Source organism: Pseudomonas peli (assembly GCF_050563605.1).
Lineage (GTDB): Bacteria > Pseudomonadota > Gammaproteobacteria > Pseudomonadales > Pseudomonadaceae > Aquipseudomonas > Aquipseudomonas peli_A.
Genome location: NZ_JBNXUH010000005.1, coordinates 56279 through 112019, shown reverse-complemented (window position 1 = coordinate 112019; position 55741 = coordinate 56279). Strand labels below are relative to the sequence as shown.

The window sequence follows — 55741 nt, the reverse complement described above, 5'->3', positions numbered from 1 at the left end:
CGGGTGGTTGCGCCATCGGCTCGCGTCCGGTTGACCTGCACATTCGTGGCCTCGAAGCCATGGGCGCGATCATCGATGTCGAAGCCGGTTACATCAAGGCCAAGGCGCCGGAAGGCGGTCTGCGTGGCGCGCACTTCTTCTTCGATACCGTCAGCGTGACCGGTACTGAAAACATCATGATGGCCGCGACTCTGGCCAAAGGCCGTAGCGTGCTGGAAAACGCCGCGCGCGAGCCGGAAGTGGTCGACCTGGCCAACTGCCTGATCGCCATGGGCGCGAAAATCAGCGGTGCCGGCACAGACACCATCACCATTGATGGTGTTGAGCGCCTGCACGGCGCGCGCTTCAGCGTGATGCCTGACCGTATCGAAACCGGCACCTACCTGGTGGCTGCAGCTGTTACGGGCGGCCGGGTCAAGGTTAAGGACACCGATCCGACCACCCTGGAAGCGGTTCTGTCCAAGCTGCAGGAAGCCGGTGCGGAAATCACCTGTGGCAACGACTGGATCGAGCTGAACATGCACGGCAAGCGGCCGAAAGCCGTCAACCTGCGCACCGCGCCGTACCCTGCGTTCCCCACCGATATGCAGGCGCAGTTTATTGCCCTCAATGCGATTGCCGAGGGCACCGGCACGGTGATCGAAACCGTGTTCGAAAACCGCTTTATGCATGTGCATGAAATGATCCGCATGGGCGCGCAGATCCAGGTCGAAGGCAACACCGCCATCGTCACTGGCGTTGAAACGCTCAAGGGCGCGCCAGTCATGGCCACCGATCTGCGTGCGTCTGCCAGCCTGGTGATTTCGGCGCTGGTTGCCGATGGCGACACCCTGATCGATCGCATTTACCACATCGACCGTGGTTACGAGTGCATCGAAGAAAAACTGCAGATGCTGGGTGCCAAAATCCGCCGTATTCCGGGTTGATGCCATGCTGACTATTGCCCTTTCCAAAGGCCGGATTCTCGATGACACCCTGCCGCTGCTGGCAGCGGCGGGCATCGAGCCGACCGAGAACCCGGACAAAAGCCGCAAGCTGATCATCCCCACCACGCTGGACGATGTGCGCCTGCTGATCGTGCGTGCCACCGACGTGCCGACTTATGTTGAACACGGCGCGGCCGATCTCGGCGTGGCTGGCAAGGACGTGCTGATGGAGTACGGCGGCCAGGGCTTGTACGAGCCGCTGGACCTGCGTATTGCCCAGTGCAAGCTGATGACTGCCGGTGCCGTCGGCGCGCCCGAGCCCAAGGGGCGGCTGCGTGTGGCCACCAAGTTCGTCAACGTGGCCAAGCGGTATTACGCCGAGCAGGGCCGTCAGGTCGACATCATCAAGCTGTACGGCTCGATGGAGCTGGCACCGCTGGTGGGACTTGCTGACAAGATCATCGACGTGGTCGACACCGGCAACACCCTGCGCGCCAACGGTCTGGAAGCCCAGGAGCTGATCGCCATGATCAGCTCGCGGCTGATCGTCAACAAGGCGTCGATGAAGATGCAGCACGCGCGCATTCAGGCGTTGATCGACACCCTGCGCGATGCGGTCGAAGCGCGACATCCACGCTGAGTCTGATGGCCGCCCAGTGCGGCCTAGCCTATCCGCGTTATAGCCAAAATTCTCAGGTGCCCGCGCGGAGTGGTTGTTACTCTACGGGCGCTTGAGCATTTGCCAATCTAAGAGGCCCGCTATGACCGCTCCTATCGCTATCCGCCGACTCAATGCCGCTGACCAGGACTTTGCCCAGCATCTGGATCATCTGCTGAGCTGGGAAAGTGTCTCGGATGATGCGGTCAACCATCGCGTGCTGGACATCATCAAGGCGGTGCGTGAGCGTGGCGATGCGGCATTGGTCGAGTTCACCAAGCAGTTCGACGGCCTGGATGTCGCCTCCATGGCGGACCTGATCCTGCCGCGCGAGCGTCTGGAACTGGCCCTGACCCGCATCACCCCGGAGCAACGCAGCGCCTTGGAAAAAGCCGCCGAGCGTGTGCGCAGCTACCACGAGCGGCAGAAGCAGGACTCCTGGACCTACACCGAAGCCGACGGCACGGTGCTGGGGCAGAAGGTCACCCCACTGGATCGCGCTGGCTTGTATGTGCCGGGCGGCAAGGCCTCGTACCCATCCTCGGTGCTGATGAACGCCATCCCGGCCAAGGTCGCTGGCGTGCCGGAAGTGGTGATGGTGGTGCCAACCCCGCGTGGCGAAATCAATGAGCTGGTGCTGGCTGCCGCCTGTATTGCTGGGGTTGACCGGGTATTCACCATTGGCGGCGCCCAGGCCGTGGCCGCGTTGGCCTATGGCACCGAGAGCGTGCCGCCGGTGGATAAGATCGTCGGCCCCGGCAATATCTATGTCGCCACCGCCAAGCGCCATGTATTCGGCAAAGTTGGTATCGACATGATCGCCGGTCCTTCGGAAATTCTGGTGGTGTGTGACGGCCAGACCGATCCGGACTGGATCGCCATGGACCTGTTCTCCCAGGCCGAACACGACGAAGACGCCCAGTCGATCCTGGTCAGCCCGGATGCGGCCTTCCTTGATCGCGTCGCCGAGAGCATCGCCAAGCTGCTGCCTACCCTGGAGCGCGAGACGATTGCTCGCACCTCGCTTGAGGGGCGCGGTGCGCTGATTCTGGTGGCCGATATGGCCCAGGCCATTGAAGTGGCTAACCGCATTGCCCCGGAGCACCTGGAATTGTCGGTGGAAAACCCCGAGGAATACCTGCCGCTGATCCGCCATGCCGGCGCGATCTTTATGGGCCGCTACACCGCCGAGGCACTGGGCGATTACTGCGCAGGCCCCAACCACGTGCTGCCGACCTCCGGCACCGCGCGCTATTCCTCGCCGCTGGGGGTGTATGACTTCCAGAAGCGCTCGTCGATCATCCATTGTTCGGCCGAGGGTGCGTCGGAGCTGGGCAAGGTTGCCAGCGTGCTGGCTCGTGGCGAGTCGCTGACCGCCCACGCCCGTAGCGCCGAATACCGCATCAAGAACTGAATTTTTAGGGCGCGCCCCGCGCGCCTCACCCAAGATCAAATTCGAGGAGAGAAGGGCAGATGAGCAAATTCTGGAGCCCCTTCGTCAAAGACCTGGTGCCTTATGTACCGGGTGAGCAGCCGAAACTGGCCAAGCTGGTCAAGCTCAACACCAACGAAAACCCCTATGGCCCGTCGCCCAAGGCGATCGCCGCCATGCAGGCTGAGCTTAACGACAACCTGCGGCTGTACCCGGACCCCAATAGCGACCGTCTGAAGCAGGCGGTGGCTGACTATTACGGCGTGCAGACCGTCCAGGTGTTTGTCGGCAACGGTTCCGACGAGGTGCTGGCGCACGCCTTCCACGGCCTGTTCCAGCACGATCAACCGCTGCTGTTTCCGGATATCAGCTACAGCTTCTATCCGGTGTATTGCGGTCTGTATGGCATCGACTTCGTGCAGGTGCCGTTGGATGAGCAGTTCCAGATTCGCGTGGAAGATTACGCGCGGCCCAACGGCGGCATTATTTTCCCCAACCCGAACGCACCGACTGGCTGCCCTCTGGCGCTGGATGCCATCGAGCGCATGCTCAAGGACAACCCGAACACCGTGGTGCTGGTCGATGAGGCCTATATCGATTTCGGCGGCGAGACGGCGATCAGCCTGGTGGATAAATACCCCAACCTGCTGGTCAGCCAGACTTTATCCAAGTCGCGCTCGCTGGCCGGGCTGCGGGTCGGTATCGCGGTCGGCCATCCTGACCTGATCGAAGCGCTGGAGCGGATCAAGAACAGCTTCAACTCCTATCCGTTGGACCGCATGGCGATTGCCGGCGCGGCGGCGGCGTTCGAGGACAAGGTCTACTTCGAGCAGACGTGCCGGCAGGTGATTGCCAGTCGCGAGGCGGTGGTCGCCGGGCTGGAAAAGCTGGGTTTTGAGGTGTTGCCATCGGCGGCGAACTTCGTTTTCGCTCGCCACCCAGGCAAGGATGCCGCGACCCTGGCCGCTGGTCTGCGTGAGCAGGGCGTGATTGTGCGTCACTTCAAGCAGCAGCGCATTGCCCAGTTCCTGCGTATCACCATCGGCACGCCGGAGCAGAACCAGGCGCTGCTGGATGCATTGCAAGGACTGTAATTCGCAGCCGTAAAAAAGCCGGAGCACTGCTCCGGCTTTTTGTTATCTGCGAAGCCTTACTCGTGGTGCGCTTCGCCGAGGAAGGTCAGCGAGGTGAATAGGCCGCGCGTCTCGATATCCTTGTCGCCTTTGACCGGCAGGCTGATGGCGGCGCTGATGATATTCAGCCCTTCGTTGCGTACCAGCACCTGGGCACGGCCTTCGGCGTCGGTGGTTGCGCTGACCTGGTGCGGCGCGCCCCGATAATCGCCGACCAATTCAACCCCTGCAGCCGGCTGGCCATCCACCAGCACACGCACCGCTAGTGGCTTGCCGGGTCCGACCTTGAGTGGGTCGACTTCCGGCAGGATGACCATCTTCAGCTGATCCAGCTTGGGCAACTTGGCGCCTTCCTGATAGATCGCCAGGCTGTATTTAAAGGTGTGCAGCGACTCGGTTGAGTTCGGCACTTTACTGCGGCCCTGATTGATCCACTGCTTGTCCGGGGTTAGCGACCAAGCGCCGTTATCCAGGGCTACGCCGAGCACCGCCGGGGTTTTCAGCGGTTGCAGGCGGGCGTGATCCTCCAGGCGCTGGACGGTGACCGGGATCATCTTGCCGGCGCGGTCATAGGCCCAGGCGCCGCTGATCTTCTCGGCCTTAAAGGCGTTGTCTTCCGCACCGTGACCGTAGATGGTTTCGATATGGCCGCGGCGTTGTTCGGTCCACAGACCGTGGGCCTGGACCTGCCCTGCGAGCAGGGCGGCGAATAGCGCGGTGAGCATGGCGGGTTTGGCAGTACGCATACTGGGGTTCCTTGAGTGGTGGGTCAGAGATTGAGGGTCAGGCTGAGGCTGAGGTTGCGTGGGTCGCCGGGCATGACCCAGACGCTGTTGAAGGCGCGCTCGTAGTACTCGCGGTCGAACAGGTTGTTGAGGTTCAGGCCGATGCTCAGGTCATCGCTGGCCTGGTAGCGCGCCAGCAGGTCGACGGTGCTGTAGGCCGGCAATTCGAAGTCGCTACCGGCCTGCCCCGAGCGATCCCCCACATAGTTGAATGCGGCGCCGATATCCGAGCCGCGCAGGTGGCCATCCTGAAACTGGTAGACCGTCAGCAGGCTGCCGCTGTGGCGGGCGACGCCGAGCAGTTTGCTGCCTACCGGCAGGCTGTTGTCTTCGGTCACTTCGGCATCGATATAGGCGTAGGCGCCGATGATGCGCACGGCATCGTTGAGCTGGCCGCTGAACTGCATATCCAGGCCCTGACTGCGCGCCTTGCCGGCAGCGATGCTGTCGCCAGGGTTGGCCGGGTCGGCGGTGAGCACGTTTTCCTTGTCGATATGAAACAGCGCGATGGTCGCTCCTAGGCGGCTGTCGAGCAGGTCGAGCTTGAGCCCGGTCTCATAGCCAAGACCCTTCTCCGGTTTGAACACCGTGCCCTGGCTGCTGATGCTGTTGGGCTTGAACGAGGTGGACGCGTTGGCGAATACCCCGACCTGCGGCGTCAGCTGATAGAGCAGGCCCGTGCGGGCGGTAGCGACATCCTTGTTCTGCTCGTTGCTGACCCGTGTGTTGCGGTTCAGTGCGGTTTGCTCGAAGCGTTCGAAGCGTGCGCCGATCAGGCCGCTCAGGCGTTCGCTGAAGCTGATCTGATCCTGCAGATTGAGGGCATAGCTCTCGGTGTGCTCAAAGAAATCGTTGGGATTGACGATGGCCGGCTTGGATTGGCCGTACTGCGGTTGGTAGATGTTCTGGCCGTAGCCCAAGGTGGTCGCGCTTTGCGGGTACTTCTGGCTGTTGCGGTAGTTCTCGTACTCCAGCCCGGCGAGGGTCTGGTGCTGCCAGCTGCCGAGGTTGAAGCTGCCGTGCAGCTCGGCCTGGGTGATGCTGTCGTTCCATTCAAAGCTGCGCTGGCGATAGAAGCGCGTCAGGGTGTCGCCGACCAGGCGCGACGGCTCGGAGCTGTTGCCCTGCAGGCGGCCCTGGGCGTAGTGGTTGGCCAGGCGCAGTTTCCAGCTGTCATTTAGGTAATGCTCAAGGCTGACCTGCAGCATTTGGTTGTCGTTGCGAATGGTGCCGTCGTTCGGTTCGCCCATAAAACTGGAGTCTTTCACCGCGCCCATGCGGTTGTTTACCGCCGGGATGCCACGGTCGAACACCGACTCGGTGCGGGTGAGTTCACTTTCGATCAGCAGCAGGGTGTCGGGGTTCAGCTGCCAGCTCAGCGAAGGGCTGACGATCTGCCGTTCGCTGCCGACGTGGTCGCGAAAACTCTGGTTGTCCTCGACAGCCAGGTTGATCCGTGACAGCAGGGTGGCGTCGTCATTCAGCGGGGTGTTGACGTCCAGGCTGCTGCGGTAGCGATCCCAGCTGCCGGCGCTGGCCTTGAGCTGGCTGAAGGCTTCGGCCTGGGGCTTCTTGCTGACGATATTGACCATGCCGCCTGGGTCACCACGGCCATACAGGCTGGCGGCCGGGCCTTTGAGCACCTCGATGCGCTCGATGCTGGAAGCGTCCGGCGAGCTGTAGCTGCCACGGTTGATGGCGAAGCCGTTCTTGTACAGCTCGCCGGTGGTGAAACCGCGCACGCTGTAGTTGAGGAAGGTCAGGCCGCCGAAGTTGTTCTGCCTGGACACGCCGCCAGCAAAATCCAGGGCGCGGTCGATGCGTGTGGTGCCCAGGTCATCGAGCACCTGTGCAGGCACCACGCTGATGCTTTGGGCGATCTGCTCAATCGGCGTATCGGTACGGGTGGCGCTGGCCGAGCGAGTGGTGCGATAGCCTTGCACGGGGCCGTCCGCCTGTTCCTGGCGCGCGGTGACGGTGGTGGCGGACAGCTCGACGGGGTTTTCTGCCGCGCTGGTAAAGGCGCTGGGAAGCAATAGGCTGGCGAGTAGGGCGTGGGCGGCGCGCAAGGGATAGCATCCTTCAACTGAATTTAATGTAATAACATAACATTAAAGTTGAGAAGAGCTATCGCTTGCGTTGCTGAAATTGAAAAAGGGAGGGAGTTAGCTGCCGTTGACCGGTGGCCTTACGCCGATTTCCGCAGTCAGTTCCAGCGGTTTACCGTTACGCAGGATATCGATGCGGATCTTCTCGCCTGGCTTGGCGCGTGCCACCTGGTTCATCGAGCGGCGGCCATCGCCGGCGGCTTCACCGTCGATGCTGAGGATCAGGTCGCCCGGTTGCAGGCCGGCCTTCTGCGCCGGGCCGTCGCGGTAGATGCCCGCAACGACGATGCCGGGACGCCCGTCCATGCCGAAGGATTCCGCCAGTTCTGGGGTCAGCGGTTGTACTTCGATACCCAGCCAGCCGCGAATCACCTGGCCATGCTCGATAATCGCCTGCATCACATCCATCGCCAGCTTTACCGGGATGGCAAAGCCGATGCCTTGCGAGCCGCCGGATTTGGAGAAGATCGCGGTGTTGATGCCGACCAGGTTGCCGTAGGCATCCACCAGCGCGCCGCCGGAGTTGCCGGGGTTGATCGCCGCGTCGGTCTGGATAAAGTCTTCGTAGGTGTTGAGACCCAACTGGTTGCGGCCGGTGGCGCTGATAATGCCCATGGTGACGGTCTGGCCGACGCCGAAGGGGTTGCCGATAGCCAGGCTGACGTCGCCAATGCGGATATTGTCGGAGCGGCCGAGGATGATAAAGGGCAGGTCCTGCAGGTCGATCTTCAGCACCGCCAGGTCGGTTTCCGGGTCGCTGCCGATCAGCCGCGCCAGGGTTTCACGGCCGTCTTTCAGGGCTACGACGATCTGGTCGGCGCCGGCCACCACGTGGTTATTGGTCAGCAGGTAGCCTTCCGGGCTCATGATCACCGCCGAACCGAGGCTGGACTCCATGCGCCGCTGCTTGGGCAGGTTGTCGCCGAAAAACTTGCGAAACTGCGGGTCCTCGAACAGCGGAGGCGCGGTTTTGTTGACGAACTTGGTGGAGTACAGGTTGGCCACGGCCGGGGAGGCGGTGTTTACCGCATCGGCATAGGACACCGGACCTTCCTGAATGCGGCTATAGATCGGTGCCTGGCGCACGTGCACGTCCTGTCCCGGCAGGCCGACCCATTGCGGGAAATACTGCATGATCAGCAGTGCTGACAGCACGCCGACCAGCAGAGGCCAGCCGAGGAAACGCAGGGACTTGAACATCGATCCAATCCTGAGGGTTGCCGGGGGCAGGTGCGCCCCTTAAGGTGCGCCATTATAGAGAAGCCGCTGAGAATAAAGCAGCGCCTCGCAACTGTTGATAAGGAAACTCTATGGCCATTGCCCTGGCGACCCTGGTAGAAGAAGCCGACCGCTACCTGAATGCCGCGCGCATCAGCGATTACTGCCCCAATGGCCTGCAGGTCGAGGGCCGGCCGCAGGTGCGGCGCATCGTTAGCGGGGTGACTGCCAGCCAGGCGCTGGTCGATGCGGCCGTCGAGGCCGAAGCCGATGTGCTGCTGGTGCACCACGGCTACTTCTGGAAGGGCGAAAACCCCTGCATCACCGGGATGAAACGCCGTCGCCTGCAGACCCTGCTGGCCAACGACATCAGCCTGCTGGCCTATCACTTGCCGCTGGATGTGCATGTCGAGGTCGGTAATAACGTGCAACTGGCCGCGCAGCTGGGTATTACGGTGGAAGGCCCGCTGGAGCCGGAAAATCCGCGTACCGTCGGCCTGATCGGCTCGCTGGCGGAGGCCATGAGCCCGCGCGATTTCGCCCGCCATGTACATCAGGTGCTGGGTCGTGAGCCGTTGCTGGTTGAAGGCGAAGAGATGATTCGCCGAGTCGGTTGGTGCACAGGCGGCGGTCAGGGTTATATCGATCAGGCGATTGCCGCCGGGGTTGATCTGTACCTGACCGGGGAAGCCTCCGAGCAGACCTTTCACAGCGCCCGGGAAAACGGCATCAGCTTTATCGCCGCCGGCCACCACGCCACCGAGCGTTATGGCGTGCAGGCTTTAGGCGATTATCTGGCGCGACGTTTTGCCATTGAGCATTTGTTTATTGATTGCCCAAACCCAATCTAAGAACCTGCACACGATCTGCTGCGCGTCGGCGCAGACTGCGTTAAAAATGGCTTCGGAATGCTCATTTACAGCCAGTAAACTCCGCTTCCTCGGCCATTTTTGCCTTGTCTGGCTCTAGCTCGCTATCTCGTGAGCAGGTTCTGAATCGTCTTTCCTGCAGGTATAAAGCTAGATCGTTTCGATCTAACCGGGCTCCTGAATAGAAGAGGGTGCTGTGCTAGAGTGCGCCCTCGTCCACGGCCCGCCGGCCCAAACACATCGCATTTCGTGAGTAGCCATGCTCGATAAACTGACCCACCTGAAACAGCTGGAGGCGGAAAGTATCCACATCATTCGTGAAGTGGCCGCCGAATTCGACAACCCGGTAATGCTTTATTCCATCGGTAAAGACTCCGCCGTGATGCTGCATCTGGCACGCAAGGCGTTCTTTCCGGGCAAGCTGCCGTTCCCGGTGATGCACGTCGATACGCGCTGGAAGTTTCAGGAGATGTACAGCTTCCGCGAGAAGATGGTCAAAGAGTACGGCCTGGACCTGATCACCCACATCAACCCGGATGGCGTGGCGCAGGACATGAACCCCTTCACCTACGGCAGTGCCAAGCACACCGACGTGATGAAGACCGAGGGCCTCAAGCAGGCGCTGGACAAGTACGGCTTTGACGCCGCCTTCGGTGGCGCGCGCCGCGACGAAGAGAAGTCCCGCGCCAAGGAGCGTGTGTACTCCTTCCGCGACAGCAAGCACCGCTGGGACCCGAAGAACCAGCGTCCCGAGCTGTGGAATGTGTACAACGGCAACGTCAAGAAGGGCGAGTCGATCCGTGTGTTCCCACTGTCCAACTGGACCGAGCTGGACATCTGGCAGTACATCTACCTAGAGCAGATTCCGATCGTGCCGCTGTACTTCGCTGCCGAGCGTGAAGTGATCGAGAAGAATGGCACGCTGATCATGATCGACGACGATCGTATCCTCGAGCACCTGTCCGACGAAGAGAAAGCCCGTATCACCAAGAAGATGGTGCGCTTCCGTACCCTCGGCTGCTACCCGCTGACCGGCGCGGTGGAGTCCACGGCCACCAGCCTGACTGACATCATTCAGGAAATGCTCCTGACCCGTACTTCCGAGCGCCAGGGCCGCGTCATCGACCACGATGCTGCCGGTTCCATGGAAGAGAAAAAACGTCAGGGCTATTTCTAAGCAGGGGTTAACATGTCGCACCAATCCGATCTGATCAGCGAAGACATCCTCGCTTACCTGGCCCAGCACGAGCGTAAAGAACTGCTGCGCTTCCTCACCTGCGGCAACGTCGACGACGGCAAGAGCACCCTGATTGGCCGCCTGCTGCATGACTCGAAGATGATCTACGAAGACCATCTGGAAGCCATCACCCGTGACTCGAAGAAAGTCGGCACCACCGGTGAAGACATTGACCTGGCACTGCTGGTCGATGGCCTGCAGGCCGAGCGTGAGCAAGGCATCACCATCGATGTGGCGTACCGCTATTTCAGTACCGCCAAACGCAAATTCATCATCGCCGACACCCCCGGCCATGAGCAGTACACCCGCAACATGGCCACCGGCGCCTCCACCTGCGACCTGGCGATCATCCTGATCGACGCGCGCTACGGTGTGCAGACCCAGACCAAGCGCCACAGCTTTATCGCCAGCCTGCTGGGCATCAAACATATCGTGGTGGCCATCAACAAGATGGACCTCAAGGGCTTCGATCAAGGCGTATTCGAGCAGATCAAGGCCGATTACCTGAAATTCGCCGAAGGTATCGCGCTCAAGCCGAGCTCGCTGCACTTCGTGCCGATGTCGGCGCTGAAGGGCGACAACGTGGTGAACAAGAGCGAGCAATCGCCTTGGTACACCGGCCAGTCGCTGATGGAAATCCTCGAAACCGTGGAAGTCGCCGGTGATCGCAACTTCACCGACCTGCGTTTCCCGGTGCAGTACGTCAACCGACCGAACCTGAACTTCCGTGGTTTCGCCGGCACCCTGGCCAGCGGCATCGTGCGCAAGGGCGATGAAGTCATTGCCCTGCCATCGGGCAAGGGCAGCAAGGTCAAATCCATCGTCACCTTCGAAGGTGAGCTGGAGCAGGCCGGTCCAGGTCAGGCGATTACCATCACCCTGGAAGACGAGATCGACGTCTCCCGTGGCGACATGCTGGTGCACGCCGACAACCGCCCGCAGGTGGTCGACAGCTTCGATGCCATGCTGGTGTGGATGGCTGAAGAGCCGATGCTGCCGGGCAAGAAATACGACATCAAACGCGCCACCAGCTATGTGCCGGGCTCAATTGCCAGCATCACTCACCGGATTGATGTGAATACTCTGGAAGAGGGCGCGGCTAGCAGCCTGCAGCTCAACGAAATCGGCCAGGTGCGCATCGCCCTGGATGCACCGATTGCGCTGGACGGCTATGCGCACAACCGCACCACCGGCTCGTTTATCGTCATCGACCGCCTGACCAATGGCACCGTCGGCGCCGGCATGATCATCGCCGAACCGCTGGGTGCCCAGGGTTCGGGCGGCCATCACGGCAAGCTGGCTCATGTATCCACTGAAGAGCGTGCTGCACGCTTTGGCCAGCAGCCGGCGACCGTGCTGTTCAGCGGCTTGTCCGGCGCTGGCAAGAGCACTCTGGCTTATGCCGTGGAGCGCAAGCTGTTTGACTCCGGCCGTGCGGTCTACGTGCTGGATGGCCAGAACCTGCGTCATGACCTGAACAAGGGCCTGCCACAGGACCGTGCTGGGCGTACCGAAAACTGGCGCCGTGCGGCTCACGTCGCGCGTCAGTTCAACGAAGCCGGTTTGCTGACCCTGGCTGCCTTCGTTGCTCCGGATGCCGAAGGCCGCGAACAGGCCAAGGCGCTGATCGGTGCCGAACGCCTGATCACCGTGTACGTGCAGGCTTCACCGCAAGTCTGCGCCGAGCGTGATCCGCAAGGTCTCTACGCGGCCGGTGGCGACAATATCCCGGGTGAGTCCTTCCCTTACGACATCCCGCTGAATGCCGATCTGGTGATCGATACGCAGTCGGTGTCGGTAGACGAGGGCGTCAAGCAGGTGTTGGCTCTGCTGCGCGAACGCGGCGCGATCTAAAGCCACCGCCCAATAAAAAGCCCCGCCTAGTGCGGGGCTTTTTATTGGCTGCTTGGTCGCTAAAGCGACCGAACCAGCGGCTATTACTTGTTCTTCAAACCGTAGCTTTCATCGAGCATGCCCGGCACATCGGCGCTTTTCGGCGCGTAGTCCTTGGGCATTTCGTTGTTTCTCGGCGGCGTCAGGCGTTCGCGTTTTTCGCTGGCATCGTCGGCGTGCAGGGTGGCCAGCAGGCGTTGCCGGGTCAGCTCGTCGAGGGCCAGGCGGTTGGCGCCGTCGGACAGGTGTTCCTGTACGTCCTGATAGCTCTGGGTAAGCTTTTTCACCATGCTGGCGGTGGTGTTGAAGTGGCTGACCACCTCACTCTGATAAGCGTCAAAGCGCTCCTGCATTTCATCCAGCTGGCGCTGGGTGCGGCTAGGGGCGGCATTGGGTGCCAGGCGGGCAATCAGGAAGCCAATGGCAATGCCGGCAACCAGGGTAATGGCCGGTAGTAACCAGGCGGTGAGCGTCTGTTCCACGAGTCCTTCCTCTCTAAACGGCTTTGCTTTACGTTAACGGCTCGAACCTGCGCTGTATACCGCAATGCAATGCCGAAACGTTTGCGGTGATGTGTGCGGCGCAGGCTGTCAGCTAGACGAGTCGACCCACTGCGAGGTCACGGAGTTCCCTGTTGCTCACCCGCGAAACCCCTCTGATGATTGCCGGCCCCAGCGGCCAACTTGAAGCCCTGTGGCTGGATACCCCCGACGCCCGTGGCGTGGCACTGATCTGCCACCCCAATCCGGTGCAGGGTGGCACCATGCTCAACAAGGTGGTCTCCACCCTGCAACGCACTGCCCGCGACAGTGGCCTGGCCACGTTGCGCTTTAATTACCGCGGTGTCGGCGCCAGTGCCGGCAGCCACGATATGGCCAGTGGTGAGGTGGACGATGCCGAGGCTGTGGCCAACTGGTTGCGTGCGCAGCACCCCGAATTACCGCTGACCTTGCTGGGTTTTTCCTTTGGTGGTTTTGTCGCCGCAGCGCTCGGCGCCCGCCTGGAAGCCCAGGGCGTGGCGCTCGACAAGCTGTTTATGGTGGCCCCGGCGGTGCAGCGCCTGAGCGAAGAAACGCCCCCAGCCAGCAACTGTCCGTTGATCTTGATCCAGCCCGAAGATGACGAGGTGATCGACCCGCAGGTGGTCTACCGGTGGTCGGCGGCACTCGGGCGTGCCCATGAGCTGCTGAAAGTGGCAGAATGCGGCCACTTTTTTCACGGCAAGCTGACTGACCTCAAAGATCTGTTACTGCCGCGTCTTTGAACTAATTGCAGCCCTAATAAGCGAACGCCATGACCACTCGTATCCTTACCGGCATCACCACCACTGGCACGCCGCACCTGGGCAACTACGCGGGCGCGATTCGCCCGGCCATCGTTGCCAGCCGCGCGGCCGATGCGGATTCGTTCTACTTCCTCGCCGACTACCACGCGCTGATCAAGTGCGACGAGCCGGCGCGCATTCAGCGTTCGCGCCTGGAGATCGCCGCCACCTGGCTGGCTTGCGGCCTGGATGTGGACAAGGCGACCTTCTACCGTCAGTCGGATATCCCCGAGATTCCCGAGCTGTGCTGGCTGCTCACTTGCGTCGCTGGCAAGGGCCTGCTTAACCGCGCCCACGCCTACAAGGCTTCGGTGGACAAGAACGTCGAGCAGGGTGAAGACCCGGATGCCGGGATCACCATGGGCTTGTTCAGCTACCCGGTGCTGATGGCCGCGGACATCCTGATGTTCAACGCGCACAAGGTGCCGGTCGGTCGCGATCAGATTCAGCACGTGGAAATGGCCCGCGACATCGCTCAGCGTTTTAACCACCTGTTCGGCAACGGCCGCGAGCTGTTCACCCTGCCCGAAGCGGTGATCGAAGAAGACGTGGCGACCTTGCCAGGCCTCGATGGCCGCAAGATGAGCAAGAGCTACGACAACACCATCCCGTTGTTCGGCAGCGCCAAGCAGCTCAAGGACGCCGTTGCGCGGATCGTTACCGACTCCAAACTGCCGGGCGAGCCGAAAGACCCGGACAGCTCGCACCTGTTTACCCTTTATCAAGCCTTTGCCGCGCCGACTCAGCAGGCGGACTTCCGATCTGCCCTGGAAGGCGGTATGGCCTGGGGCGAAGCCAAGCAGGCGCTGTACAACCTGCTGGAGGCCGAACTGGGCGAGGCGCGCGAGCGTTATCACGCGCTGATCGAAAAGCCCGCCGACCTGGAAGATATCCTGCTGGCCGGCGCCGCCAAGGCACGCAAGACTGCCACGCCGTTTCTCGGTGAGTTGCGTGAGGCCGTGGGCCTGCGCTCCTTCCGTAGCCAGGCCGTCAATACGGCAGGCGAGAAGAAGAAAGTCGGCAAGAGCGCACGCTTTGTCAGCTTCCGTGACGACGACGGCAGCTTCCGCTTCCGCCTGCTGGATGCCGCCGGCGAGCAATTGCTGCTGTCCAAGTCGTTTGCCGATGGCAAGGCCGCAGGCATGGTTAACAAACGCCTGCAATCCGGCGAAGCGCTGGATATCCGCGAGCAGGACGGTGGTTTTAGCGTCTGGTTGGACGATGAATGCGTGGCGCAAAGCCCGGCATTCGCCGACAGCAGTGCCTGTCAGGCGGCGATCCAGCGCCTGCGTGAGGCCTTAGCACCTGCGGAATAAAGGCTGGGGCGGCGCATTAATCGGATTTCCGCCCGCCAGCCGTGCTGGCCGATTGCCAATCAACGGGGGCGTCGCTAAAGTGACGCCCCCGTTTTACTTGCCCGGCTAACGAATTTATGACGCCCCTAGAACGCTACCAGGCTGACCTTAAACGCCCCGAATTCTTCCATGATGCCGCCCAGGAAACTGCGGTGCGTCATCTGCAGCGGCTGTATGACGATCTGGTCGCTGCCGACAAGGGCAGTTCCGGCATGTTCGGCAAGCTGTTCGGCAAAAAGCCGCAGGGTCCGGTCAAGGGCCTGTACTTCTGGGGCGGCGTCGGGCGCGGCAAGACTTACCTGGTCGACACCTTCTTCGATTCGCTGCCGTTCGAGCGCAAGGTACGCACACACTTCCACCGCTTTATGAAGCGTGTGCACGAAGAAATGCGCACTCTCAAAGGCGAGAAGAACCCGCTGACCATTATCGGCAAGCGTTTCGCCGATGAGGCGCGAGTGATCTGCTTCGACGAATTCTTCGTCAGCGATATTACTGACGCGATGATCCTCGCCACCCTGCTGGAAGAGCTGTTCAAGAACGGCGTCAGCCTGGTCGCCACCTCCAATATCGTGCCCGACGGCCTGTACAAGGACGGCTTGCAGCGCGCGCGCTTCCTGCCGGCGATTGCCCTGCTCAAGCAGCACACTGAGATCGTCAACGTCGACAGCGGCATCGACTACCGCCTGCGCGCCCTGGAGCAGGCCGAGCTGTTCCACTGGCCGCTGGATGCCGCCGCCGAGGAAAGCCTGCAGAAGAGTTTCGTCAGCCTGCTGCCCGAGCACTGCGAGGTGCAGGAAAACGAGCCGCTGATGATCGAGAACCGCGCCATCGTTGCGCGCAAGGTCGGCGATGACGTGGCCTGGTTCGATTTCCGCGAGCTGTGCGATGGCCCGCGCAGCCAGAACGACTACATCGAACTGGGCAAGATCTTTCACGCCGTCCTGCTGGCCAACGTCGAGCAGATGAACACCGCCAAGGACGATATGGCGCGGCGCTTTATCAACCTGGTGGACGAGTTCTACGACCGCAACGTCAAGCTGATCATCTCCGCCGAAGTGGAGTTGAAAGACCTCTATACCGGCGGCCGCCTGACCTTCGAGTTCCAGCGCACGCTTAGCCGTCTGCTGGAGATGCAGTCGCATGAGTTTCTCGCGCGCCCGCACAAACCCTAATCTGCGCGGTTCGCTCGCTAGCAAAGCCCGGATCATTCCGGGCTTTGTAGTTGATGGCCTGCTGAAGACAACCGGGCCGTCTGCGCCCAGGCAGGATAAACTCTGCGCCATCGACTTTTCGTTCTCTGCGGTTAGCCCTATGACTTTTGCCTCCCTCGGCCTGATCGAGCCTCTGCTGCGCACCCTCGACAGCCTCGACTACAAAACTCCCACCGCCGTGCAGGCCCAGGCCATCGTGCCGGTCCTGCAAGGCCGCGACCTGATGGCTGCCGCGCAGACTGGCACCGGCAAGACCGCAGGCTTTGCCCTGCCGGTGCTGCAGCGGCTGATGATGGAAGGCCCAGAGGTGGCGAGTAATTCGGTGCGCGCACTGGTGCTGGTGCCGACCCGCGAGCTGGCCGAGCAGGTGCTGCAGAGTTTTATTACCTACGGTCAGCATCTGCCGCTGCGCAGTTATGCGGTGTATGGCGGGGTCAGCATCAACCCGCAGATGATGAAGCTGCGTAAAGGCGTGGACGTGCTGGTGGCCACCCCAGGCCGCTTGCTCGACCTGTTCCGGCAGAACGCGGTGAAGTTCAACCAGGTGCAAACCCTGGTGCTGGATGAAGCCGACCGCATGCTCGACCTGGGTTTTGCCAACGAGTTGGAAAGTGTGTTCCGCGCACTGCCGAAAAAGCGCCAGACCCTGCTGTTCTCCGCGACCTTCTCCGAAGCGATTCGGACCATGGCCGGCGAGATGCTCAATGACCCGCTGAGCATCGAGGTCAGCCCGCGTAACGCCGCCGCGAAGTCGGTCAAGCAGTGGCTGATCCCGGTGGACAAGAAGCGCAAGAGCGAGCTGTTTCTGCATCTGTATCAGGCCAAACGCTGGAGCCAGGTGCTGGTGTTCGTAAAAACTCGCAAGGGCGTCGACGAGCTGGAAGCCGAAATGCAGCGCCACGGCATCAGCGCCGACTCGATCCACGGCGACAAGCCCCAGGCCACCCGTCAGCGCGCCCTGCAGCGGTTCAAGGATGGTGAGGTCAAGGTGCTGGTGGCCACCGATGTGGCGGCCCGTGGCCTGGATATCGATGATATGCCGCTGGTGGTCAACTTCGATTTGCCCATCGTCGCCGAAGACTACGTGCACCGCATCGGCCGCACCGGTCGCGCCGGCTCTACGGGGCAGGCGGTGTCGCTGGTCTGCGCCGATGAAGTGCAGCTGCTCTCGGCCATCGAAACCCTGACCCAGCAAGTGCTGCAACGCGTCGATGAACCGGACTTTATCCCCGACCACCGCGTACCGCAGACCCTGCCCGGCGGCCAGGTGGTGAAAAAGCCGAAGAAGGCCAAGAAGCCAAAAGTAGTTGGCGGCGGTAAGGGCGGCAGCCTGGGCCGTTGGATGGAGGCTGACGAACCGGCCGCGCCGTCGGTCAAGGCGGTGCGCAAGGTGCCAAGCTTTGGCGGTAAACCGGCCAAGCCCGGTAAGTTTGTTAAATAATCTCAGCTGCGGGTAGCTGCCTGCGCCGCTTCCAGCTGCTTCTTGTGGGTGGCGGCGGCGGTCATGTCGTAGATCACCACACAGATATGTTCGACATCACCCTTGGCTCCGGCCAGCGGCAGCAGGGTGACGTTCTGGTACATAAAGTCTTCCTGGCCGGTGATTGGCTGGTAGTTCTTGAAGTGCATCAGGTAGGGGTGCTGCTCCCACAGGCTGAACGCGCGGGTGCCGAGCTGCACCACTGTATCGACCTTGCGCCGTAGCCAGGTTTCGTTGATCTCCGGGAACAGGCTGAACAGCGTTTTGCCGTGCACCTCATCCGGGCCCATGCCCGAATGGTTTTCCATAAAGCTGTTCCACACCTCCACTTGGTACTGGCGGTCGAGGACGATCACCCCGACATCGATGCACTGCACGATATCGAGCAGCCAGTGCACTTCTTGGATATCTATCTGTGCGGGCATGGCTTAACTCATCAGGTAGTTGATCTTGTTGGTCAGGCGTTTGATCGAGTCTTCGGTAAACAGCAACAGCAGGTCGAAGTGGATATTGTGCGCTTCCAGGCTGTAGCTGATTTCCACCGCCAGGGTCTTCTTCCAGCGGCGTTGGTTGAGGTGAATCAGCCGCTCGATGGAAGAGTGCTGGCCGAGCAGTTGCGGATGGCCCTGGGAGAAGCGCACGTCGATCTGTTCGGCAATCCCCGCCAGGCAGGCGCCGATCAGGATGCTGGCCAGGTCCAGAAGCATTTCCGAGGTTTCCAGATCGTCCTTCGGCTGCCAGTCGAGCAGGCGCGCCATATCGGCCACTTCTGAATCATGGAACAGCAGCAGTGACTCGCCGGCTATGCCGTCGCCGATAAAGCCCTGGCATACCGCGCTCAGGCGTTCGCCGCGCATGGCGTCGGTCAGGGTCATATGCAGTTCGCTGACCTCGAAGATATTCACCTGCGGCACCGGAAGCTGCACAAAGACCCCGAGCGCCTTGGCCAGCAGGGCGGCGGCGCGGCCCATGGCGACGTTGGTGACCTCGCGCAGGGCGTCGCGGAAATTGACCTTCAGATCATCAAGCACCGCCGCCTGGGCAATGGCGCCGGGCGTGGCCTTGGGGTCGAACAGACCGAGTTCGAGCAGCGTGGCGCGCAGTACCTCGGGATCGGCAGGTTTCTTGATAAAGGCCAGCGCGCCGAGTTCCTTGACCCGCCGTACGGCTTCTTCCTGCACGTCACCGGAAACCACCACCACCTTGCACGCCAGGCCTTCGGCGCGCAGCGCGGCGAGGGTTTCGTAGCCATCCAGCACCGGCATAGTCAGGTCCAGCAGCATCACCTGGCCCAACCCCTGGCGCAGCGCAGCAAGGGCTTCCTGGCCATTGGTCGCCTGGCTGATGGTCACTGGCCATTCTGGCGGCAGGGCGCGGATCAGCTGCTTGCGCGCCATGTTCGAGTCGTCGCAGACCACTAGAGGGATCACGGCTGGAGAGTACCTGTGCGCGTTGAAGAGCACCGCTCTGGGGCGGTTCTAACAAACTGTCAATCAAGCATAGTCGCTTGGGATTGCGCGCGAAGGCTTATTAGAGCGGGCGTTGCAGCCAGTCGAGTATGCCCTGGGCGGCGCGGCGGCCGCTGGCAAAGCAGGCGGTCAGCAGGTAGCCGCCGGTTGGCGCCTCCCAGTCGAGCATTTCCCCGGCGCAGAAGGTGCCGGGCAGCTGCTTAAGCATCAGCCCTGGAGTCAGCTGCGCGAAGGGCACCCCGCCGGCCGTGCTAATGGCTTCATCCAGCGGGCGTGGACGGACCAATGTGATAGGCAGCGCCTTGATCGCATTAGCCAGCTGCAATGGATCGTTGAACGCTTCCGCGCTGGCCAGTTCGCGCAACAGCGCCGCCTTGACCCCGTCGATACCGGCCTGGCGATGTAGGTGTTTGGCCATCGACTGCGAGCCGCGTGGCTTGCTCAAGGCCGCTTTTAGCTTGCGCAGCGGCGTCTGCGGCAGCAGGTCGAGGTGCACGGTGGCGCTGCCGTGCTGGTTGATCGTCTCGCGAATATCCGCCGACAGGGCATACACCAGGCTGCCTTCGATGCCGCTGGCGGTCAGCACACACTCACCCAGGCGCGGTGCTATGCCGGGCAGGTTAAAGCTGACGTTCTTTAGCGGCGCGCCTGCAAACTTGTCGCGCAGAAACGGGCTCCAGGCGCTGACATCGAAGCCGCAGTTGCTCGCCTGCAAGGGCGCGATCTGCACGCCACGCTCTTGCAGCAGCTGCACCCAGGCACCGTCCGAGCCTAGCCGCGCCCAGCTGCCGCCGCCCAGGGCCAGCAGGGTGGCGTCGGCATTTACTGTGTGTTCGCCGGCGGGTGAGGTGATACGCAGTGAACCATCGCTTTCCCAGCCCAGCCAGCGATGCCGGGTATGGATCTGTACGCCCAGCTCGCGCAGGCGCTTGAGCCAGGCGCGCAGCAGTGGCGCGGCTTTCATATCGGCGGGGAACACCCGGCCCGAGGTGCCGACAAAGGTGTCGATGCCCAGGCCGTGAATCCAGGCGCGCAGGGCGTTGGCATCGAAGTCCTGCAGTAGCTCGGCCACTTCCGCCTGGCGTTGGCCGTAGCGGGCGACAAAGGCCGGCTTGGCCTCGGAATGGGTGATATTCATCCCGCCCACCCCGGCCAGGAGGAACTTGCGCCCCACCGAAGGCATGCCGTCGTACAGATCGACCCGCACGCCGCCCTGGGCCAGCACTTCGGCCGCCATCAGTCCGGCGGGGCCGCCGCCAATAATGGCAACGTGAGGGGCGGGCTGTTGGTGGGTCGTAGTCATGATGAGATCGGCTGCGGTAAACGGGCTGGCATTCTAACCGAGGCCGCCGCGACCTTGTCATTTGCCCCGGCTTCGGGCAGGGTCGCTGGAGACTTTTCTGCCTGGAGCCCCTTATGTCTGACCTCTATCCCAGCATCGACCCCGACGGCCTGATCGAATACTCGGTGGTCTACACCGACCGCTCCCTCAACCATATGTCGCAGTCGTTCCAGGGCGTGATGAAGGATATTTCCAGCACCCTGAAGCAGGTCTACAACGCTCGCGCCGTCGCCATTGTGCCCGGTAGTGGCACCTATGGCATGGAAGCGGTGGCGCGCCAGCTGGCCACCGGGCAGAAGTGCCTGGTGCTGCGTAATGGCTGGTTCAGCTACCGCTGGACGCAGATCTTCGAGATGGGCCAGATCCCCTCTGAATCGATTGTGCTCAAGGCCCGTCCGGTCGCCGAGGGCAGCCAGGCGGCGTTTTCCCCGCCGCGATTGGTCGATGTGCTGGCAGTTATCGCCGCGGAAAAGCCCCAGGTGGTGTTCGCACCGCATGTGGAAACCTCTTCCGGGATGATCCTGCCAGATGGCTACCTGCGCGCGGTGGCGGATGCCGTGCATGCGGTTGGCGGCCTGTTTGTGCTCGACTGCATCGCCTCCGGCACCCTCTGGGTGGATATGCAGGCCTGCGGTATCGATGTGCTGATCAGTGCCCCGCAAAAAGGCTGGAGCGCTTCACCGTGCTGCGCCCTGGTCATGCTTAGCGAGGCCGCCCAGGCCCGCGTCGAAGCGACTCAAAGCACCAGCTTTGCCTGCGACCTGAAGAAATGGCTGCAGATCATGCAGGCCTACGAGCAGGGCGGCCACGCCTACCACGCCACCATGCCCAGCGATGCCCTGGCGCGTTTCCGTGATGCCATGTTCGAGGCCAAGGCCCTCGGCTTTGCCACCGTGCGCAGCCAGCAGCAGGAGCTCGGTGATCGCGTGCGCGCATTGCTCGCCAGCAAGGGCTTTAAAAGCGTCGCCGCCGAAGGCTTCGAAGCACCGGGTGTGGTGGTTTGCTACACCACCGATGGCAGCATCAAGAACGGCAGCAAATTCGCCGCTCTGGGCCTGCAGATCGCCGCTGGCGTGCCGCTGCAGTGCGATGAGCCGGCGGATTTCCAAACCTTCCGCCTAGGCCTGTTCGGGCTGGACAAGTTGGGCAATATTGAGCGCACCGTGGCGACTCTGGAGCAGGCGCTGGATAAGGTGTTAGCGGGGTAGAACCCTAGAGTGAAGCGCCCGGGCTTGAGGCCGGGCCAGCTTCTGTCGGTTCAATGGCGTCTTAAGCAAGCGGGTGGCTAGACAAAAGGCTGCCCGCCGAAGCCCCTGGGTAGCCGCTGCCGCCCTGGCAGGTCGGTGAGCCGCTGTTGCCAGGATGCGCGCCAGTCATTGCTCGCGTGGGCGATCTTGGCTTTGCGTGCGGCTCTTCGCGCCGCGTTGCGCGCGGTTGCGCGGTTTTCCTTAAACACCTCGGTGCCGCGGCAGCTGCGGCATTTCACCTGAGCGAATTCGGTGGTGGAACTGAGGTTGCTGCCATGGTGCCCGCAGGCGAGATGGCCGGCGACCCGGTAGTGAATGACCATAGGTGAATCTCCTTGGCAAAGAGTGCGCTGCGCAGCAGGGAGCCAGGCGATCAGCAAAAGCCTGATCGCTTAGGCATGCTGCCGTGGCGTCAATCACGCCGCAGCCGAGGGCCTCGAGACGCCTTGCACCTGTGCAAGAAGATGGGGTGGCCTAGCCCCTGTCTGGATCGCAGCCTCGTCGCCGGCTTGAACAAGCTCCGGGTTTGCTCGGCCGTGATCCCATCAGTGCGTTAGACCCCCGAGTCTGGGGCGGGTTCGTTGGCGAGGTTTCCAGCACGTAGGATGGCTATCGCTACGCTCAACGCCATCCTACGGTTTAGCCGACCTTGACCGCCTGCAGCGTATAGCTCAGCGGCAGTCTTTCTGGTTGGTTGTTTAGCCGCCACTCGCCATCTTCACCCAGGCTCATCTGGCCCGGCAGGGCGTCCCAGGGCAGGCTGGTGTGTTCTTCCAGGGCAGTCAGGCGCATGCCGTGACGCAGCAGCGCGGTGATGATTTCGCCCAGGCCGTGGTTCCATTCATGGGTGGTGGTGGCGGTCAGTTTGCTGTCGCTTGCCACATAGCTGTACTCGTCATTCCAGACCTGCGGCTCGCTATGTTCAAAGTAGGAGTGGACCATCTGCAGGGCATCCTGGCAGTCCTGGTCGAGGGTCATCAGTACGGGATGCATCTCGCGCAGAAACAGGCGGCCGCCGGGCTTGAGCAGGGCGGCGACATTGCGTGCCCAGTCATCGATATGCGGTAGCCAGTTCAGCGCGCCGATGCCGGTGTAGACCAAATCGAATGACTGCGCGCCGAGCATCTTGGCGGCGTCGTAGACCGAGGCTTCGACAAATTCGATGTGCTCACCGCAGCTGCTCGCCAGTTGGCGGGCTTGCTCCAGCGAGGCAGCGGAAAAGTCCAGACCGCTCATCTGCGCGCCGAGGCGGGCCAGCGACAGGGTGTCGGTGCCGATATGGCATTGCAGATGCACCGCACGCAGGCCGCTGATATCGCCGAGGCGGGGTAGATCAAAGCGCACCACCTCGGATAAATGCGCGGGCGAGGCGATAAACAGCTGGGCTTGGTAGTCGGGTGAGGCCGCATGCAAGGCGGCGCGCTCGTCCCAGTTGGCTTTGTTCAGCTTGAAAGAATCATCCATGACTATTTTCCATTCAGCGTTGGGGTGAATGCTTGTCCAGCGCGCTCAGTATGGCGTGCGCCGCTTTGATTCTGGCAGCGTTGGGGTAGTTCTTGTTGGCCAGCATGACCAGGCCGAGGTTCTGACTGGGGACAAACACGGCGTAGGCGCCGAAGCCGCCGGTGGAGCCGGTTTTATTAAACAGGCTGTTGCCCGACTCAAGTTCCGGTGGCGCGAGACGCTTCGCGGGTTGCGACTCCATGGCCATGGCAGGGGAGTTGCCGGCTTGCAGGCGCTCCAGGCTGATCGGGTAGGGGTAACGCTCCCAGCCGAGGCCCTGGGTCAGCTCGCCGACGCGGTAATAGCCTGTGTGGGTAATGGCGATGGCGCGCTGCAGGTCCGGGTTGAGGCCGGCAGGGCTGAGGTTGGCCTGGACAAAACGCAGCATGTCCTTGGCGTTGGTTTTCACCCCGTAGGCTTCGGCGTCGAGCATCCCCGGCGTAACCCGTAGCGGCTGGTTGTCTTTGCTGTAGCCGTAGGCATAGCGCGGCATCTGCGCCGCCGGCACCTGGATATAACTGTGCGGCATGCCGAGCGCGGGGAACAGCGTGCCTTCCATCAGCGTGGGAAACGGCTGACCCATGCTCTTGGAGGCGAGCAGGCCGAGCAGGCCGATGCTGGGGTTGGAATAGCGTCTGTGAGTACCGGCGATATGCTCGGGCTGCCACTGGCGGTAATAGGCGAGCATGCTGGCCGGGTCGGTCACGTTGTCGGGGAACTGCAGCGGCAGCCCACCGGCGGTGTAGGTGCCGAGGTTGAGCAGGCTGGCGTGTTCTAGCTTGCTGCCTTGCAGCTCGGGCCAGTGCTGGCCGGCGCTGTCGCTGAGGCTCAGCTTGCCGGTGGTCTGGGCCAATGCGGCGAGGGTGGCCGTGAGCGGTTTGCTGAGTGAGCCGATTTCAAACAGGGTGTCGCTGCTCACCGGTTGCTGATCGTCCAGGCGTGCAACGCCATAGTTGAAGTAGTGCGCCTGGCCATTGTGGCTGATCGCCACGGCCATGCCGGCGATGTCGTATTCCGCCATCACCGGGCGAATGGTTTCGTCCACCAGTGACTGCAGCTTGTCAGTTGCTTGGGCGGCAGTGCAGGTGCCGAATGCCAGTGCGGCCAGCAGGGCCGGCAGGGTGCTGAGTTTTGCGTACATGCTGTGTGAGATTCCTTGGTCGTGGGGATGCGCGATGTGACAGCGCGTGCGCTGGTTTTATCCCAGCCCGCGCGTCTGCCAGACCTTTGCTGCGCTGTGATGCAGTATGCCGTGGCGCCTGGCCAGGGCGATGCGGTCCTTGTCGTAGCCGCCGCCGATCAGCCCTACCACCGGGATATCACGGTCCAGGCAGTGGTTGAGCACGGCTGCGTCACGGGCAGCGATGCCGGCATCCGTCAGGTTGAGGTAGCCGAGGGCGTCGTGCTGGTGCACATCCACGCCGGCGTCGTAGAGCACGATATCCGGCTGGTACAGCGCCAGCAGGTAGTTGAGGGTGTCATCCACCACCTTTAAATAATCGGCATCGCCCATGCCGTTGGGCAGGGGGATATCCCAGTCGCTGGCGGCCTTGCGCGCCGGGTAGTTCTTTTCGCAGTGCAGTGAAACGGTGATCGCCTCCGGGGTGTTTTCCAGCAGGCGCGCGGTGCCATCGCCCTGATGCACGTCGCAGTCGAAGATCAGCACACGCTGGGCTTTGCCGCTGGCCAGCAGGTACTGACTGATCACCGCCAGGTCATTGAAGATGCAGAAGCCGGCCGGGTGATCGTAATGCGCATGGTGGGTGCCGCCGGCCAGATGGCAAGCCAGGCCATGTTGCAGAGCCTGCTCGGCCGCGAGCAGCGAGCCGCCCACGGCGCGAATGGTGCGCTGCGCCAGGGCTGCACTCCAGGGCAGGCCGAGGCGGCGTTGCTCTTCATAAGTCAGTTCGCCGCTGGCAAAGCGCAGGATATAGGCCGGGCAATGGGCCAGGGCGAGCACGTCTGTCGGGCAGAGTTCAGGGCGTAGCAGCTCGGCGTCGGTGCTTAGGCCGCTGTCCACCAGGTGATCGCGCAGCAGGCGAAACTTCTCCATGGGGAAGCGGTGGTTGGCCGGGAAGGGCGGGCTGTAATCGTCGTGATAAACCAGCGGCAGACGCATGGTGGCGGGCTCAAGCGGAAGTGGCCGAAGTATGGCGGCAGGCTCTGCTTGCGCTCAAGCCCAGCGGTCTATTGGCTAAAATGCTGCCATTATTGTCCGCATCCATCTTTCAGTCGGGCCGACAAGCGTTGGCAAAGTCTTTACCATCTCGCCCCACTGCGTTTACAGGAGAGCATGCATGAGTCAGGTGTTGAATGAGTTGGTCGCCCTGCTGACCCTGGAAACCATCGAAGAAAATCTATTCCGCGGCGTCAGCCAGGACCTCGGCTTTCGCCAGCTGTTCGGCGGCCAGGTATTGGGCCAGTGCGTCTCGGCGGCCAGCCAGACGGTGGATGCAGTGCGCCATGTGCATTCCATGCACGGCTACTTCCTGCGCCCAGGCGACGCCACGTTGCCGGTGGTTTATCAGGTGGATCGGGTGCGCGATGGCGGCAGCTTCAGCACGCGGCGGGTGACGGCGATCCAGAAGGGCAAGCCGATCTTTACCTGCAGCGCGTCGTTCCAGTTCGATGAAGAGGGCTTTCATCACCAGAACCCGATGCCGGAAGTGCCGGGGCCGGAAGAGCTGAAGTCGGAAACCGAGCTGGCGCGCATGGTCGAGGCGATGATTCCCGAGCGTATGCGTGAGCGTGCCACCAGCGACAAACCCATCGAAATTCGCCCGGTGACGCGCATCAATCCCTTCGCGCCCAAGCCGTGCGAGCCGATCAAGCATGTGTGGTTCCGTGCTGCCGCGCCGCTGCCGGACGAGCCACAGTTGCACAAACTGCTGCTGGCCTACGCGAGTGATTTCAACCTGCTGACCACCTCGATGCAGCCCCATGGTGTGTCGGTGTTCCAGAAGTTTATGCAGGTCGCCAGTCTCGACCATTCGCTGTGGTTCCACGGCAACCTGCGTATGGACGACTGGCTGCTCTACAGCATGGACAGCCCCTGGGCCGGCAATGCCCGCGGCTTCTCCCGTGGCAGCATTTTCAATCGCCAGGGCCAGCTGGTCGCCTCGGTTGCCCAGGAAGGCCTGACCCGCGTGCGTGAGGATTGGAAGTGAGCCTGAGCGCTGTCCGTCACTGGGTGTTTGATATGGATGGCACCCTGACCCTGGCGGTGCACGATTTCGAGGCGATCAAGCGGGCGCTGGATATTCCGCTGGCGGACGACATCCTCGGTCATCTGGCCGCATTGCCTGTGCAGGTTGCAGCGGCCAAGCATGCCTGGCTGCTGGAGCACGAGCGCGAATTGGCGCTGACCGCCGAGCCGGCCCCTGGGGCGATTGAGCTGGTGCGCGAGCTGCACGGCCGTGGCTGTCGCCTCGGCATTCTCACTCGTAATGCCCATGAACTGGCGTTGCTGACCTTGCGCGCCATCGGCCTGGATGACTGCTTTGCCGTGCTGGACGTGATCGGCCGCGATGAAGCGCCGCCCAAGCCCGACCCTGGCGGCCTGCTGCATTTCGCCAGAAGCTGGCAGGTCGCGCCGAGCGAGCTGGTAATGGTTGGCGATTACCGCTTTGACCTGGAATGCGCCCGCGCCGCCGGGGCGCGCAGCGTGCTGGTCAATCTGGCGGAAAACCCCTGGCCGGAGCTGGCTGACCATTTCGCCGTGGATTGCCGGGCGTTGCAGCAGGCGATCTAAGCCTTCAATGGCAGCAGCCGGACTCCAGATCCTTGAGGATCGGGCAGTCCGGGCGGTCGTTGCCCTGGCAGTTGTCCATCAAATCCTTGAGGGTGTCGCGCAGGCCGCTGAGTTCGCTGATCTTGCGTTCCAGTTCGGCGATATGCGTGGCGGCCAGGGCTTTGACGTCGGCACTGGCGCGTTGGCGGTCCTGCCACAAGGCCAGTAGCTGGCTGACTTCGGCCAGGGAAAAGCCCAGATCGCGTGAGCGCTTGATAAACGCCAGGCGATGCAGGTCCTGCTGGTTGTACTGACGGTAACCGCTGTCGGTGCGGCCGGCCTCAGGCAGCAGGTCGATGCTTTCGTAGTAGCGAATCATCTTGGCGCTAAGGCCGGTTTTCTTGGCGGCTTGGCCGATATTCATGTTTTTTCTCCTGCCCGGTGGCTTATTCGTGGTCCTTGGGCTTCCAGGTTTTCAGCAGCAACGCATTGCTCACCACGCTGACGCTGCTTAGCGCCATGGCCGCCCCAGCGAGCATCGGATTGAGCAGGCCGGCGGCCGCCAACGGAATGCCGATCAGGTTATAGGCGAAGGCCCAGAACAGGTTCTGGCGGATCTTGTTGTAGGTGCGCCGGCTGATATCCAGGGCGTCGGCCACCAGGCGCGGGTCGCCGCGCATCAGGGTGATGCCGGCGGCGTGCATGGCCACATCGGTGCCGCTGCCCATGGCGATGCCGACATCGGCGGCAGCCAGCGCTGGCGCGTCGTTGATGCCGTCGCCGACCATGGCCACCACCGCGTCTTTCTTTAGCTCGCTGATGATTGCGGCCTTGTCCGCTGGCAGCACTTCGGCGTGTGCGGCGCTGATGCCCAGGACCTCGGCCACGGCCTTGACGCTGCCGGGGTTGTCGCCGCTGATCAGATGGCTGGCAATGCCTTGAGCGGTCAGCGTGGCGATGGCCTCGGCTGCGCCTGGCTTGAGCGTGTCGCCAAAGGCGAACAGGCCCAGCACCTGCGGTTGCGGCGCCAATTCCAGCAGCCAAGACAGGGTGCGGCCTTCGGCCTCCCAAGCCAGGGCGTCGGCGGCCAGTTCATCGTGGTGCAGGAAGTGTTCTTCCAGCAGGCGCTTATTGCCCAAGGCCAGTTGCCGTTCGCCAATCTGCCCGGCGATACCGCGCCCGGCCAGCGCCTTGCTGTTGCTGACGTCGGCGAGGCTCAGTTGTTGTTCTGTGCACTGATCCAACACCGCCTTGGCCAGTGGATGTTCGCTGCCGCGCTGCAGGGCGCCGGCCAGTTGCAGCAGCTGGGTCGTGTCGCCGTCTACTGCACGCAGGTGGGCGATACGCGGCGCGCCGGAGGTCAGGGTGCCGGTCTTGTCGAAGGCCACCAGGGTTACCGAATGGGCGATTTCCAGGGCTTCGGCGTCCTTGATCAGAATGCCGTGGCGCGCCGCCACGCCGGTGCCAGCCATGATCGCGGTGGGCGTGGCCAGACCGAGGGCGCAGGGGCAGGCGATTACCAGCACCGCCACGGCATTTAGCAGCGCGGTTTCGATACCTGCGCCAAGCAGCAGCCAGCCGAGCAGGGTAGTTAGGGCGATCAGCAGCACGCTGGGCACGAAGACCTGGCTGACTTTATCCACCAGCTTCTGGATCGGCGCTTTCGCCGCCTGGGCATCTTCGACCAGGCGAATGATGCGTGACAGCACGGTTTCCGCGCCGAGGGCGGTGGTTTCCACCAGCAGACGGCCTTCGCCGTTGATTGCCCCGGCGGTGACGCTATCACCTGGCTGCTTGGGCTGCGGCAGGCTTTCGCCGCTGATCAGCGCTTCGTCGGCATGGCTCTGGCCTTCGCGAACCAGGCCATCGACCGGGAAGCGTTCACCGGGCTTGACCACAATGGTGTCGCCCAGCTGCAGCTCACCCAGCGCCACCCACTGTTCGGTGCCATCGCGTAGGCGCAGGGCGCGCTCCGGACGCAAGGCTTGCAAGGCGCGGATGGCGCTGCTGGTCTGGCGTTTGGCGCGGCTTTCCAGGTATTTGCCGAGAAGAATCAGCGTGATGATCACTGCTGAGGCTTCGAAATACAGATGCGGCATGCTGCCAGCCGGGCTTACCGCCCATTGATACAGGCTTAGGCCGTAGGCGGCGCTGGTGCCGATAGCCACCAGCTGATCCATATTCCCGGCACGGGCGCGCAGGGCGCTCCAGGCTGCGCGGTAGAAGCGCGCGCCGAAGATAAATTGCACCGGCGTGGCCAAGGCGAACTGCAGCCAGGCCGGCAGCATCCAGAGCAGGCCGAAGGGCTCGACCAGCATGGGAATGACCAGCGGTACGGTTAGCACAATCGCCAGCAGCAGCGACCAGCGTTCGCGCTGCAGCTGTTTTGCTGCCGTGGCCTGGGTTGTCTGTGGATCTCCGATCAGGCTGGCGTGGTAGCCGGCCTGGCTGACGGCCTGCAGCAGAGCGTTGTGATCGGTGCCACGCAGCACCTGCAGCTGCGCCCGCTCGCTGGCCAGGTTGACGCTGACCGAGAGCACTCCCGGTTGCTGCGCCAGGGCGTGTTCGATACGCCCCGCGCAGCTGGCGCAGGTCATGCCTTCGAGATTCAGCTCCAGGCGCTCGCTGGGCACCTCATAGCCGGCCGCACTGACGGCGTTAACCAGCTGTTCCAGGCTGTCGGCAGGCGCTTCGACCCGCGCCTGTTCACTGGCCAGGTTGATGCTGACGCTGGCGACATCGGCCACCTTGGCCAGGGCGCGCTCGACCCGCCCGGCGCAGCTGGTGCAGGTCATGCCGCTGATGGGCAGGTTGAAAGTAGTGAGGCTGGACATGGGTGGTCCTCTATTGAGTTCCAGCACAGGATCAACCTTGCCATGCTGGCAAGGTCAAGCCGTATTATCACTTGACCTTGCCCTTATGACAGGCCCAACACTGCATCGATCCGTTTACCATGGCGGCTTATTTATTTAGGAGGTTGTTTATGCAGGTTTCTCAGGTTCACGCATTCCGGGTTGATGGCATGACTTGCCAGGGTTGCGTCAAAACCATCACCGAGGCGCTGTTGGCGTGTGACCCGGCGGCTGATGTGAAAGTGAAGTTTCCCGGTGGCGAAGTGCGTGTGAGCAGCAGTGTGCCGGTCGATCAGCTGATGGTCGCAATCGTCGAGCAGGGCTACGGCGTTAGCCTGGCGTAAGCACGGCAGGGTTTGGCCAGTCGCGGATCAGCCCGCGAAAGCAGGCATCGACCATGGGCGCGGTGTCGCTGAGAGGGTCGAACAGATTGGGGTCGCGCGACCAGTCGTAGAACAGGCCGATCAGCAGTGCATGCACGGTGCGCGCGGCCAGGCGCGGCGTCAGCCCGGCATGCAGGCGCAGGCGGACTGACGGCGTGTTGAACTGCTGCTCGCAGAGCGCGATAAACAGGTTGATAAAGGCTTCTTGGCGCTCTTCGGCCTCGCGCAGTTCTTCGGTGAACTCACACCTGCGCAGCAGGATGGTGAAGATGCGCTTCTTCTGCGGGTCGCGGGCCAGGTTCTCGATGGCCTCGATACACAACTCGCGCAGGGTCTGCAGCGGGTCGTGCTCGGGGCAGCCGCGCATGCGTTCGGCCAGCTGCTCCGGCGGCAGCCGTACCTGATTGAGCATGGCGTTGAACAGGTCGGCCTTGTTGGCAAAGTGCCAATACACCGCGCCGCGCGTCACCCCAGCATGCCGCGCAATGTGCTCCAGGCTGGTGTGCGCCACGCCTTTTTCCAGGAACAGCGTTTCGGCCGCCTCAAGGATGGCGCAGCGGGTTTTCTCGGCTTCTTCTTTGGTTCGGCGCATGGCAGCAGGCGTATTTCTGGCTAGGCTGAGCACAAAGTGTAATGAACTTAAGGGTAATGTTCTATTTACAAACACTTGTGTATGTAACTAGCATTGCCGGTCTCAAACGTTGCGCCCCGCGTTTATTCGGAGACACCCATGTTTTTTCCCCGTCGTCTGCCGGTCACTGCCGGTTCCTTGCTGTTGGCTATTCTGGCCGCCCCGCTGTTTGCCGCCGATGCTCCGCCAGCTCCCGAAGTGGTGGTAGAAACGGTTAAGGCAGAAGCACTGCCGCTGGAGCTTGAGTACTCCGCACGTACTGCCGGTTTTCGTGAAGTGCAGGTGCGGGCCCAGGTCAGTGGCATTCTGCAGGAACGTACCTATCTGGAAGGTAGCCAGGTCAAACAGGGCCAGGTGATGTTCCGCATCGATCCGCGCACCTATCAGGCGGCGCTGAGCCGTGCCAAGGGCGCGCTGGCGCAGGAGCAGGCGCGCTATCGGCAGACCGAGCGTGACCTCAAGCGCATCCGCGAGTTGCAGAAGAAGGGCTTTGCCAGCGAGAGCGAGCTGGACAATGCCGTCTCCAACTTCGAGCAGAGCAAAGCGAATATCCAGGCCGCCGAGGCCGAGGTGCAGTCCAAGCAGATCGACCTCGACTACACCACGGTAAAAGCGCCGATCTCCGGTATCACCAGCAAGGAAACCGTTTCCGAAGGCAGCCTGATGGTGGCCGGCGATCCAAGTGCCAGCCTGCTGAGCAATATCACCCAGCTGGACCCGATCTACGTCAACTTCGCAGCTCCCGATTCCGATGTGGAAAGCGTGCGCAGCGGCCTGCAGAACGGCAGCCTGGTGCTGCCGGCAGACGGCAAGATGAGCGTGCAGATCAAGCTCGGTGACGGCAGCATCTACCCGCTGGAAGGCAAGGTGGACTTCACCGACAGCCTGGTGGATCGCGGCACCGGCACCGTCAGCGCTCGCGCCGTGGTGCCTAACCCGGATCAGACGCTGTTGCCTGGCCAGTTCGTCAGTGTGCAGGTCAAAGGCCTGAGCATCCCCAATGCGATGACTCTGCCTGAGCGCGCGATTGCCCAGGGCCCGGCCGGTACCTTTGTGTATGTGGTGGATGAAGGCGGTGTGGCGCGTATGCGTCAGGTCACCACCGGGCACACGGCCAAAGGCCGTTGGGTGATTGTTTCCGGCATCAACGCCGGTGACCGGGTGATCGTCGAGGGCCTGCCGAAAGTGCGTCCGGACAGCCCGGTAAAAGTTGCCGCCCCAGCTGCCAGCCAATCCTAAGGAGCGTTCCCGGTGATTTCACGCTTCTTTATCGACCGCCCGGTATTTGCCGCGGTCATCTCGATCATCATCGTGCTGGCTGGCCTGATGGCCATGCGCTCGTTGCCGATCGCCCAGTACCCGCAGATACTCCCGCCGCAGGTGTCGGTCAGCGCCAGCTACGCCGGTGCCAGCGCCCAGGTGATTGCCGAAACGGTGGCCGCGCCACTGGAGCAGTCGATCAACGGCGTCGAGGGGATGATCTACCAGCAGTCCAACTCCGGCGGCAACGCCATGAGCCTGTCGGTGTACTTCGAAGTGGGCCGCGATCCTGACCAGGCCACCATCGACGTCAACAACCGCGTCCAGGCCGCCCTGGCTAAACTGCCGGAAGAAGTGCGCCGGCAGGGCGTCAAGGTGCAGAAGAAGTCCTCGGACATTCTTCAGGTCGTGACTCTGTACTCGCCGGATGGCTCGCGCGACCCGGTGTATATCAGTAACTACGCACTGATCAACGTGATCGACGAACTCAAGCGCCTGCCGGGTGTGGGTGATGTCAGCCAGTTCGGCTCGAAAGACTATTCCATGCGCATCTGGCTGCGTCCGGACAAGCTGGCGCAGTACAACCTGACGCCGACCGATGTGGTCAATTCGATCCGTGAGCAGAACTCGCAGTTCGCCGCCGGCAGCTTCGGCCAGCAGCCGCTCAAGCAGGAGCAGGACTTCACCTACACGGTGACCACCCAGGGCCGTTTCACCGACCCGAAAGAATTTGAAAACGTCATTCTGCGTACCGACGACACCGGCGCCAGCCTGCTGCTCAAGGATGTCGCGCGGATCGAGCTGGGGGCGCAGGACTACTCGCTGATGACCTCGCTCAACGGCCAGCAGAACGCTGCCTTCGGCGTGTACCTGCAGCCCGGCGCGAATGCCCTGGACACCGCCGAAGCAGTGAGCAATACCCTGGCGCGGCTGTCGAAGAACTTCCCTAGCGGCATGACTTACAAGGTGCCGTACGACACCACCAAATTCGTTCAGGTATCGATCAAGGAGGTGATCCACACCTTCTTCGAAGCCCTGATCCTGGTAGTGCTGGTGGTGTTTATCTTCCTGCAGAACTGGCGCGCCACGCTGATCCCGGTGTTGGCGATTCCGGTTTCGCTGGTCGGCACTTTCGCCGGTATGTACATGCTCGGCTTCTCCATCAACCTGCTGACCTTGTTCGGCATGGTGTTGGCCATCGGTATCGTGGTGGACGACGCCATTGTGGTGATCGAAAACGTCGAGCGGGTGATGGCCACCGACAAGATCGGCCCACGTGAAGCGACCATCAAGGCCATGGAAGAAGTGACCGGGCCGATCATCGCCATCGTGCTGGTGCTCTGCGCGGTATTCGTGCCGGTGGGCTTCCTCGGCGGCCTGGCCGGGGAGATGTATAAACAGTTTGCCATCACCATTGCCGTGTCGGTGGTGATCTCTGGCATCGTCGCCCTGACCCTGAGTCCGGCTCTCTGCGCCTTGCTGCTCAAGCCTGGTCATCACGAACCGGCGGCGCCGTTCCGTGCCTTTAACCGGGTTTTCGACAAGCTAACCAACGGCTACACCGCTGGCGTGCGCTTCTTCCTCAAGCGTTCGGCGGTGGGCCTGCTGCTGTTTGGCGCGATGATTGCGCTGATGGTGGTGCTGTTCAACCGTGTGCCCAGCTCGCTGGTGCCCAACGAAGATCAGGGCTATGTGATCAACGCCTACTTCCTGCCGCCTGCTGCCTCGCTGACCCGTACCGAGAAGCTTACTGGTGACGTGACCCAGCAACTGATGGCGCACCCTGCGGTGCAGGATGTGGTGACCTTTGCCGGCTTCGACGTGCTGACCTTCGGCACCCGCAGCAGCGCCGGGGTGTCCTTTGTGCCGCTGAAAGACTGGAGCGAGCGCACTACGCCCGAGCTGGATGCGCGCAACCTGACCGGTGAATTCATGGGCATGGGTGCGGCGCAGAAAGACGGTGTGGTGATGAGTTTCAACCCGCCGCCGATTACCGGCATGAGCACCACCGGCGGTTTTGAAGGCTATATCCAGGATCGCAGCGGCGGCACCACCGCGCAGCTGGCCGAGAAGGTTCAGGCCTTCCTCGCCGCTGCCGCCAAACGTCCTGAATTGGCGGGTGTGCAGAGCACCTTCAGCGCCAATGTGCCGCAGTACTTTATTGACCTTGATCGGACCAAGGCGCGCGCCCTGGGTGTGGCAGTGAATGATGTATTCACCGCTATGCAGGCCACGTTCGGCAGCTACTACGTCAACGATTTCAGCCTGTATGGACGGACCTTCCAGGTCAGCCTGCAGGCCGAAGCGGAGTTCCGCAGCAAGCCGGAAGACCTGTCCCAGGTCTATGTGCGCGCGGGCAGTGGCGAGCTGGTATCGCTGGCCAGCCTGGTCAAGGTTGAACGGATTCTCGGCCCGGATACCTACGCACGTTTCAACGTCTACCCGGCGGCGAAGATCCTTGGCGGGCCGGCACCTGGCTTCAGTTCCGGTCAGGCTCTGAGCGCGATTCAGGAAGTAGCGGAGGAAGTGCTGGGCAGCGATTACAGCATCGGCTGGACCGGCTCGGCCTTCCAGGAAGTGGCGTCGCAAGGCTCGGGCAGCAGTGCCTTTATCTTCGGTCTGATCATGGTGTTCCTGATCCTCGCCGCCCAGTACGAGCGCTGGACCCTGCCGTTGGCAGTGGTCACGGCAGTGCCGTTTGCGGTGTTCGGCGCGATTCTCGCGGTGTGGTTGCGCGGTATCGAGAACGACCTGTACTTCCAGGTCGGCCTGGTCACTTTGATCGGTCTGGCGGCGAAGAACGCCATTCTGATCGTCGAGTTCGCCGTGATCTGCCGGCATCAGGGCATGGGCATCTTCGAGTCGGCGCTGGAGGCTTCGCGCCTGCGTTTCCGCCCGATCATCATGACCTCACTGGCATTTATTCTCGGTGTTGTACCGCTGGCGATCAGCTCGGGCGCAGGCTCGGCCAGTCGTCACTCGATCGGTACCGGGGTGATCGGCGGGATGATGGCGGCGACCTTCCTGGCGATCTTCCTGATCCCGATGTTCTACCTGCTGGTGGAATCGCTGGCAGAGAAAATCGGCAAGGGCCGGAAAAAGGCCGATACGCCGGCTTGAGCTGCTGCCCCTGCTAGCGGGGGCAAGCCGTAGCCCGGGGCTTGCCCGGGCTACAACGGCTTCATCTGTTATTACCTCTCTGGACACCCATGCCGTTACGTCTTCTGTTGATTCTCGGCGCGTTAAGCGCCTTCGGCCCACTGGCCATCGATTTTTACCTGCCGAGCTTCCCGACCCTGGCGCGCGCATTTTCCACCGATGTGGAGCATGTGCAGCTGTCGTTGGCCGCCTACTTTGCCGGCCTGGCTATCGGCCAGCTGGCGTACGGCCCGCTGGCCGACCGTTTCGGCCGGCGCAAACCGCTGCTGGTCGGGGTCATGTTGTTCAGCCTGGCGTCGCTGGCCTGCGCCCTGGCGCCTAGCCTGGAATGGTTGATTGCCGCGCGCTTTGTGCAGGCCTTGGGCGGCTGCGCCGGGATGGTGGTGTCGCGGGCGGTGGTGCGTGATCTGTGTGACCCAATCAGCTCGGCCAAGGTGTTTTCCCAGTTGATGCTGGTGATGGGCCTGGCGCCGATTCTCGCGCCGCTGGCCGGTGGTTTGTTGCTCAGCACCCTGGGCTGGCCATCGATCTTTATCTGCCTGACGTTGTTCAGCTTTATCTGCCTGCTGGCGGTGGCCAAGTGGCTGCCGGAAACCCTGGCCAAGGACGTGCCGCCGGCACCCCTGCGCGGCGCGCTGGGTGAGTACAAACGGCTGTTCGCTGACTTGCCGTTTCTCGGCTATGCGCTGACCGGCGGCTTTGCGATTGCCGGGATGTTTGCCTATATCGCAGGCTCGCCGTTTGTATTTATCGAGCTGTACGGCATTCCCGCCGAGCATTACGGCTGGTTGTTCGGTAGCAATGCCCTGGGCTTTATTCTGGTGGCGCAGCTGAATGCTTGGCTGGTGGCGCGACATGGGCCGGCGTACTGGCTGGGGAAAACCGTGTGGTTCTACCTGGCCTGTGGCCTGGCTCTGCTGCTGGTGGCCGTGGGTAAGCCGCAGACCTTGTGGCCGTTGCTGATTCCGTTGTTCGGCTGTATTGCCAGCCTGGGCATTCTCCTGCCCAACGCCTCGGCCTGCGCCATGGCCGGGCAGGGCAGGCATGCCGGCAGTGCATCGGCGTTGCTCGGTAGCCTGCAGTTCGTGATCGCCGCCAGTGCCGCCGCCATGGTTGGCGTGCTGCATGACGGCAGTGCCTGGCCGATTGCCGTGGTGATCTTCGGCTGCGGGGTATTGGCCGTAAGCTTTTCTTTGTTTACCCGCAGGGTCGAGCGCGGCGCGATTCGCGCATAGGCTTAACTTGCAGCCCGCTGTTGCTCGAATGGCAGCATATGTGGCGCGCTGAGGCGCGCTTGCAGGGTGCTGACAAACTGGCGGGCCTCGCTTTCACTGCGAAAGGTCACGCTCTGCTTGCCAAAACTTACTTGCCAGCCCGGGCCTGCGGCTGTTTTTACCGGTTGGATCATGACGTTCATCGACGAGCCTCCTATGCAAGAAAAGGCAGTCTAGTCGCTCAATATGAACTTTCATTGACCTGTAACAAATCAATCACGGCTGGCGTACCGTTGGTCCGATTCACTCATTTTGCTGGCGCTGGGGGCCGCGCTGAACTGCACGGCCAGCCCCGCCAGTCGGGTGAATTCGGTGACCAGGGCGATATCGGCAGTGCTCGGCCGCGTCGGCTGCGGGTAGTAGATGCCGAAGGTGCCCAGCACCTGGCCGCTGTCATCCTTGAACGGCAGTGACCAGCAAGCGTGCAGACCGGCCGCCAGGGCGACGCTCTGGTAGTCGCGCCAATACGGATGCTGGCTGAGGTCCTCGGCGATCACCAGTTCGCCACTCGCGGCGGCATGTCCGCATGAGCCAACTTCCAGCGCCGCCTCAATCCCCTCGATGGCTTGGCAATAAGCCTCCGGCAAGCTGGGTGCGGCGCCGAGATGCAGGCGCTGGTGCTCATCGAGCAGCATGATCGACACGCGCATCTGCTGTTGCAGGCTTTCCAGGCGGCTGCTGATGCCGTTGAGAATGCTGTGCAGTGGGTGCAGGCCGAGCAACTCGTCGAGTACCGCATTGCGCGCCTGTTGCAGGTGCTGGGCCTGATAGCGCTCATGCACGTCATGCAGGCTGCCGTGCAGGCTGTGCTCGGGCAGGCTCAGGTTGAGTTGCAGCTCAACTCGGCGCGCCTGGCCGCTGTGGGTGAGCAACTGGCATTCCAGGCGCAGGCTGTTCAGCTTGCCGCTGCGCAGTTCTTCCAGGCGTTGGCGCAAGGTGCCTTGGCCCAGTTCCGGCATAAAGCGTTGCAGTGGGCTGCCCAGGCTTTCGTGGATCGGGTAACCGCTGATCTGTGCCCAGGCCGGGTTGAGGAAACTCAGTTTGTCGTCGGCATCGGTGATAAAAATCGCATCACCCAAGTGCTCGACCAGCGAACGGTAGCGGCTCTCGCTGACTTGCAACTCGCTGTCCATTTTCTTCTGTTCGGTGAGGTCGATATCGATGCAGTACAGCTCCAGCTGATCGAGGCTGTTGCGCAGCATCAGGTGGCTGGAGTAGACCCACACCAGGCTGCCGTCTTTGCGTTGTAATTGCACCTCAGCGGCGGGAATTGGCGGGCCACCGACCTGCCACAGGTTGATTGCGCTGGCCACCTTGCTGCGCGCCGGCAGCGGCACGATCAACTCCTCCAGCCGGCGACCTATGGCCTCATGCACGGCATAGCCGTAGAGCTGGGTGCTGGCCTGGTTCCAGTAGATCACCCGGCGTTCGCGGTCGTAGCCTTGCACGGCAATCCGTGGGGTTTGCTCGAACAGCTGGCGAAAGCGCTGCTCGCTCTCGCGCAGGGCGCTCTCGTCGCGTTTCTGCGTGCTGATGTTCTGCACGGTACCGAGGATGCGACCGTACTCGTCGACTTCCCCGCGCAACATCAGCCAGGTGGTTTGTTGCTGCGGCTGCAGCAGACGGGCGCTCACTGCCATGGCGCTGCGGCCCTCCAGCAAGGCGTGCAGGGCGCGTTGTACGGCAGAGCGTTCGGCGGGGTGCAGCCAGCTGAGCAGCTGTTCGACACTGCCTTGTTGATTGTCGAGATTGCGGCCGAACAGGCTCAGGGCTTCCTCGCTCCAGTGGATACCGTCGCGGTATTCCCAGCTGCCGAGCCCGGCGTTGCGCTGGGCCTGCTGCAGCACGCGGCTGTTGTGGGTGAGTTTTTCCAGTAGTTGGCGTTGCGCCTGCCGGTCACGCCGGCTGAGCAGGAAGATCAGCCCGCTGCTGAGCAGAATAAACAGCAGGCCTTTGCCGGTTTGCAGCTCGGCCACCCGTTCGCTGTCCATGACCCATGCATGCAGCAGGTAGTCGCTGCCGAAAATCCACAGGGCGCTGAACAGGATATATACGCCAGCCAGGCGCAGTGGGCCTTGAAGATCGGGTCGCATCCCTTACCGCCAATGGCTAGCCAGGTGAGAGAACTGAATGGGTGTTGTCTGAAAGAGGCAACGTACTGAGTCTAGTCGGCCCCGGTTCGAATGCAGGGCGCGCGGTAAAAAAGCTGCCCGGCTCGCGATGTGCGAGCCGGGTTTGCTTTGGACCGTTTAGAACCCTTCGAGAACGATCTTGCCCTTGGCCGTGCCGCTCTCCAGCAGGGCATGAGCGCGGCGCAGGTTGGCCGCGTTGATGCTGCCGAAATGCTCGCCGAGGGTGGTGTGCAATGTGCCGGCATCCACGAGTTCAGCAACCCGATCCAGCAGACGATGCTGTTCGATCATGTCGGCGGTCTCGAACAGCGAGCGGGTAAACATCAGCTCCCAGTGCAATGACAGGCTTTTGCGCTTGAGCTGCATGATGTCCAGCGCTTGCTCCGGGTCGTCGATCAGCGCCAGACGGCCCTGTGGGGCGAGGGCTTCGACCAGTTGTGCGAAGTGCTTATCGGTCTGGGTCAGGCTGGCGACGTGAGTAACCTGATCGATACCGATGCGTTTCAGCTCTTCACTCAGCGGCTGGCGATGGTCGATCACATGGTGCGCGCCGAGCTGGCGAACCCAGGCTTGGGTCTCGGGGCGGGAGGCGGTGCCGATCACGGTCAGGCCGGTCAGTTGGCGTGCCAGCTGCACCAGGATCGAACCGACCCCACCGGCGGCGCCGACGATCAGCAGGCTCTGGCCCTGGTCAGTGTTGCCCTGGGTGATTTGCAAGCGCTCGAACAGCAGTTCCCAGGCGGTAATCGCGGTCAGCGGCAGCGCGGCTGCTTCGGCAAACGGCAGGCTCTTGGGCATATGCCCGACGATGCGCTCATCCACCACATGCAGTTCACTGTTGGCCCCGGCGCGGTTGATCGCCCCGGCGTAATACACCCGGTCGCCGGGCTGGAACAGGCTGACTTCGCTACCCACCGCTTTGACGATACCGCTGGCATCCCAGCCCAGTACCTTGGCAGCGCCGTCTGTTGGGGCGATGTTGCGGCGGATCTTGGTGTCCACCGGGTTGACCGAAATGGCCTTGACCTCGACCAGCAGATCGCGCGGCCCAGGTGTGGGCGCCGGCAGTTCGACATCCTGCAGAGCGTCGGCGTGGTCGGCGGGCAGCGATTGGTAATAGGCGACAGCTTTCATGAAGGTGCTCCTTAGAGAATGCGTTGCATCAGTTGATGATCGACCTGTTCCAGCAGGCTGCCGCAGGTTTCGCCGAAGTGCAGAAAATGGGCGGTTTGCTGGTGCGCGCTGAGGGCGGCGGCGTCCAGCCATTGCTCAACCATGATGAAGCGGTTGGCCTGCTCCTCATGGCGGTGCAGGTTGTATTGCAGGCAACCGGCTTCGGCCTGGCTGGGCGGCACCAGCTGACGCAGACCGGCTTCAACTGCCTCGGCATGGCCGGGGCGTGCGGTGATAGTGGCGATCAGGGTGAGTGGGCTCGACATGACTGGGCTCCGGTTCAAGATGTGGCCATGCTCGGTTATTTGATTGACGAGAAAAACCGTCAGCTACTAGAGTCTCTTTCAATATTTTTTTGATAATGAATCGCCATGCTGCGTTTTGATGATTTGCAGTTGTTCGTCTCTACCGCCGATCTGGGCAATCTTTCGGCGGCAGCGCGGCGGCTGGATATTTCTCCGGCGGTGGCCAGTGCCGGGCTTAAACGCCTGGAGCAGCAACTGCAGGTGCGTCTGTTTAGCCGCTCCACCCGCAGCTTGCGGCTGACGCCGGAGGGCGAGCTGTTTCTCGGCCATGCGCGCCTGGCCTTGCAGAGCCTGGATGACGGCCGGCAGCAATTGGCCGGCAGCAAGGTCGGCATCAGCGGGCCGCTGCAGCTGTCCGCGCCTTCGGACTTTGGCCGTAACACCCTGCTGCCCTGGCTGGATGAATTTCAGCAGACGCACCCACAGGTGCAGTTGCGCCTGCTGCTGGGTGACCGGGTGGCCGATCTGTTTCGCGAGCCGGTGGATATTGCCCTGCGCTATGGCGCACCGGAGGATTCCAGCCTGGTTGCCTTACCCGTGGCTGCTCTGAATCGGCGCGTGCTGTGTGCTGCGCCGCAGTACCTGCACAAGCATGGCGTGCCGCAATCGGTGGAAGCGCTGGCGGGGCACAACTGCCTGCTCTATATGCTCGGCGGGCGCGTGCATGACCGCTGGCGCTTCAGCGATGGCAAGCGCGAGCAGGGCATCAGCGTCAAGGGTGACCGGGTCAGTGACGACGCCGATGTGGTGCGGCGCTGGGCAGTGAGTGGCGCCGGGCTGGTGTATAAATCCTGGCTGGATGTGGCTGGCGACGTGCGCGCCGGACGGCTCCAGGTGCTGCTACCGGAGCTGCGCGGCGAGCCGACACCGCTCAACCTGATCTGCGCGCACCGTGCGCAACTGAGTAAGCCGGTGTTGCTGCTGCGTGAGTTTGTCCAAGCACGCTGCGCAGAGTTGTTGGCGGATGCGCCCTGGCCGAACTAAGATTGCCGCCAGCGCGCTGCGGCAATCCATCGCAGTGCGGCTGCGTCACATGCGCCCCAGAGCAATGCTAGAGTCGCGCCCCATGAAAATGACCTGTACTGACCGTCGCTTGCTGGCCTGGATGCTGTATTTCAGCGTTCTGTTCAGCGCGTTCGCCTGCAGTATTGGTCACGGGCAGATGGCTGGTCTGCAGCTCAGTGGGTTGAGCAGCCAGTACTGCTCCTTCGAAGGCAACTTCGGCGCCGGCGCGGATCTGGATGGCTCCGGCGTTGTTGCGCCCAATCCCGCCACCGGTTCCGGCTGCTCCCTGAGTTCCACGTTCAGCGCGATCATTCTCGCGGCGTTCTTCGGCCTGCTGGGCTTGCTGGTCCCCAGCCGCGCGCCACTGCTGACCTTCTTCTTCACCCCGCGACCTGTCCGCTATCTCTGGCCTTCGGCCAATCCCCGCGCATCCCCCGTTCTGGCTTGAGTTGCCTTTGCTGCGGCCGCATTTGCTTGCCGCGCTTATTACTTGAGACCAGATAAAAACCGCGCTTATCGGTGCCCTAAACCTGAGTCAGAACCTGTTTAAAGTCTCGCGAGCTAGAGTCCTGCAAGGCAAAAACAGGCGAGGAAGCGGAGTGTACGAGTTGTACATGAGCATTACTCGCTTCACTCGCCCTTCGGGTCGCGCTAAAGCGCGTTAGCCGCAAGCGACTTCCCGAGCCTGTTTTTAACGCAGCAGGGCCGACGCGCAGCAGACTTTAAGCAGGTTCTCAGGCGACACCCGATAGGCCGAAATTGGGGAAGTTTATGCGTCAGATATCCGTAGTCAGTCTGCTGGCCGTCAGTGTCAGCCTGGCCAGTTCCGCCTATGCCGAACATCTCAAGCTGGAAGACAGCACGGTGATTGGTCAGCAGCAGCCCGATGCCACTGCGCCGAGCATTGCCGAAAAGCGCGCCGAGTTTGCGCGGATTCCCGGCGGCGCTAGCGTGATCGATGGCGAAACCTACAAGACCGGCCGCGCCAGCTCGCCGCAGGATGCCCTGGGCCAGGCCACTGGCGTGTATATCCAGTCGCGCTCCGGCGCCGAGGAGTCGCGCCTGTCGATCCGTGGTTCGGGCCTGCAGCGCACCTTCCATCAGCGCGGCATTCTGCTGATGCAGGACGGCGCGCCGCTGAACCTGGCCGACGGCAGTGGCGACTTCCAGAGCATCGAGCCGATTGCCCTGGACCATATCGAGGTCATGCGTGGCGCCAACGCCTGGCGCTATGGCGCAGCCAACCTGGGCGGTGCAATCAACTTCGTCACGCCCACCGGCAAGACCGCGCCCACGGTGCAGCTGCGCACCGAAGCGGGCAGTTTCGACTACCAGCGCATCTTCGGTGCGGTCGCCGAAGACTTTGGCGACTGGGATGCCTACCTGAGCTTCTCCGATTATTCCCAGGACGGTTTCCGCGATCACGCGCGCCAGGAAAATCAGCGCTATTTCGCCAATCTCGGCGGGCGCATCAACGAGCGCCTGTCGACCCGCTTCTATATCAGCCATGTGGAAACCGATTCGGAAATCCCCGGCAGCCTGACCAAAGCGCAGCTGCGGCGTAACCCCGAGCAGGCAGCGCTGAGCACGGTGACCGGCGATAACAAGCGCGACTTCACCCTCAATCGCATCGGCAATATCACCACCCTGCAACTGGACGGCGGCCACAGCCTGGAATTGTCGAGCTTCTATAGTGAGAAATCGCTGTGGCACCCGATCTTCCAAGTGCTGGAAGTCGACAGCGAAGATCTCGGCGTGCGCCTGACCCACAAATGGCACAACAGCGACGGCTGGCGCTGGAACGCAGGCGTGGAGGCGCTGCAGGGCCGCAATCAGGCGGAAAACTACGTCAACGTCGCCGGTAAACGCGGCAACCAGGTGGATCGCCAGGTGCAGACGGCGCGCAGCCTGAATGCCTTTACCGAGCTGGAAGTGCCGCTGGCCGAGGACTGGGCGCTGATCGGCGGCCTGACCTGGTTGCACAGCGAACGCGATATCGATGACAAGCTGAAAAGCAGCTTCAACTTCGTCGGCATGCCGACTGGTTTTCAGGATGCTTCATTCAACCGCAGCTACAGCGCACGCATCGGCCGTATCGGCCTGCGCCATGATCTGGCTGACGGCGTGCAATTGTTCACTAACCTCAGCCAGAGTTACGAGCCGCCGACCTTTAGCGAGCTGACCGGTGGCGCCATCGTCACCGAGAACGAGGCGCAGAAAGCCACCACGTTGGAGGCCGGTATGCGCTTCACCCAAGGCAATCTGGACCTGGACCTGGCGCTGTACCACAGCGAAATTCGTGACGAGTTGCTGGGCTACGTCAACCCGCTCAACCCGACGCAGGTGGTCACCACCAACGCCGACCGCACCGTGCACCAGGGCATCGAGTTCGGTGGTGCCTGGCAGCTGGGCGAGGTGGTGTTGCGTGGTCAGTACCTGCTCAATGACTTCCGCTTCGACAGCGACCCGGCTTACGGTAACAACCGCATTGCCGGGGTGCCGAGCCAGTTCCTCAAGGGTGAGGCGCTGTGGCAGCGCAATGGCTGGTATGCCGGCCCAACCGTCGAGTGGGTGCCGGTGCACTACGCCGCCGACCATGCCGAGTCGCTGTATGCCGAAGCTTATGCGATCTGGGGGCTGAAGGGCGGTTATCGTCCACGTGAAGGCCTGGGTTTCTTCGTCGAAGGGCGCAACCTCTCCGACAAGACCTATATCTCCACCACCGGCGTAGTCGCCAATGCCCGTGGTCAGGATGCCGCGCTGTTTATGCCCGGTGACGGTCGCAGCCTGTATGTCGGCCTGGAGTGGAAGCTTTGACGGCGGCCCTGCAAGCACATGAGCTACCGCGCCTGACCTGGCGCCAGCGCCTGCTGCGGCTGATGCCGTGGCACAAGCGCCTGGCGCTGCTGGCCTGTCTGGGTGTGTTCAGCTGGGCGGGCAGCGGCATGCTGCACCCGCTGATGGGCTACCTGCAGCCGCGTCCGCAAACCATGGCCACACCGCAACAGGCGTTGCCGCTGGATAACCTGCGCAGCCCCGCGCAGGTGCTCAGCGCAGCCGGTATCGCGCAGGTGCAGGGCTTGCGCCTGCTGGTGCTGGCCGGTGAGCCCTATTACCAGGCGCGCCTGGCCGGCGAGCTGCAGCCGCGTTACTGGCATGCACGCAGTGGTCAGGCCGTTGAGCTGGCCGGAGCTCATGCCGAAAGCCTGGCGCGGCATTACCTGGGCCGCGACGAGCCGCTGGCCTACGCCGGCAGCATCGAGCGGTTCACCGGTGAATATGCCTTTATCAACCGCCTGCTGCCGGTGGCGCGGGTCGATACCCAGCGCGATGACTCGTTGCGCCTGTATGTCGACCTGTTCCACGACCGCCTCGGCACCCTGGTGGATGAACGCAAGGCCTGGTTCAGTGCGTTCTTCCAGACCTTGCACAGCTTTCGCTGGCTGGATGCAGCCGGGCCGCTGCGGCCGGTACTGATGCTGGTGCTGCTGGCCTCGATTGTCTCGGCGACGCTGTTCGGTGTGGCGCTGTTTATTGCACGGAGACGTGCCCGCACCTTCAACCGGCGGCTGCATGGCTGGTGGGGGCTGGGGCTGGCCTTAGCGACCCTGAGCTTTGCCAGCAGCGGTGCCTGGCACCTGTTGCACAAGCAGGGCACGCAGCCATGGCCAGAGCCCTTTGTGCCGAGCTTTGCTGTGGCCGAGCTGGACAGCGCACCGGCAGCCGACTGGCTGCTGGCCGGTGAAGAGCTGTACATGCTCAGTCTGCTTGAACTCGACGGCAAGCCGATCTGGCGTGCTCAGGGGCAGCAGTTTTCTAGCATGCCCAGTCTGCATTACCTGGATGCTCAGGGCCGTGAACTGGGCAATGACACACCGCGCCGTTATGCGCAGCAGCGCCTCGATCATTACGCCAAGACCCTAGGGCTGGGTGAGGCGCAGACGCTCACGCTGCAGCACAGCTTCGACCATGAATACGGCTTCGTCTTCAAACGCCTGCCGGTGTTCAAGGCCAGCTATGCCGATGCTTACAACACGGCGCTGTTTATCGACCCGCTGGACGGCGCCCTGGCCAGCCGCGTGCAGGATGCCGACCGCACCGAGGGCTGGACCTTCGCCTACCTGCACAAGTGGGAGTTTCTCGCAGGCTTAGGTAACGGTTACAAACACCTGGCCCTGGGGTTGGTGGCTCTGGCCCATGTGTTGCTGGCGCTGGTGGGGCTGAGCCTGTTACGCCGAGGGCAGCGCCGATGAGCCGCTGCCGATCCATCACTCTTTGTGGCCACGCCTGGAGCTGAATATGCAGAAGCCGACTACGCCGAATATCTCGTTCTACAACCTGGCCTGGCGCTGGCATTTCTATGCCGGGCTCTTCGTCATCCCGTTTCTGATCCTGCTGTCGCTCACCGGCATCATCTACCTGTTCAAGCCGCAGCTGGATCAGCTGATGTATGCCGAGCTGCTCCAGGTCACGCCTGCCGAGCAGGCGATCTCGGCGGATCAGCAGCTGGCGTTGGTGCGTCAGGCGTATCCCGAGGCGAGCATCAGCCAGTACCTGCCGCCGCTGAACACCGAGCGCAGTGCGCAGTTTGTGTTGGAGGCTGATGGCCAGAGCCTTAATGTGTTTGTTGACCCTTACAGCGCCAGGATTCTCGGTAGCCAGGATGCGCAGCTCAACCTGCAGGCCATCGCCCGTCAGCTGCATGGTGATCTGATGGTCGGCACCCTGGGCGATCGGCTGATCGAGCTGGCCGCCGGTTGGGGCATCGTACTGGTGGTCTCCGGCCTTTACCTGTGGTGGCCGCGCGGGCGCTCCGGGGCGGGGGTACTGTGGCCAAGGCTGAGTGCCCGTGGGCGTTTGCTGTGGCGTGACTTGCATGCTGTGACTGGCTTTTGGGGCTCGCTGCTGTTGCTGTTTATGCTGCTCACCGGCATGACCTGGACCGGCTTCTGGGGCGCGCAGTTCGCCGGCGCCTGGAACCACTTCCCGGCCGCGATGTGGGACGACGTGCCGCAGTCCGGCAAGCTCACCGGCAGCCTGAACAACAGCAGCCAGCAGACCGTTGCCTGGGCGGTGGAAACCACGCCGCTGCCGGCTTCCGATCCACACGCCGCGCATAACGGCCATGCCACTGCCGAGACGCCTGCGGCCACGGCCAACCTGCTGCAGTACGTGGTCGATACGGCTGCCGAACGCGGCGTACAGCCGGGTTACAGCATCACCCTGCCGAAAGGTGAAACCGGGGTGTACAGCATCGCGCTGTTCGCCGCTGACCCGCGTAATGACGCGACCCTGCATATCGATCAATACAGCGGTGCGGTGCTCGCCGATGTGCGCTGGAAGGATTACGGCGTGGTGGCGAAAACCGTGGAAACCGGGGTCATGCTGCATGAGGGCAAGCTGTTCGGCCTGGCCAACCAGTTGCTGATGCTCGCGGTCTGCCTGCTGGTGCTGCTCAGTGCGGTCAGCGGCCTGATCATGTGGTGGCAACGCCGTCCGACTGGAAAGCTCGGCGTACCGCCACTGCGGCATGACCTGCCACGCTGGAAAACCGCGATTGTCATCATGTGTCTGCTTGGTGCGGCCTTCCCGCTAGTGGGGGCGTCCTTGCTGCTGATCTGGGCGCTGGACTGGCTGTTGCTGTCGCGCCTTGCCGGGCAGCGGCTGGCCAATGGCTGAATGGAATAACCGGCGCGGGCTTGGCCCGCGCCAAGGCTTCGCGTTACAACACTTGTCATGGACAGTCAGTCCACAACCGGAGGAACACCATGTTGTTGAAAAAGACCCTGCTGATTGCCGCTCTGCTGAGCCCGAGCCTGTTCGCCAGTGCTCACGAATACAGCGCCGGCGAGCTGCATATCGAACACCCCTGGTCGCGGGAAATGCCGGCCGTAGCGCCCACCGCTGCGGCCTATTTCGTGGTGCACAACAAGGGCGCCGAGGCTGATCGCCTGCTCAGCGTCAGCACCCCAGTGGCCGGCAAGGCCGAGCTGCACGAGCATATTCACGCCGATGGCCTGATGAAAATGCAGCAGGTACAGAACGTCGCCATTCCCGCCGGTGGCGAAGTGAAATTCGAGCCTATGGGTTACCACGTCATGCTGTTCAACCTGAAGCAGCAGGCCAAGGACGGTGAGCGCTTCCCGCTGACCCTGACCTTCGAAAAAGCCGGTGCGGTCGAGGTAGAGATCGCGGTGCAAAAGGATGCGCCGGCGGAGCAAGGCGCGGCACACCAGCATTGATCAGTAGCTAAGGCCGCCACGATTTATGTAGGAGCGGCCCATGGCCGCGATAGGTCATACAGGCCAGAAACATCGCAGGCATGGGACTGGGCGTCCCCCCGCTCCTACGGTATATCGTCCGCCTTAGACCAGCCGTGCATCCAGGCTGTTCTGCGCCAGGCGCTTGGCCTGGTCCTGAGTCATACCCAGGCTGTCGTGCAGGGCGGCGAAGTTCTCGGTGACGTAGCCGCCGAAGTAGGCCGGGTCGTCTGAGTTCACCGTCACCTTCACGCCGCGCTCGAGCATCTGCAGGATGTTGTGCTGGCGCATGTCGTCGAACACGCAAAGCTTGGTGTTCGACAGCGGGCAGACGGTCAGCGGGATCTGCTCGTCGATAATGCGCTGCATCAGGCGCTCGTCTTCGATGGCACGCACGCCATGATCGATGCGCTCAATCTTCAGCAGGTCCAGCGCTTCCCAGATGTATTCGGGCGGGCCTTCCTCGCCGGCGTGGGCGACGGCCAGCAGGCCTTCGCTGCGTGCTTTATCGAATACTCGCTGGAACTTGCGTGGCGGGTGGCCCATCTCCGAGCTGTCCAGGCCGACGGCGATAAACGCATCGCGGAATGGCATGGCTTGCTCAAAGGTTTTAAACGCTTCTTCTTCGGGCAGATGCCGCAGAAAGCTCAGAATCAGGCCGTGGCTGATGCCCAGCTGTTTCTCGCCATCGACCAGCGCCTGTTTGATGCCGCGCAGCACCACTTCAAAGGGAATGCCGCGGTCGGTGTGGGTCTGCGGGTCGAAGAACGGCTCGGTGTGGATGACGTTCTGCGCCTTGCACTTGAGCAGGTAGGCCCAGGTCAGGTCGTAGAAATCCTGCTCGGTGCGCAGCACATCGGCACCGGCGTAATACAGGTCGAGAAATTCCTGCAGGTTGTTGAACGCGTAAGCGCTGCGCAGTGCTTCGACGTCGTTCCAGGGCAGGGCGATCTTGTTGCGCTCGGCCAGGGCAAACAGCAGCTCGGGCTCCAGCGAGCCTTCCAGATGCAGGTGCAGTTCGGCCTTGGGCAGGGCATTGAGCCAGTCGTACATGGTCAGATCTCGTTATCAGGCGTGGTCGCGACAAAGTTTAACCGTAAGGACAGGATTTCGCCGAATCGGCCGGGCGCTAAATCGCCTTGGCCGCGCAACGCTCTGGCGGCCAAGGCCGTTCCTCCGGGGCGCTGGCGGTGTTATGCATCGGCCTGTTCTTCACGCCTATACGCATAGGTATCGGCAAAGCGCGACAGCAGGTACTCGGCGCTGGTCACGCTCGGATACTTAGGCGGATGGGCGGCGTCCGAGCAGTTCGGTAGGCAGCTGATCTCGGTATCCGGGTGCGGTTCGGCGAAGAACGGCATGGAGTAGCGATCCACCCCCAGCGGGCTGATCACCCGGTGCGGCGTTGAGGTGTAGCGGTCGTTACTCCAGCGCGCGAGCATGTCGCCGATATTCACCACAAAGCTGCCGGCAAGCGGCGGCGCGTCGATCCACTGGCCATCGCGGTGGCGCACCTGCAGGCCGCCGGCATCGTCCTGGTAGAGCAGGGTGATGCAGCCGTAATCGGTGTGCGCGCCGGCGCCTTGCTGCTCGGCACTGCTGGCGGTGTGGCGTGGCGGGTAGTGGATCATCCGCAGCACGCTAATCGGTTCATGGAAGCGTGTATCGAAAAAATCGCGGTCGATATCCAGGGCCAGTGTCATGGCGCGCAGCAGGGTTTGCGCCAGCGCCTGCATATCGGCGTAGTGCTGTTCCATCAGTGTCGCCCAACCGGGCAGGTCGGGATGCTGATTGGCGCCGCGTAGCGGTTTGCCGGCTAATACCTCCGGATGGTTCAGGTCCATATGGAAACCCATGTCGAAGGTTTCCTTGAGGTCGCTCGGTTTACTCGGGTCCAGTTGCTCGGTGGCAATCGCGCCGTAACCCCGGTGATGGGCGGTTTGGGTGATATCGATCTTGAGCTTTTCTACAGCCGGCAGGGCGAAGAAGGTCTTGGCCGCGCTGAGCAGTTCGGCGATACGCGCCGGGCTGATCGGGTGGCCGGTGATATAGAAAAAGCCCCATTCGCGGCAGGCGCGGTCGATCTGCTCAGCCACGGCGGGCCAGGCGGTTTGGTCGTCACTGTAGAGCGGGGCAATATCGATAATCGGTAGGGTGTCCATAGAGGCTCCGGGTGGGGCGGTGCTGCGAGTCTTCTCGTACTAAGGAGCCTGTCGAACTCAACACTGTTCTGCTGCGGAAAATCCGGACTTGGCCATTTTTGTGGCTTTCCCTCGTTAAATAGCGCGCTATTCGCCTCGGTAAAGCCGCAAAACTGTCTCAAACCGGGCTTTCCCTCGCGACGAACGGTTGAGCCCGACAGGCTCCAAGCAGCGAAAAAGGGCGCCTCTAGTTATGGGGCGCCTTTTGATGCGGTTCTGCCAGAAGGCAGGGACGGCATAGGGGGGGAGGTTACTTCGGCAGTTCAGCCTTTACGTTCTGCACGTAGTAGTTCATTGAGGCCAGTTCGGCGTTGGTCGCGGCGACGCCGGCCGGGATTTTCTCGACGCCGCTCTGGTCCTTGATCGGGCCGGTGAACGGGTGGAAGGCGCCGCTCTTGATGTCGGCGATGATCTGCTCGGCTTCGGTTTTTACTTCAGCCGGCACCAGGTCGCTGATCGGCAGCTTGATGGTGTCTTCCGCCAGACCACCCCAGAAATCCTGCGGCGCCCAGTTGCCGTCGATCACTGCCTGAGTGGATTTGACGTAGTGCGGGCCCCAGTCGTTGACGATCGAGGTGAGCACGGCCTTAGGCCCGAAGTGCGCCATGTCCGAGGCGTAGCCCACGGAATAGACGCCGCGACGCTCGGCGGTCTGGATCGGCGCCGGGCTGTCGGTGTGCTGGAACACCACGTCGACACCCTGGTCGATCAGCGCGTTGGCAGCATCGGATTCCTTGCCCGGATCGAACCAGGAGTTGACCCACACCACCTTGATCTCGGTGCCGGGGTTGTACTTGTCCAAGGCCAGCTGGATGGCGTTGATGTCGCGGATCACTTCCGGGATCGGGAAGGAGGCGACGTAGCCGATCTTCTTGGTCTTGGTCATCTTCGCCGCGAGGAAGCCGCCGACATAACGACCTTCATAGGAGCGCGACAGGTAGGTGCCGAGGTTCTTGTCCTGTTTGTAGCCGGTGGCGTGCTCGAAGGTCAGCTTGGGGAACTGCTTGGCCACTTTCAGCGTCGGGTTCATATAGCCGAAGGAGGTGGTGAAGATCAGGTCATAACCACCCTTGGCCATGTTGCGAATCACCCGCTCGGCATCCGCGCCTTCCGGCACGTTTTCCACATAGCTGGTCTCAACCTTGTCGCCGAGTTGCTTGATCACCGCCTGACGGCCTTGCTCATGCTGGTAGGTCCAGCCGTGGTCGCCAATCGGGCCGATATAGACAAAGCCGACCTTCAACGGATCGGCGGCGGAAGCGCCCAATGTGGCGCTAAAGCCAAGGGCGGCAACGAGGGTGCGCAGCAGAGGTTTTGTGCTCTTCTCGAACATGGTCGGTGGAACTCCGATGTGTGTGGGTACGTTGTTGTTAAACAGCTGCCGGTTGAATTGCAAAAAGCTGACCAACTGGACAATTAGTGCTGCGCGCCGCGCTAAAACACAGAACCCCGCCGTGGCGGGGTTCTTCGCTGGTGCTGTGCTGGTGCGTGTGAGGCAGAGGATGCTGCCTGCTGGTGCGTAGGAGCGATGGTGCGATGGTGCTGCTGGGGTGTTGCGGCTGAAGCTCCTCCCACAGTTCGGCGCTGATCTGTGGGAGGGCTTTAGCCGCGAAGAAGTAAAAACTCAGTGGCCTGGCTGCCAAGGCTTGCCCAGGGATACCGGGGCAAACAGGCGGGTCTTGATCGCATCGCGCGAGAGCAATACCAGCACCAGAATGGTCGCTACGTAGGGCAGCATCGCCAGCAGGTTGGACGGGATCGACAGGCCGATACCCTGCGCCACCAGGTGGATGATGCTGGCCAGGCCGAACAGGTAGGCGCCGAGCAGCACGCGGAATACCCGCCAGCTGGCAAACACCACCAGCGCCAGGGCGATCCAGCCGCGTCCGGCAGTCATGTTTTCTGCCCACATCGGCGTATAGGCCAGCGACAGGTAGCCGCCCGCCAACCCGGCCATGGCGCCACCAAACAGCACCGCCAGGGTGCGCACGCGCAGCACTGGCAGACCCATGGCGCTGGCCGCGTCAGGGTTTTCACCGACTGCCTGGATGATCAGGCCGATGCGGCTTTTTAGCAGCACCCAGGCCACCAGGGCGAACAGGGCGAAGGACAGGTAAACCAGAATGTCCTGGGCAAACAGCATGCGCCCGATCAGCGGAATCTCACTGAGCAGCGGAATCGCGATGGGCTCGAAACCAGCCAGCGGTTTGCCAACCCAGGCCGCACCGACAAAGGTGGAGAGGCCGACACCGAAGATGGTCAGCGCCAGCCCGGTGGCCACCTGATTGGCGTTAAAGCCCAGCGCCACGGCGGCGAACAGCATCGACAGCAGCATGCCAGCGCTCATCGCCAGCAGCACTCCGAGCCACAGGTTGCCGGTACTCAGGGCGACGATAAAACCGATCACCGCGCCGAACAGCATCATGCCTTCCTGGCCGAGGTTGAGTACGCCGCTCTTCTCGCAGATCAGTTCACCCAAAGCCACCAGCAGCAGCGGCGTACCGGTACGCACCATGGCGTAGAAGATATTGCTTAACAGGTCGAGGTCCATCGGGAATTCCTACAGATACGTTGTCAGGCCATTGCTTCGGCGTTGGTTGTGCGCTGCGCCCATTTCCACTTCAGCTTCGGCCGATAAAGAATCAGCACGTCGCAGGCGAGCAGGAAAAACAGCATCATTCCCTGGAACAGTTGGGTGATCGCCTGGGGCAGGTTCATGGTCATCTGCGCGTTCTCGCCGCCCAGGTACAGCAGGGCCATTAACAGGCTGGCGAAGAGAATGCCGAGCGGATTTAGGCGGCCGAGAAAGGCCACGGTGATCGCCGCGTAGCCGTAGCCCGGCGATACCTGCGGCACCAGTTGGCCAATCGGCCCGGCCACTTCACCGACACCCGCCAGCCCGGCCAGGCCGCCGCTGACCAGCAGGGCAAACCACACCAGGCGCTTCTCGCGAAAACCGACAAAGCCGGCGGCGCGGCGATCGAGGCCGAGCACCTTGATCTGAAAACCGAGAAAGCTCTTGTGCAGCAACACCCACACTGCCACCAGGGCCAGCAGGGCGAAGTACAGGCCGGCATGCAGGCGACCGTCTTCACTCACCAGCGGCAGGCGGCTGGCATCACCGAACATCGCCGACTCAGGGAAGTTGAAACCGGCCGGGTCTTTCAACGGGCCGTGTACGAAGAACAGCAGCAGGTTCAGCGCGATGTAGTTGAGCATGATGCTGGTGAGGATTTCGTTGGCATTGAACTGCGTGCGCAACCAGGCGGTGAGGCCGCCCCAGGCTGCGCCGGCCGCCGTGCCGGCGAGTACCACCCAGACCAGCGCCCAGCGGCTGTCCCAGTCGATAATCTGGATCGCCATGGCGCTGCCGGCCAGCGCGCCGAGCAGCAGCTGACCTTCTGCGCCGATATTCCAGATGCGCGCCTGGTAGGCCACCGCCAGGCCGAGGGCGCAGAGCAGAATCGGCAGCGCCTTGACCAGCAGTTCGGAGACTCCATACCAGTCGGCCAGCGGTGCGATCAGCAGGGTGTGCAGGGTGTCCAGCGGGTCGTGGCCGAGCAGGGCGAACAGCAGCGCGCCGCTGCACAGGGTCAGCACGGCGGCGAGCAGTGGCGATAACCAGAGCATGGCGCGCGATTGTTGGCCGCGCGGTTCGAGGGATAACAACATGGAAAACTCCGTCAGCTCAGGCCGGCAGCAGCGGCTGCGGGCGTGCTTGTGATAGGGGGCAACGGGGCGAACTCGCCAGCCATCCAGCGGCCGACTTCAACGGCTTCGGTTTCTGCCGTGGCGGCCAGGGGCGAGAGCTTGCCGCTGCACAGCGCGCCGATGCGGTCGCTGATCTGGAACAGCTCGTCGAGGTCTTCGGAAATCACCAGAATCGCCGCGCCGGCATCGCGCAGGGCAATCAGCGCGCGATGAATCGCCGCCGCCGCGCCCACATCCACGCCCCAAGTCGGGTGCGCGGCCACCAGCAGTTTTGGGTTCTGCAGGATTTCGCGGCCGAGGATAAATTTCTGCAGGTTGCCGCCGGACAGGCTGCGCGCGGGCGTATCGGCATTCGGCGTTTTTACCGCAAAACGCTGGATGATCTCATCGGCCAGGGCGCGCACCTTGCCGCGCTGAATCAGGCCCTTGCTTAGCAAGCCCTGCTGGAAGGCCGTGAGCAGGGCGTTGTCGGCCAGGCTCATATCGGGCACCGCGCCGTGGCCCAGGCGCTCGGCCGGGACAAAGGCCAGGCCCAGCTTGCGCCGCGCATCCGGGTACAGGTCGGCAATCGGCTGGCTATCCAGGCTGATGCGTTCGCGCTCGTTGTGTGGCAGGCGGGTTTCGCCGCTGAGCAGGGCTAGCAGCTCGTCCTGACCATTGCCGGCGACCCCGGCAACTCCAACGATCTCGCCGCTGCGCACCTCCAAGCGGATCTGGCTGAGGATGCAGCCGAACGGGTCGGCGTTGTCCCAGCTGAGGTCGTCCACGCGTAGGCGCGGCAGACCGCCACTGGCTTTGGGGTAACTGCTTTCCAGGCCTTCGGCATCGCCAACCATCAGCCGCGCCAGCTGCAGGTCGCTGCATTCGGCCGGTACGCAATGGCCCGATACCTTGCCGCCTCGCAGCACCGTGGCGCTCTGGCACAGGGCGCGCACTTCGCCGAGCTTGTGGCTGATAAACAGAATGCTGCAGCCCTCGGCCGCCAAACGGCGCAGGGTGACGAACAGCTCGTCGGCCTCTTGCGGGGTGAGCACCGAAGTCGGCTCGTCGAGGATCAGCAGTTTGATGTCCTGCATCAGGCAACGGACGATCTCCACCCGCTGGCGCTCGCCGATGGACAGGCTGTGCACCAGGCGGCCCGGCTCCAGGGCCATGCCGTAACGCTGCGAGACTTCGCGGATCTTCGGCTCCAGCTGCTTCGGTGTGCCGGCCGCCGCGCCCATGGCCAGGGCAATGTTCTCCGCCACGGTTAGGGTTTCGAACAGCGAGAAATGCTGGAACACCATGCCTACGCCAAGGCTGCGCGCCATGGCCGGGTCGCGCATCTTCAACGGCTCACCCTGCCAGCGAATCTCGCCGCTGTCGGGTTGGGTAACGCCGTAGATGATCTTCATCAGGGTGCTCTTACCTGCACCGTTCTCACCGAGCAACGCATGGATTTCCCCAGAGGCGATGCTCAGGTCGATACGGTCGTTGGCCAGGCAGCCGGGGTAGCGCTTGCTGATACTGCTCAGCTGCAAGCGTGGAACAGAGGGAGAACTGGACATGGGCAGTGGCTCAGGAATGACAACTGGTCTGGCTAAAGCAAAAAGCTGGCCAGTGAGTCAGAAAAGCCGCTGTGTAGCGTCAGCGTAAGGTCCATCACAACCGCCTGCCTGGCGGAGGCTCCAGCGTGGTGCATGGTCTTGATGGTCGGTGCGTTTTGGCGCATCGCGGGCAAGCCCGCTCCTACAGAGGCTCGCAGCCGAGCCTGCGATTCTTCGTAACGTCTCTATCCCTTGTAGGAGCGGGCTTGCCCGCGATAAATCCTGAGGTCGACGCAGGCTCAAAGCCACACCGCATCCCATAACGGGTAATCGCCAATGCGCTTTACCAGGCCGGCTCGCAGTGGGTTGGCGACGATATAACGAGCCGCCGATTGCAGGTCCTCATCTTGGCGCAGCGCGCGGTCGTGATAACCCGGCTGCCAAATTTGGTCCTGTGTGCCGAGGAGCTGATTGATCTGCCGTGCGCTTTTGCTTTTGATACGGCGCATCAGTTCATCCAGAGAGCCTGCTTGCAGTTGTACAAGCCAATGCAGGTGATCGGGCATTACTACCCAGGCCAGAGACGCAACTTGTTGTTGCTCATGGGCTACGCGCAACTCTCTGATCAGCAAGCGGGCCAGTCTGAAATCGCTGAATAGCGTACGGCGTTGCAACAGGGTGCTGGTTAGCAGGTAAATGCGTTCGGATTCTGAATAGCGGCCACGCCGTAGGCTATGGCCATGGGGTTTTACAGGCATTCCATTGCCTCTTGTGGTGTATTCGATATTGATCGCGGGCAAGCCCGCTCCTACAAAAGCGTGCAGCGCCTCGCCATCACGGTCACGCCGCTCCCCCTGTGGGAGCGGGCTTGCCCGCGATAATTCGTGAAGTTGGCTGCAGGCTCACAGCCACAATGCAGAAGCGTAGTGCAACTACTACGGCCGCAACT

Annotated in this window: 50 protein-coding genes (2 of these 50 cut by a window edge); 24 read left to right on the top strand and 26 right to left on the bottom strand. The window is 62.4% G+C overall.

All coding sequences use genetic code 11. The features are described from left to right. The 4 genes from murA to hisC all read left to right on the top strand — a co-directional run. Nucleotides 1-926 carry the 3' portion of a UDP-N-acetylglucosamine 1-carboxyvinyltransferase gene (gene murA, locus ACQ4LH_RS07560; protein ID WP_430696644.1) on the top strand. 340 nt of this gene lie to the left of the window's left edge, so 926 of the gene's 1266 nt are visible here — the last part of the coding sequence; its start codon lies off the left edge, out of view; it ends in the stop codon at nucleotides 924-926. 4 nt (nucleotides 927-930) lie between these two features. Continuing rightward, complete coding sequence (gene hisG / locus ACQ4LH_RS07555) at nucleotides 931-1566, top strand: ATP phosphoribosyltransferase (protein WP_090255484.1); 636 nt, start codon at nucleotides 931-933, stop codon at nucleotides 1564-1566. Nucleotides 1567-1687: 121 nt separating this feature from the next. Next, nucleotides 1688-2998 (top strand): histidinol dehydrogenase, encoded by a 1311-nt coding sequence (gene hisD / locus ACQ4LH_RS07550; RefSeq protein ID WP_430696643.1) that lies wholly within the window; start codon nucleotides 1688-1690, stop codon nucleotides 2996-2998. 59 nt (nucleotides 2999-3057) lie between these two features. After that, a complete protein-coding gene (gene hisC, locus ACQ4LH_RS07545) occupies nucleotides 3058-4110 on the top strand; it encodes a histidinol-phosphate transaminase (protein WP_430696642.1) in 1053 nt (350 codons plus the stop codon). Between the two features lie 56 nt (nucleotides 4111-4166). Here the strand turns inward: hisC and ACQ4LH_RS07540 are convergent, their stop codons facing one another. The 3 genes from ACQ4LH_RS07540 to algW all read right to left on the bottom strand — a co-directional run bounded on the left by ACQ4LH_RS07540 (nucleotide 4167) and on the right by algW (nucleotide 8242). Beyond that, nucleotides 4167-4874: a DUF4198 domain-containing protein gene (locus ACQ4LH_RS07540; RefSeq protein ID WP_430696775.1), complete on the bottom strand. Its 708-nt coding sequence runs from the start codon at nucleotides 4872-4874 to the stop codon at nucleotides 4167-4169. A 44-nt stretch (nucleotides 4875-4918) separates the two neighbouring features. After that, complete coding sequence (locus tag ACQ4LH_RS07535) at nucleotides 4919-6925, bottom strand: TonB-dependent siderophore receptor (RefSeq protein ID WP_430696774.1); 2007 nt, start codon at nucleotides 6923-6925, stop codon at nucleotides 4919-4921. Between the two features lie 174 nt (nucleotides 6926-7099). Further along, nucleotides 7100-8242: a Do family serine endopeptidase AlgW gene (algW, locus tag ACQ4LH_RS07530; RefSeq protein ID WP_430696641.1), complete on the bottom strand. Its 1143-nt coding sequence runs from the start codon at nucleotides 8240-8242 to the stop codon at nucleotides 7100-7102. Between the two features lie 110 nt (nucleotides 8243-8352). Between algW and ACQ4LH_RS07525 the strand changes: the two genes are divergently transcribed. From ACQ4LH_RS07525 to cysN, 3 genes are all read left to right on the top strand, one after another. Further along, on the top strand, nucleotides 8353-9111 hold the full coding sequence (locus tag ACQ4LH_RS07525; RefSeq protein WP_430696640.1) for a Nif3-like dinuclear metal center hexameric protein: 759 nt from the start codon (nucleotides 8353-8355) through the stop codon (nucleotides 9109-9111). A 277-nt stretch (nucleotides 9112-9388) separates the two neighbouring features. Continuing rightward, a complete protein-coding gene (gene cysD / locus ACQ4LH_RS07520) occupies nucleotides 9389-10306 on the top strand; it encodes a sulfate adenylyltransferase subunit CysD (protein WP_160016076.1) in 918 nt (305 codons plus the stop codon). 12 nt (nucleotides 10307-10318) lie between these two features. After that, entirely contained in the window at nucleotides 10319-12220 is a 1902-nt protein-coding gene (gene cysN, locus ACQ4LH_RS07515; RefSeq protein ID WP_430696639.1) for a sulfate adenylyltransferase subunit CysN, read from the top strand. 83 nt (nucleotides 12221-12303) lie between these two features. Here cysN and ACQ4LH_RS07510 read toward each other — a convergent pair whose 3' ends face one another. Further along, the gene (locus ACQ4LH_RS07510; protein WP_430696637.1) at nucleotides 12304-12741 is read right to left on the bottom strand and encodes a YhcB family protein; all 438 of its coding nucleotides are present in this window, start codon (nucleotides 12739-12741) and stop codon (nucleotides 12304-12306) included. A 152-nt stretch (nucleotides 12742-12893) separates the two neighbouring features. Here ACQ4LH_RS07510 and ACQ4LH_RS07505 point away from each other — a divergent pair, with 152 nt between their 5' ends. The 4 genes from ACQ4LH_RS07505 (at nucleotide 12894) to ACQ4LH_RS07490 (ending at nucleotide 17590) form a co-directional block, all read left to right on the top strand. Continuing rightward, the gene (locus ACQ4LH_RS07505; protein WP_430696636.1) at nucleotides 12894-13523 is read left to right on the top strand and encodes an alpha/beta hydrolase; all 630 of its coding nucleotides are present in this window, start codon (nucleotides 12894-12896) and stop codon (nucleotides 13521-13523) included. Nucleotides 13524-13552: 29 nt separating this feature from the next. Next, nucleotides 13553-14899 carry a tryptophan--tRNA ligase gene (locus ACQ4LH_RS07500; RefSeq protein WP_430696635.1) on the top strand — a complete coding sequence of 449 codons (1347 nt, stop codon included), beginning with the start codon at nucleotides 13553-13555 and terminating at the stop codon, nucleotides 14897-14899. 116 nt (nucleotides 14900-15015) lie between these two features. After that, nucleotides 15016-16110, top strand: coding sequence for a cell division protein ZapE (gene zapE / locus ACQ4LH_RS07495; protein WP_430696634.1), 1095 nt, complete (start codon nucleotides 15016-15018; stop codon nucleotides 16108-16110). Nucleotides 16111-16249: 139 nt separating this feature from the next. Then, complete coding sequence (locus ACQ4LH_RS07490) at nucleotides 16250-17590, top strand: DEAD/DEAH box helicase (protein WP_430696632.1); 1341 nt, start codon at nucleotides 16250-16252, stop codon at nucleotides 17588-17590. Nucleotides 17591-17592: 2 nt separating this feature from the next. Here ACQ4LH_RS07490 and ACQ4LH_RS07485 read toward each other — a convergent pair whose 3' ends face one another. The 3 genes from ACQ4LH_RS07485 to ACQ4LH_RS07475 form a co-directional block, all read right to left on the bottom strand. Then, the gene (locus ACQ4LH_RS07485) at nucleotides 17593-18054 is read right to left on the bottom strand and encodes a PAS domain-containing protein (RefSeq protein ID WP_430696631.1); all 462 of its coding nucleotides are present in this window, start codon (nucleotides 18052-18054) and stop codon (nucleotides 17593-17595) included. Nucleotides 18055-18057: 3 nt separating this feature from the next. After that, complete coding sequence (locus tag ACQ4LH_RS07480; protein WP_430696630.1) at nucleotides 18058-19059, bottom strand: response regulator; 1002 nt, start codon at nucleotides 19057-19059, stop codon at nucleotides 18058-18060. Nucleotides 19060-19159: 100 nt separating this feature from the next. Continuing rightward, the gene (locus ACQ4LH_RS07475; RefSeq protein ID WP_430696629.1) at nucleotides 19160-20401 is read right to left on the bottom strand and encodes a TIGR03862 family flavoprotein; all 1242 of its coding nucleotides are present in this window, start codon (nucleotides 20399-20401) and stop codon (nucleotides 19160-19162) included. A gap of 113 nt (nucleotides 20402-20514) precedes the next feature. On the opposite strand from ACQ4LH_RS07475, the gene ACQ4LH_RS07470 reads away from it, so the two are divergent. After that, nucleotides 20515-21648: an aminotransferase class V-fold PLP-dependent enzyme gene (locus ACQ4LH_RS07470; RefSeq protein ID WP_430696628.1), complete on the top strand. Its 1134-nt coding sequence runs from the start codon at nucleotides 20515-20517 to the stop codon at nucleotides 21646-21648. 77 nt (nucleotides 21649-21725) lie between these two features. Here ACQ4LH_RS07470 and ACQ4LH_RS07465 read toward each other — a convergent pair whose 3' ends face one another. The 4 genes from ACQ4LH_RS07465 to ACQ4LH_RS07450 form a co-directional block, all read right to left on the bottom strand. After that, complete coding sequence (locus tag ACQ4LH_RS07465) at nucleotides 21726-22010, bottom strand: hypothetical protein (protein WP_430696627.1); 285 nt, start codon at nucleotides 22008-22010, stop codon at nucleotides 21726-21728. A gap of 316 nt (nucleotides 22011-22326) precedes the next feature. Further along, on the bottom strand, nucleotides 22327-23151 hold the full coding sequence (locus tag ACQ4LH_RS07460; protein ID WP_430696626.1) for a class I SAM-dependent methyltransferase: 825 nt from the start codon (nucleotides 23149-23151) through the stop codon (nucleotides 22327-22329). Between the two features lie 13 nt (nucleotides 23152-23164). Further along, nucleotides 23165-24331, bottom strand: coding sequence for a class C beta-lactamase (gene ampC / locus ACQ4LH_RS07455; protein ID WP_430696625.1), 1167 nt, complete (start codon nucleotides 24329-24331; stop codon nucleotides 23165-23167). 57 nt (nucleotides 24332-24388) lie between these two features. Next, complete coding sequence (locus ACQ4LH_RS07450; protein ID WP_430696624.1) at nucleotides 24389-25309, bottom strand: histone deacetylase family protein; 921 nt, start codon at nucleotides 25307-25309, stop codon at nucleotides 24389-24391. Between the two features lie 178 nt (nucleotides 25310-25487). Between ACQ4LH_RS07450 and tesB the strand changes: the two genes are divergently transcribed. After that, nucleotides 25488-26357 carry an acyl-CoA thioesterase II gene (gene tesB, locus ACQ4LH_RS07445; protein ID WP_430696623.1) on the top strand — a complete coding sequence of 290 codons (870 nt, stop codon included), beginning with the start codon at nucleotides 25488-25490 and terminating at the stop codon, nucleotides 26355-26357. Beyond that, nucleotides 26354-26941: an HAD family hydrolase gene (locus ACQ4LH_RS07440; RefSeq protein WP_430696622.1), complete on the top strand. Its 588-nt coding sequence runs from the start codon at nucleotides 26354-26356 to the stop codon at nucleotides 26939-26941. Before tesB ends, ACQ4LH_RS07440 begins: the two co-directional genes overlap by 4 nt. A 4-nt stretch (nucleotides 26942-26945) precedes the next feature. On the opposite strand, the gene cueR is transcribed toward ACQ4LH_RS07440, so the two are convergent. Both cueR and ACQ4LH_RS07430 read right to left on the bottom strand, forming a co-directional pair. Beyond that, nucleotides 26946-27344 carry a Cu(I)-responsive transcriptional regulator gene (cueR, locus tag ACQ4LH_RS07435; protein ID WP_430696621.1) on the bottom strand — a complete coding sequence of 133 codons (399 nt, stop codon included), beginning with the start codon at nucleotides 27342-27344 and terminating at the stop codon, nucleotides 26946-26948. 22 nt (nucleotides 27345-27366) lie between these two features. Beyond that, complete coding sequence (locus tag ACQ4LH_RS07430) at nucleotides 27367-29754, bottom strand: heavy metal translocating P-type ATPase (RefSeq protein ID WP_430696620.1); 2388 nt, start codon at nucleotides 29752-29754, stop codon at nucleotides 27367-27369. Nucleotides 29755-29903: 149 nt separating this feature from the next. On the opposite strand from ACQ4LH_RS07430, the gene ACQ4LH_RS07425 reads away from it, so the two are divergent. Beyond that, nucleotides 29904-30116 carry a heavy-metal-associated domain-containing protein gene (locus ACQ4LH_RS07425; RefSeq protein WP_160016058.1) on the top strand — a complete coding sequence of 71 codons (213 nt, stop codon included), beginning with the start codon at nucleotides 29904-29906 and terminating at the stop codon, nucleotides 30114-30116. On the opposite strand, the gene ACQ4LH_RS07420 is transcribed toward ACQ4LH_RS07425, so the two are convergent. Next, nucleotides 30103-30747, bottom strand: a complete 645-nt coding sequence (locus tag ACQ4LH_RS07420) for a TetR family transcriptional regulator (RefSeq protein ID WP_430696619.1) — start codon at nucleotides 30745-30747, stop codon at nucleotides 30103-30105. The two genes, ACQ4LH_RS07425 and ACQ4LH_RS07420, sit on opposite strands and share 14 nt — an antisense overlap. A 138-nt stretch (nucleotides 30748-30885) precedes the next feature. On the opposite strand from ACQ4LH_RS07420, the gene ACQ4LH_RS07415 reads away from it, so the two are divergent. The 3 genes from ACQ4LH_RS07415 (at nucleotide 30886) to ACQ4LH_RS07405 (ending at nucleotide 36440) form a co-directional block, all read left to right on the top strand. Beyond that, nucleotides 30886-32025, top strand: a complete 1140-nt coding sequence (locus tag ACQ4LH_RS07415) for an efflux RND transporter periplasmic adaptor subunit (RefSeq protein ID WP_430696618.1) — start codon at nucleotides 30886-30888, stop codon at nucleotides 32023-32025. Between the two features lie 12 nt (nucleotides 32026-32037). Next, nucleotides 32038-35166, top strand: a complete 3129-nt coding sequence (locus ACQ4LH_RS07410) for an efflux RND transporter permease subunit (RefSeq protein WP_430696617.1) — start codon at nucleotides 32038-32040, stop codon at nucleotides 35164-35166. Nucleotides 35167-35255: 89 nt separating this feature from the next. After that, nucleotides 35256-36440 (top strand): multidrug effflux MFS transporter, encoded by a 1185-nt coding sequence (locus ACQ4LH_RS07405; protein WP_430696616.1) that lies wholly within the window; start codon nucleotides 35256-35258, stop codon nucleotides 36438-36440. Nucleotides 36441-36442: 2 nt separating this feature from the next. On the opposite strand, the gene ACQ4LH_RS07400 is transcribed toward ACQ4LH_RS07405, so the two are convergent. From ACQ4LH_RS07400 to ACQ4LH_RS07385, 4 genes are all read right to left on the bottom strand, one after another. Continuing rightward, a complete protein-coding gene (locus ACQ4LH_RS07400; RefSeq protein ID WP_430696615.1) occupies nucleotides 36443-36622 on the bottom strand; it encodes a hypothetical protein in 180 nt (59 codons plus the stop codon). A gap of 69 nt (nucleotides 36623-36691) precedes the next feature. After that, entirely contained in the window at nucleotides 36692-38572 is a 1881-nt protein-coding gene (locus ACQ4LH_RS07395; RefSeq protein WP_430696614.1) for a PAS domain S-box protein, read from the bottom strand. Nucleotides 38573-38728: 156 nt separating this feature from the next. Continuing rightward, the gene (locus ACQ4LH_RS07390) at nucleotides 38729-39745 is read right to left on the bottom strand and encodes a zinc-binding alcohol dehydrogenase family protein (protein WP_430696613.1); all 1017 of its coding nucleotides are present in this window, start codon (nucleotides 39743-39745) and stop codon (nucleotides 38729-38731) included. Nucleotides 39746-39756: 11 nt separating this feature from the next. After that, nucleotides 39757-40050 carry a putative quinol monooxygenase gene (locus ACQ4LH_RS07385; protein WP_430696612.1) on the bottom strand — a complete coding sequence of 98 codons (294 nt, stop codon included), beginning with the start codon at nucleotides 40048-40050 and terminating at the stop codon, nucleotides 39757-39759. A 105-nt stretch (nucleotides 40051-40155) separates the two neighbouring features. Between ACQ4LH_RS07385 and ACQ4LH_RS07380 the strand changes: the two genes are divergently transcribed. The 6 genes from ACQ4LH_RS07380 to ACQ4LH_RS07355 all read left to right on the top strand — a co-directional run bounded on the left by ACQ4LH_RS07380 (nucleotide 40156) and on the right by ACQ4LH_RS07355 (nucleotide 47336). Continuing rightward, entirely contained in the window at nucleotides 40156-41073 is a 918-nt protein-coding gene (locus tag ACQ4LH_RS07380; RefSeq protein ID WP_430696611.1) for a LysR family transcriptional regulator, read from the top strand. 82 nt (nucleotides 41074-41155) lie between these two features. After that, on the top strand, nucleotides 41156-41542 hold the full coding sequence (locus ACQ4LH_RS07375; protein WP_430696610.1) for a DUF2946 domain-containing protein: 387 nt from the start codon (nucleotides 41156-41158) through the stop codon (nucleotides 41540-41542). Nucleotides 41543-41865: 323 nt separating this feature from the next. After that, nucleotides 41866-43911, top strand: coding sequence for a TonB-dependent receptor family protein (locus tag ACQ4LH_RS07370; protein WP_430696609.1), 2046 nt, complete (start codon nucleotides 41866-41868; stop codon nucleotides 43909-43911). Then, nucleotides 43908-45347, top strand: a complete 1440-nt coding sequence (locus ACQ4LH_RS07365; RefSeq protein ID WP_430696608.1) for a hypothetical protein — start codon at nucleotides 43908-43910, stop codon at nucleotides 45345-45347. The genes ACQ4LH_RS07370 and ACQ4LH_RS07365 overlap by 4 nt, the downstream gene beginning before the upstream one ends. 46 nt (nucleotides 45348-45393) lie before the next feature. Then, a complete protein-coding gene (locus ACQ4LH_RS07360; RefSeq protein WP_430696607.1) occupies nucleotides 45394-46773 on the top strand; it encodes a PepSY-associated TM helix domain-containing protein in 1380 nt (459 codons plus the stop codon). Between the two features lie 89 nt (nucleotides 46774-46862). Further along, nucleotides 46863-47336, top strand: coding sequence for a copper chaperone PCu(A)C (locus ACQ4LH_RS07355; protein WP_430696606.1), 474 nt, complete (start codon nucleotides 46863-46865; stop codon nucleotides 47334-47336). Between the two features lie 123 nt (nucleotides 47337-47459). On the opposite strand, the gene ACQ4LH_RS07350 is transcribed toward ACQ4LH_RS07355, so the two are convergent. The 8 genes from ACQ4LH_RS07350 to ACQ4LH_RS07315 form a co-directional block, all read right to left on the bottom strand. Then, nucleotides 47460-48407, bottom strand: a complete 948-nt coding sequence (locus ACQ4LH_RS07350) for an adenosine deaminase (protein ID WP_430696605.1) — start codon at nucleotides 48405-48407, stop codon at nucleotides 47460-47462. Between the two features lie 140 nt (nucleotides 48408-48547). Beyond that, nucleotides 48548-49516, bottom strand: a complete 969-nt coding sequence (locus ACQ4LH_RS07345) for a 2-oxoglutarate and iron-dependent oxygenase domain-containing protein (RefSeq protein WP_430696604.1) — start codon at nucleotides 49514-49516, stop codon at nucleotides 48548-48550. Nucleotides 49517-49805: 289 nt separating this feature from the next. Next, a complete protein-coding gene (locus tag ACQ4LH_RS07340) occupies nucleotides 49806-50888 on the bottom strand; it encodes a BMP family ABC transporter substrate-binding protein (RefSeq protein WP_430696603.1) in 1083 nt (360 codons plus the stop codon). A gap of 291 nt (nucleotides 50889-51179) precedes the next feature. Continuing rightward, nucleotides 51180-52106 (bottom strand): ABC transporter permease, encoded by a 927-nt coding sequence (locus tag ACQ4LH_RS07335; RefSeq protein WP_430696602.1) that lies wholly within the window; start codon nucleotides 52104-52106, stop codon nucleotides 51180-51182. A gap of 23 nt (nucleotides 52107-52129) precedes the next feature. Next, entirely contained in the window at nucleotides 52130-53227 is a 1098-nt protein-coding gene (locus ACQ4LH_RS07330) for an ABC transporter permease (RefSeq protein ID WP_430696601.1), read from the bottom strand. Between the two features lie 11 nt (nucleotides 53228-53238). After that, a complete protein-coding gene (locus ACQ4LH_RS07325; RefSeq protein WP_430696600.1) occupies nucleotides 53239-54813 on the bottom strand; it encodes an ABC transporter ATP-binding protein in 1575 nt (524 codons plus the stop codon). Between the two features lie 278 nt (nucleotides 54814-55091). Continuing rightward, nucleotides 55092-55550 carry an REP-associated tyrosine transposase gene (locus ACQ4LH_RS07320; RefSeq protein ID WP_430696773.1) on the bottom strand — a complete coding sequence of 153 codons (459 nt, stop codon included), beginning with the start codon at nucleotides 55548-55550 and terminating at the stop codon, nucleotides 55092-55094. Between the two features lie 177 nt (nucleotides 55551-55727). Beyond that, nucleotides 55728-55741, bottom strand: the end of a protein-coding gene (locus ACQ4LH_RS07315; RefSeq protein ID WP_430696599.1) for an IMPACT family protein. Its footprint extends 568 nt past the window's final position; the window shows 14 of its 582 coding nt (coding positions 569-582); its start codon lies off the right edge, out of view — the gene reads right to left on this strand; it ends in the stop codon at nucleotides 55728-55730.

Excerpts from the sequence above, each read along its gene's own strand:
- ACQ4LH_RS07335 (WP_430696602.1), bottom strand. The coding sequence starts at position 52,106 with ATGGACCTCGACCTGTTAAGCAATATCTTCTACGCCATGGTGCGTACC.
- ACQ4LH_RS07425 (WP_160016058.1), top strand. The coding sequence starts at position 29,904 with ATGCAGGTTTCTCAGGTTCACGCATTCCGGGTTGATGGCATGACTTGC.
- ACQ4LH_RS07390 (WP_430696613.1), bottom strand. The coding sequence starts at position 39,745 with ATGAAAGCTGTCGCCTATTACCAATCGCTGCCCGCCGACCACGCCGAC.
- ACQ4LH_RS07320 (WP_430696773.1), bottom strand. The coding sequence starts at position 55,550 with ATGCCTGTAAAACCCCATGGCCATAGCCTACGGCGTGGCCGCTATTCA.
- ACQ4LH_RS07350 (WP_430696605.1), bottom strand. The coding sequence starts at position 48,407 with ATGTACGACTGGCTCAATGCCCTGCCCAAGGCCGAACTGCACCTGCAT.
- ACQ4LH_RS07330 (WP_430696601.1), bottom strand. The coding sequence starts at position 53,227 with ATGTTGTTATCCCTCGAACCGCGCGGCCAACAATCGCGCGCCATGCTC.
- ACQ4LH_RS07485 (WP_430696631.1), bottom strand. The coding sequence starts at position 18,054 with ATGCCCGCACAGATAGATATCCAAGAAGTGCACTGGCTGCTCGATATC.
- hisG (WP_090255484.1), top strand. The coding sequence starts at position 931 with ATGCTGACTATTGCCCTTTCCAAAGGCCGGATTCTCGATGACACCCTG.
- algW (WP_430696641.1), bottom strand. The coding sequence starts at position 8,242 with ATGTTCAAGTCCCTGCGTTTCCTCGGCTGGCCTCTGCTGGTCGGCGTG.
- ACQ4LH_RS07430 (WP_430696620.1), bottom strand. The coding sequence starts at position 29,754 with ATGTCCAGCCTCACTACTTTCAACCTGCCCATCAGCGGCATGACCTGC.
- cysD (WP_160016076.1), top strand. The coding sequence starts at position 9,389 with ATGCTCGATAAACTGACCCACCTGAAACAGCTGGAGGCGGAAAGTATC.
- hisD (WP_430696643.1), top strand. The coding sequence starts at position 1,688 with ATGACCGCTCCTATCGCTATCCGCCGACTCAATGCCGCTGACCAGGAC.
- ACQ4LH_RS07415 (WP_430696618.1), top strand. The coding sequence starts at position 30,886 with ATGTTTTTTCCCCGTCGTCTGCCGGTCACTGCCGGTTCCTTGCTGTTG.
- ACQ4LH_RS07525 (WP_430696640.1), top strand. The coding sequence starts at position 8,353 with ATGGCCATTGCCCTGGCGACCCTGGTAGAAGAAGCCGACCGCTACCTG.
- ampC (WP_430696625.1), bottom strand. The coding sequence starts at position 24,331 with ATGTACGCAAAACTCAGCACCCTGCCGGCCCTGCTGGCCGCACTGGCA.
- ACQ4LH_RS07370 (WP_430696609.1), top strand. The coding sequence starts at position 41,866 with ATGCGTCAGATATCCGTAGTCAGTCTGCTGGCCGTCAGTGTCAGCCTG.
- ACQ4LH_RS07450 (WP_430696624.1), bottom strand. The coding sequence starts at position 25,309 with ATGCGTCTGCCGCTGGTTTATCACGACGATTACAGCCCGCCCTTCCCG.
- ACQ4LH_RS07500 (WP_430696635.1), top strand. The coding sequence starts at position 13,553 with ATGACCACTCGTATCCTTACCGGCATCACCACCACTGGCACGCCGCAC.
- zapE (WP_430696634.1), top strand. The coding sequence starts at position 15,016 with ATGACGCCCCTAGAACGCTACCAGGCTGACCTTAAACGCCCCGAATTC.
- ACQ4LH_RS07400 (WP_430696615.1), bottom strand. The coding sequence starts at position 36,622 with ATGAACGTCATGATCCAACCGGTAAAAACAGCCGCAGGCCCGGGCTGG.
- ACQ4LH_RS07490 (WP_430696632.1), top strand. The coding sequence starts at position 16,250 with ATGACTTTTGCCTCCCTCGGCCTGATCGAGCCTCTGCTGCGCACCCTC.
- ACQ4LH_RS07325 (WP_430696600.1), bottom strand. The coding sequence starts at position 54,813 with ATGTCCAGTTCTCCCTCTGTTCCACGCTTGCAGCTGAGCAGTATCAGC.
- ACQ4LH_RS07375 (WP_430696610.1), top strand. The coding sequence starts at position 41,156 with ATGAAAATGACCTGTACTGACCGTCGCTTGCTGGCCTGGATGCTGTAT.
- ACQ4LH_RS07385 (WP_430696612.1), bottom strand. The coding sequence starts at position 40,050 with ATGTCGAGCCCACTCACCCTGATCGCCACTATCACCGCACGCCCCGGC.
- ACQ4LH_RS07420 (WP_430696619.1), bottom strand. The coding sequence starts at position 30,747 with ATGCGCCGAACCAAAGAAGAAGCCGAGAAAACCCGCTGCGCCATCCTT.
- ACQ4LH_RS07460 (WP_430696626.1), bottom strand. The coding sequence starts at position 23,151 with ATGGATGATTCTTTCAAGCTGAACAAAGCCAACTGGGACGAGCGCGCC.
- ACQ4LH_RS07345 (WP_430696604.1), bottom strand. The coding sequence starts at position 49,516 with ATGGACACCCTACCGATTATCGATATTGCCCCGCTCTACAGTGACGAC.
- ACQ4LH_RS07405 (WP_430696616.1), top strand. The coding sequence starts at position 35,256 with ATGCCGTTACGTCTTCTGTTGATTCTCGGCGCGTTAAGCGCCTTCGGC.
- ACQ4LH_RS07355 (WP_430696606.1), top strand. The coding sequence starts at position 46,863 with ATGTTGTTGAAAAAGACCCTGCTGATTGCCGCTCTGCTGAGCCCGAGC.
- ACQ4LH_RS07340 (WP_430696603.1), bottom strand. The coding sequence starts at position 50,888 with ATGTTCGAGAAGAGCACAAAACCTCTGCTGCGCACCCTCGTTGCCGCC.
- ACQ4LH_RS07360 (WP_430696607.1), top strand. The coding sequence starts at position 45,394 with ATGCAGAAGCCGACTACGCCGAATATCTCGTTCTACAACCTGGCCTGG.
- ACQ4LH_RS07380 (WP_430696611.1), top strand. The coding sequence starts at position 40,156 with ATGCTGCGTTTTGATGATTTGCAGTTGTTCGTCTCTACCGCCGATCTG.
- tesB (WP_430696623.1), top strand. The coding sequence starts at position 25,488 with ATGAGTCAGGTGTTGAATGAGTTGGTCGCCCTGCTGACCCTGGAAACC.
- cysN (WP_430696639.1), top strand. The coding sequence starts at position 10,319 with ATGTCGCACCAATCCGATCTGATCAGCGAAGACATCCTCGCTTACCTG.
- ACQ4LH_RS07470 (WP_430696628.1), top strand. The coding sequence starts at position 20,515 with ATGTCTGACCTCTATCCCAGCATCGACCCCGACGGCCTGATCGAATAC.
- ACQ4LH_RS07475 (WP_430696629.1), bottom strand. The coding sequence starts at position 20,401 with ATGACTACGACCCACCAACAGCCCGCCCCTCACGTTGCCATTATTGGC.
- hisC (WP_430696642.1), top strand. The coding sequence starts at position 3,058 with ATGAGCAAATTCTGGAGCCCCTTCGTCAAAGACCTGGTGCCTTATGTA.
- ACQ4LH_RS07465 (WP_430696627.1), bottom strand. The coding sequence starts at position 22,010 with ATGGTCATTCACTACCGGGTCGCCGGCCATCTCGCCTGCGGGCACCAT.
- ACQ4LH_RS07395 (WP_430696614.1), bottom strand. The coding sequence starts at position 38,572 with ATGCGACCCGATCTTCAAGGCCCACTGCGCCTGGCTGGCGTATATATC.
- ACQ4LH_RS07540 (WP_430696775.1), bottom strand. The coding sequence starts at position 4,874 with ATGCTCACCGCGCTATTCGCCGCCCTGCTCGCAGGGCAGGTCCAGGCC.
- cueR (WP_430696621.1), bottom strand. The coding sequence starts at position 27,344 with ATGAATATCGGCCAAGCCGCCAAGAAAACCGGCCTTAGCGCCAAGATG.